At 70.4% G+C, this 55,827-nt stretch carries 54 protein-coding genes and 3 pseudogenes (2 of these 57 cut by a window edge); 14 read left to right on the plus strand and 43 right to left on the minus strand.

What is annotated here, in order from left to right:
- From OG254_RS11850 to OG254_RS11895, 10 genes and pseudogenes are all read right to left on the minus strand, one after another.
- Positions 1–692 (minus strand): annotated as a pseudogene (locus OG254_RS11850) (pectinesterase family protein); its annotated part reaches 598 nt to the left of the window's first position; the annotation flags it as partial.
- A 33-nt stretch (positions 693–725) separates the two neighbouring features.
- The gene (locus OG254_RS11855; RefSeq protein ID WP_405580385.1) at positions 726–2,234 is read right to left on the minus strand and encodes a family 43 glycosylhydrolase; all 1,509 of its coding nucleotides are present in this window, start codon (positions 2,232–2,234) and stop codon (positions 726–728) included.
- The gene (locus OG254_RS11860) at positions 2,231–3,076 is read right to left on the minus strand and encodes a PmoA family protein (RefSeq protein WP_405580388.1); all 846 of its coding nucleotides are present in this window, start codon (positions 3,074–3,076) and stop codon (positions 2,231–2,233) included. The genes OG254_RS11855 and OG254_RS11860 overlap by 4 nt, the downstream gene beginning before the upstream one ends.
- The gene (locus tag OG254_RS11865) at positions 3,076–4,245 is read right to left on the minus strand and encodes a Gfo/Idh/MocA family protein (protein ID WP_405580390.1); all 1,170 of its coding nucleotides are present in this window, start codon (positions 4,243–4,245) and stop codon (positions 3,076–3,078) included. The genes OG254_RS11860 and OG254_RS11865 overlap by 1 nt, the downstream gene beginning before the upstream one ends.
- Entirely contained in the window at positions 4,242–5,321 is a 1,080-nt protein-coding gene (locus OG254_RS11870) for a pectate lyase (RefSeq protein WP_405580393.1), read from the minus strand. The genes OG254_RS11865 and OG254_RS11870 overlap by 4 nt, the downstream gene beginning before the upstream one ends.
- Positions 5,318–6,214 carry a carbohydrate ABC transporter permease gene (locus OG254_RS11875; protein ID WP_405580396.1) on the minus strand — a complete coding sequence of 299 codons (897 nt, stop codon included), beginning with the start codon at positions 6,212–6,214 and terminating at the stop codon, positions 5,318–5,320. The genes OG254_RS11870 and OG254_RS11875 overlap by 4 nt, the downstream gene beginning before the upstream one ends.
- Positions 6,211–7,146 carry a carbohydrate ABC transporter permease gene (locus tag OG254_RS11880; protein WP_405580399.1) on the minus strand — a complete coding sequence of 312 codons (936 nt, stop codon included), beginning with the start codon at positions 7,144–7,146 and terminating at the stop codon, positions 6,211–6,213. Before OG254_RS11880 ends, OG254_RS11875 begins: the two co-directional genes overlap by 4 nt.
- Before the next feature lie 113 nt (positions 7,147–7,259).
- Positions 7,260–9,008: an L-arabinonate dehydratase gene (gene araD / locus OG254_RS11885; RefSeq protein ID WP_405580402.1), complete on the minus strand. Its 1,749-nt coding sequence runs from the start codon at positions 9,006–9,008 to the stop codon at positions 7,260–7,262.
- Positions 9,005–9,913 carry a dihydrodipicolinate synthase family protein gene (locus OG254_RS11890; protein ID WP_405580405.1) on the minus strand — a complete coding sequence of 303 codons (909 nt, stop codon included), beginning with the start codon at positions 9,911–9,913 and terminating at the stop codon, positions 9,005–9,007. Before OG254_RS11890 ends, araD begins: the two co-directional genes overlap by 4 nt.
- Positions 9,910–10,578, minus strand: a complete 669-nt coding sequence (locus OG254_RS11895; protein WP_405580408.1) for a GntR family transcriptional regulator — start codon at positions 10,576–10,578, stop codon at positions 9,910–9,912. The genes OG254_RS11890 and OG254_RS11895 overlap by 4 nt, the downstream gene beginning before the upstream one ends.
- Positions 10,579–11,250: 672 nt before the next feature.
- Here OG254_RS11895 and OG254_RS11900 point away from each other — a divergent pair.
- Positions 11,251–11,718, plus strand: a complete 468-nt coding sequence (locus tag OG254_RS11900; protein WP_405580410.1) for a hypothetical protein — start codon at positions 11,251–11,253, stop codon at positions 11,716–11,718.
- Positions 11,715–13,622 (plus strand): YncE family protein, encoded by a 1,908-nt coding sequence (locus tag OG254_RS11905; protein WP_405580413.1) that lies wholly within the window; start codon positions 11,715–11,717, stop codon positions 13,620–13,622. The genes OG254_RS11900 and OG254_RS11905 overlap by 4 nt, the downstream gene beginning before the upstream one ends.
- Before the next feature lie 107 nt (positions 13,623–13,729).
- Here OG254_RS11905 and OG254_RS11910 read toward each other — a convergent pair whose 3' ends face one another.
- Positions 13,730–14,320: a TIGR03086 family metal-binding protein gene (locus OG254_RS11910; RefSeq protein ID WP_405580416.1), complete on the minus strand. Its 591-nt coding sequence runs from the start codon at positions 14,318–14,320 to the stop codon at positions 13,730–13,732.
- A gap of 56 nt (positions 14,321–14,376) precedes the next feature.
- Positions 14,377–14,844 (minus strand): DUF6010 family protein, encoded by a 468-nt coding sequence (locus OG254_RS11915; protein ID WP_405580419.1) that lies wholly within the window; start codon positions 14,842–14,844, stop codon positions 14,377–14,379.
- Positions 14,845–15,039: 195 nt separating this feature from the next.
- Here OG254_RS11915 and OG254_RS11920 point away from each other — a divergent pair, with 195 nt between their 5' ends.
- Complete coding sequence (locus OG254_RS11920) at positions 15,040–16,278, plus strand: MFS transporter (protein WP_405580422.1); 1,239 nt, start codon at positions 15,040–15,042, stop codon at positions 16,276–16,278.
- Here the strand turns inward: OG254_RS11920 and OG254_RS11925 are convergent.
- Positions 16,215–17,378: a hypothetical protein gene (locus OG254_RS11925; protein WP_405580424.1), complete on the minus strand. Its 1,164-nt coding sequence runs from the start codon at positions 17,376–17,378 to the stop codon at positions 16,215–16,217. The genes OG254_RS11920 and OG254_RS11925 overlap by 64 nt on opposite strands.
- Complete coding sequence (locus tag OG254_RS11930; protein WP_405580427.1) at positions 17,375–18,328, minus strand: 5-dehydro-4-deoxyglucarate dehydratase; 954 nt, start codon at positions 18,326–18,328, stop codon at positions 17,375–17,377. Before OG254_RS11930 ends, OG254_RS11925 begins: the two co-directional genes overlap by 4 nt.
- 193 nt (positions 18,329–18,521) lie before the next feature.
- Between OG254_RS11930 and OG254_RS11935 the strand changes: the two genes are divergently transcribed.
- The 6 genes from OG254_RS11935 (at position 18,522) to OG254_RS11960 (ending at position 24,600) form a co-directional block, all read left to right on the plus strand.
- Positions 18,522–19,346 carry an NAD-dependent epimerase/dehydratase family protein gene (locus tag OG254_RS11935; RefSeq protein ID WP_405580430.1) on the plus strand — a complete coding sequence of 275 codons (825 nt, stop codon included), beginning with the start codon at positions 18,522–18,524 and terminating at the stop codon, positions 19,344–19,346.
- A gap of 263 nt (positions 19,347–19,609) precedes the next feature.
- Positions 19,610–20,380 carry a DeoR/GlpR family DNA-binding transcription regulator gene (locus OG254_RS11940; RefSeq protein ID WP_351195126.1) on the plus strand — a complete coding sequence of 257 codons (771 nt, stop codon included), beginning with the start codon at positions 19,610–19,612 and terminating at the stop codon, positions 20,378–20,380.
- Positions 20,381–20,463: 83 nt separating this feature from the next.
- Complete coding sequence (locus OG254_RS11945; protein WP_405580432.1) at positions 20,464–21,834, plus strand: ABC transporter substrate-binding protein; 1,371 nt, start codon at positions 20,464–20,466, stop codon at positions 21,832–21,834.
- Positions 21,831–22,769, plus strand: a complete 939-nt coding sequence (locus OG254_RS11950; protein ID WP_405580435.1) for a carbohydrate ABC transporter permease — start codon at positions 21,831–21,833, stop codon at positions 22,767–22,769. The genes OG254_RS11945 and OG254_RS11950 overlap by 4 nt, the downstream gene beginning before the upstream one ends.
- The gene (locus OG254_RS11955; protein ID WP_147996737.1) at positions 22,766–23,614 is read left to right on the plus strand and encodes a carbohydrate ABC transporter permease; all 849 of its coding nucleotides are present in this window, start codon (positions 22,766–22,768) and stop codon (positions 23,612–23,614) included. Before OG254_RS11950 ends, OG254_RS11955 begins: the two co-directional genes overlap by 4 nt.
- Positions 23,611–24,600 carry a zinc-dependent alcohol dehydrogenase family protein gene (locus OG254_RS11960; RefSeq protein WP_405580438.1) on the plus strand — a complete coding sequence of 330 codons (990 nt, stop codon included), beginning with the start codon at positions 23,611–23,613 and terminating at the stop codon, positions 24,598–24,600. The genes OG254_RS11955 and OG254_RS11960 overlap by 4 nt, the downstream gene beginning before the upstream one ends.
- 44 nt (positions 24,601–24,644) lie before the next feature.
- Here the strand turns inward: OG254_RS11960 and OG254_RS11965 are convergent, their stop codons facing one another.
- The gene (locus OG254_RS11965; protein WP_405580441.1) at positions 24,645–25,646 is read right to left on the minus strand and encodes a sigma-70 family RNA polymerase sigma factor; all 1,002 of its coding nucleotides are present in this window, start codon (positions 25,644–25,646) and stop codon (positions 24,645–24,647) included.
- 129 nt (positions 25,647–25,775) lie between these two features.
- Here OG254_RS11965 and OG254_RS11970 point away from each other — a divergent pair, with 129 nt between their 5' ends.
- The gene (locus OG254_RS11970) at positions 25,776–26,567 is read left to right on the plus strand and encodes an SDR family NAD(P)-dependent oxidoreductase (RefSeq protein ID WP_405580443.1); all 792 of its coding nucleotides are present in this window, start codon (positions 25,776–25,778) and stop codon (positions 26,565–26,567) included.
- Positions 26,568–26,683: 116 nt separating this feature from the next.
- Complete coding sequence (locus OG254_RS11975; RefSeq protein WP_405594952.1) at positions 26,684–27,880, plus strand: TerD family protein; 1,197 nt, start codon at positions 26,684–26,686, stop codon at positions 27,878–27,880.
- Between the two features lie 57 nt (positions 27,881–27,937).
- On the opposite strand, the gene OG254_RS11980 is transcribed toward OG254_RS11975, so the two are convergent.
- From OG254_RS11980 to OG254_RS12010, 7 genes and pseudogenes are all read right to left on the minus strand, one after another.
- The gene (locus OG254_RS11980) at positions 27,938–28,975 is read right to left on the minus strand and encodes a LacI family DNA-binding transcriptional regulator (RefSeq protein WP_405580446.1); all 1,038 of its coding nucleotides are present in this window, start codon (positions 28,973–28,975) and stop codon (positions 27,938–27,940) included.
- A gap of 78 nt (positions 28,976–29,053) precedes the next feature.
- Positions 29,054–30,070: a 1-aminocyclopropane-1-carboxylate deaminase gene (locus tag OG254_RS11985; RefSeq protein WP_405580449.1), complete on the minus strand. Its 1,017-nt coding sequence runs from the start codon at positions 30,068–30,070 to the stop codon at positions 29,054–29,056.
- Between the two features lie 20 nt (positions 30,071–30,090).
- Positions 30,091–30,735 (minus strand): GntR family transcriptional regulator, encoded by a 645-nt coding sequence (locus tag OG254_RS11990; RefSeq protein ID WP_405580451.1) that lies wholly within the window; start codon positions 30,733–30,735, stop codon positions 30,091–30,093.
- Between the two features lie 83 nt (positions 30,736–30,818).
- Positions 30,819–31,955, minus strand: a pseudogene (locus OG254_RS11995) (TROVE domain-containing protein); the annotation flags it as partial.
- 10 nt (positions 31,956–31,965) lie between these two features.
- Positions 31,966–32,226, minus strand: coding sequence for an HNH endonuclease (locus tag OG254_RS12000; protein WP_405580453.1), 261 nt, complete (start codon positions 32,224–32,226; stop codon positions 31,966–31,968).
- 504 nt (positions 32,227–32,730) lie between these two features.
- Positions 32,731–34,176 carry an alkaline phosphatase PhoX gene (locus OG254_RS12005; protein WP_405580456.1) on the minus strand — a complete coding sequence of 482 codons (1,446 nt, stop codon included), beginning with the start codon at positions 34,174–34,176 and terminating at the stop codon, positions 32,731–32,733.
- A gap of 155 nt (positions 34,177–34,331) precedes the next feature.
- Positions 34,332–35,768 (minus strand): hypothetical protein, encoded by a 1,437-nt coding sequence (locus tag OG254_RS12010; RefSeq protein ID WP_405580458.1) that lies wholly within the window; start codon positions 35,766–35,768, stop codon positions 34,332–34,334.
- Between the two features lie 296 nt (positions 35,769–36,064).
- Between OG254_RS12010 and OG254_RS12015 the strand changes: the two genes are divergently transcribed.
- Positions 36,065–37,891, plus strand: coding sequence for an endonuclease/exonuclease/phosphatase family protein (locus tag OG254_RS12015; RefSeq protein WP_405580460.1), 1,827 nt, complete (start codon positions 36,065–36,067; stop codon positions 37,889–37,891).
- A 13-nt stretch (positions 37,892–37,904) separates the two neighbouring features.
- On the opposite strand, the gene OG254_RS12020 is transcribed toward OG254_RS12015, so the two are convergent.
- The 8 genes from OG254_RS12020 to lipB form a co-directional block, all read right to left on the minus strand.
- Positions 37,905–38,639, minus strand: coding sequence for an SRPBCC domain-containing protein (locus OG254_RS12020; RefSeq protein WP_351195147.1), 735 nt, complete (start codon positions 38,637–38,639; stop codon positions 37,905–37,907).
- Positions 38,640–38,655: 16 nt separating this feature from the next.
- The gene (locus OG254_RS12025) at positions 38,656–39,270 is read right to left on the minus strand and encodes an ArsR/SmtB family transcription factor (protein WP_405580463.1); all 615 of its coding nucleotides are present in this window, start codon (positions 39,268–39,270) and stop codon (positions 38,656–38,658) included.
- A gap of 62 nt (positions 39,271–39,332) precedes the next feature.
- Positions 39,333–40,034, minus strand: coding sequence for an antibiotic biosynthesis monooxygenase family protein (locus OG254_RS12030; RefSeq protein ID WP_405580466.1), 702 nt, complete (start codon positions 40,032–40,034; stop codon positions 39,333–39,335).
- A gap of 224 nt (positions 40,035–40,258) precedes the next feature.
- Positions 40,259–40,747 carry a DUF3618 domain-containing protein gene (locus OG254_RS12035; protein ID WP_405580468.1) on the minus strand — a complete coding sequence of 163 codons (489 nt, stop codon included), beginning with the start codon at positions 40,745–40,747 and terminating at the stop codon, positions 40,259–40,261.
- Positions 40,744–41,163 carry a phage holin family protein gene (locus OG254_RS12040; protein WP_405580470.1) on the minus strand — a complete coding sequence of 140 codons (420 nt, stop codon included), beginning with the start codon at positions 41,161–41,163 and terminating at the stop codon, positions 40,744–40,746. Before OG254_RS12040 ends, OG254_RS12035 begins: the two co-directional genes overlap by 4 nt.
- Positions 41,164–41,216: 53 nt before the next feature.
- Positions 41,217–41,909, minus strand: coding sequence for a hypothetical protein (locus OG254_RS12045; RefSeq protein WP_405580473.1), 693 nt, complete (start codon positions 41,907–41,909; stop codon positions 41,217–41,219).
- The gene (locus tag OG254_RS12050; RefSeq protein WP_261989374.1) at positions 41,906–42,040 is read right to left on the minus strand and encodes a hypothetical protein; all 135 of its coding nucleotides are present in this window, start codon (positions 42,038–42,040) and stop codon (positions 41,906–41,908) included. The genes OG254_RS12045 and OG254_RS12050 overlap by 4 nt, the downstream gene beginning before the upstream one ends.
- Before the next feature lie 85 nt (positions 42,041–42,125).
- A complete protein-coding gene (gene lipB / locus OG254_RS12055) occupies positions 42,126–42,770 on the minus strand; it encodes a lipoyl(octanoyl) transferase LipB (protein WP_405580475.1) in 645 nt (214 codons plus the stop codon).
- A 75-nt stretch (positions 42,771–42,845) separates the two neighbouring features.
- Between lipB and dapA the strand changes: the two genes are divergently transcribed.
- Positions 42,846–43,754: a 4-hydroxy-tetrahydrodipicolinate synthase gene (dapA, locus tag OG254_RS12060; protein ID WP_405580478.1), complete on the plus strand. Its 909-nt coding sequence runs from the start codon at positions 42,846–42,848 to the stop codon at positions 43,752–43,754.
- Here dapA and OG254_RS12065 read toward each other — a convergent pair whose 3' ends face one another.
- The 11 genes and pseudogenes from OG254_RS12065 to OG254_RS12115 form a co-directional block, all read right to left on the minus strand.
- A complete protein-coding gene (locus OG254_RS12065; RefSeq protein ID WP_405580481.1) occupies positions 43,755–44,993 on the minus strand; it encodes a WD40 repeat domain-containing protein in 1,239 nt (412 codons plus the stop codon).
- Positions 44,990–45,547: a SigE family RNA polymerase sigma factor gene (locus tag OG254_RS12070; RefSeq protein WP_405580483.1), complete on the minus strand. Its 558-nt coding sequence runs from the start codon at positions 45,545–45,547 to the stop codon at positions 44,990–44,992. Before OG254_RS12070 ends, OG254_RS12065 begins: the two co-directional genes overlap by 4 nt.
- Before the next feature lie 205 nt (positions 45,548–45,752).
- Positions 45,753–45,980, minus strand: a complete 228-nt coding sequence (locus OG254_RS12075) for a hypothetical protein (protein WP_261989373.1) — start codon at positions 45,978–45,980, stop codon at positions 45,753–45,755.
- A 229-nt stretch (positions 45,981–46,209) separates the two neighbouring features.
- Positions 46,210–48,477, minus strand: coding sequence for an ATP-binding protein (locus OG254_RS12080; RefSeq protein ID WP_405580486.1), 2,268 nt, complete (start codon positions 48,475–48,477; stop codon positions 46,210–46,212).
- Positions 48,478–49,003: 526 nt separating this feature from the next.
- A complete protein-coding gene (locus OG254_RS12085) occupies positions 49,004–49,441 on the minus strand; it encodes a VOC family protein (protein ID WP_405580489.1) in 438 nt (145 codons plus the stop codon).
- A gap of 292 nt (positions 49,442–49,733) precedes the next feature.
- Positions 49,734–50,216: a cupin domain-containing protein gene (locus OG254_RS12090; protein ID WP_405580491.1), complete on the minus strand. Its 483-nt coding sequence runs from the start codon at positions 50,214–50,216 to the stop codon at positions 49,734–49,736.
- A gap of 813 nt (positions 50,217–51,029) precedes the next feature.
- Complete coding sequence (gene dapD, locus OG254_RS12095; protein WP_405580494.1) at positions 51,030–52,019, minus strand: 2,3,4,5-tetrahydropyridine-2,6-dicarboxylate N-succinyltransferase; 990 nt, start codon at positions 52,017–52,019, stop codon at positions 51,030–51,032.
- Positions 52,020–52,405: 386 nt separating this feature from the next.
- A pseudogene (locus OG254_RS12100) lies at positions 52,406–52,794 on the minus strand (RNA polymerase sigma factor); the annotation flags it as partial.
- A gap of 102 nt (positions 52,795–52,896) precedes the next feature.
- Positions 52,897–53,433, minus strand: a complete 537-nt coding sequence (locus OG254_RS12105) for a TetR/AcrR family transcriptional regulator (protein WP_405580497.1) — start codon at positions 53,431–53,433, stop codon at positions 52,897–52,899.
- On the minus strand, positions 53,433–53,753 hold the full coding sequence (locus tag OG254_RS12110) for a DMT family transporter (RefSeq protein WP_405580499.1): 321 nt from the start codon (positions 53,751–53,753) through the stop codon (positions 53,433–53,435). Before OG254_RS12110 ends, OG254_RS12105 begins: the two co-directional genes overlap by 1 nt.
- A gap of 120 nt (positions 53,754–53,873) precedes the next feature.
- The gene (locus OG254_RS12115) at positions 53,874–54,263 is read right to left on the minus strand and encodes a winged helix-turn-helix transcriptional regulator (RefSeq protein WP_405580502.1); all 390 of its coding nucleotides are present in this window, start codon (positions 54,261–54,263) and stop codon (positions 53,874–53,876) included.
- Positions 54,264–54,387: 124 nt separating this feature from the next.
- On the opposite strand from OG254_RS12115, the gene OG254_RS12120 reads away from it, so the two are divergent.
- On the plus strand, positions 54,388–54,795 hold the full coding sequence (locus OG254_RS12120; RefSeq protein WP_405580505.1) for a RidA family protein: 408 nt from the start codon (positions 54,388–54,390) through the stop codon (positions 54,793–54,795).
- Positions 54,796–54,799: 4 nt separating this feature from the next.
- On the opposite strand, the gene OG254_RS12125 is transcribed toward OG254_RS12120, so the two are convergent.
- Together OG254_RS12125 and OG254_RS12130 are read right to left on the minus strand one after the other, a co-directional pair.
- Positions 54,800–55,672, minus strand: a complete 873-nt coding sequence (locus OG254_RS12125) for an endo alpha-1,4 polygalactosaminidase (RefSeq protein WP_405580508.1) — start codon at positions 55,670–55,672, stop codon at positions 54,800–54,802.
- Between the two features lie 116 nt (positions 55,673–55,788).
- Positions 55,789–55,827, minus strand: the end of a protein-coding gene (locus tag OG254_RS12130; RefSeq protein ID WP_405580511.1) for an MBL fold metallo-hydrolase. The gene runs 903 nt beyond the window's last position; 39 of the gene's 942 nt are visible here — the last part of the coding sequence; its start codon lies beyond the right edge, outside the window; its stop codon occupies positions 55,789–55,791.

Below are 55,827 nucleotides of genomic sequence, written 5' to 3' on the forward strand. Positions count from 1 at the left end.
CCGATCCCGAAGGCCTTGTTGTGATGGCTGAACCGGTTGGAGGAGACGGTGATGTACTGACTGTCCTTGCGGATGTCGAGCAGCCCGTCGCCCATGTGCGTGAAGCGGTTGTGGTCGATCCACACGTGGTCGACGGTGTCCATCTGGATCGCGTCGAAGTCGGTGGTCTTGCCGTCCCAGTCGCCCTCGACATACGAGTCGCGGATCGTCAGGTTGCGGATGATGACGTTGCTCGTGCCCGGGTTGAGGTGCAGTTCGCCGTGCACGATCTCGCCGGTGTCGCCGACGCCGATGAGGGTCTTGTCCGACGTCACCACGATGTCCGAGCCGAAGGGCTCGACGTCGATCGAACCCGACACGCGGATGATGTACGGCTCTTCGGCCGCCGCGTACTTCGCCAGCGCGACCTGGTCCGTGACGGTCACGACCTTGCCGCCGGCGCCTCCGGTGGTGCCGCCGGCGAGGGAGGCGAAGCCGTGGGGCCGGTCGGACCAGCGATCGGCAGAGGCCGAGGTCGAGGTCGCCGTCGGACTCGCGGCCGCGGCCTCGGACCCGCCGATCGCCCCGAGGCTCAGCGCGGTGACCAGGCCGAGCACGGCGGCGGCCAGGACTCGGCCGCGCCCCGATCTCGGTCTCGATCCCGGTCGCGACCCCGACCTCGGCAAGCGCTTGCTATCAAGGTGCTGCGTCATTGCGGCTCCCAACAGGCTTACGGTTCCTGTGCGTTACAGGGGGTCGATCCTGAAGTGCGAGAAGGTTGCCGCGCCGGCATGTCCTGCTCCGGCGGGCGCGAGGGCGAACAGGCCGAGCAGAGCGCCGACCCAGCGCCAGGCAGTGGCGGCGAAGACGGGACCGGACGGGCGCGGGCCCTGTCCGACGTCGTGGAAGAACCGGCAGCGCGCCCCGGCACCGATCTCGATCCGCAGCCGCACCCACCCCTCGGGTGCGAGCCGCGCGTGATCGGCGTCCCGTTCCCTGTCCGCGACCGCCTCCGCGAACCGGTGCACGACATGTGCCTCCCCGTCCGCGCCCCGCTGGAGCCCGATCCAGCCGAACGCGTCCCCGAGCACCGCGAGCCCCGCCCGCGCCCCCGGCTCCCGGCTGTCCAGCCGCAGTTCGACCTGGACCGCGCAGGGCGTGCCCGGCAGCCGCTGGGTGAGGACGCTCGGCACTGAGCGCAGGTCGTGGGCGTCGGCCGAGCGGACGCAGGCCAGTTTCAGACCGTCGCCGGAGTGCTGGGTGGCCCAGCCGTCCTGGGGGTTGGCGGTCCAGGACCACTGGCGGCCGAAGCGCCCACCGGGGAAGTCGTCGTCGGTGGCGGGCGCGGCGGGCGGCTGCGCCGGCAGGTCGGGCCTTCGGTGGACGGCGACGGGGGCACCGTCGTCGCCGAGCACCGGCCAGCCGTCCGTACCCCAGCTCATCGGCTGCAGGTGCACGACCCTGCCGTACGCTCCGCGCTGCTGGAAGTGCAGGAACCAGTCCTCACCGGACCGGGTGCGCACCCAGCCGCCCTGGTGCGGGCCGTTGACGTCGGTGTCCTTCTGTTCGAGGACGATCTTCTCCTCGTACGGCCCGAAGAACGCGCGGGAGCGGAAGGCGCCCTGCCAGCCGGTCTCCACTCCCCCGGCGGGCGCGAGGATCCAGTACCAGCCGTCGTGCTGGTAGAGCTTGGGGCCTTCGAGGGTGAACCAGCCGGGGATGCGGTCGCCGTCGACGATCAGCTTGCCGTCGTCGAGGAGTTCGGTGCCGTCGGGGTGCATCCGGTGGCCGGTGAGGCGGTTCTTGACGCCGGAGCGGGACTTGGCCCAGGCGTGCACGAGATAGGCCTCGCCCGTCTCGTCGTCCCACAGGGGGCAGGGGTCGATCAGGCCCTTGCCCGGCTTCACCAGGCGCGGGCGGGTCCAGGGGCCGCGGATCTCGGGGGCGTTGACCTGGAAGATGCCCTGGTCGGGGTCGCCCCAGTAGATCCAGAAGCGGTCGTGATGGTGGCGGATCGACGGGGCCCAGACTCCGCAGTCGTGGCGCGGCCCGGTGAACTCGTGCGCCGGTTCCAGGCGGTCCAGCGCATGGCCGACCAGGGTCCAGTGGACCAGGTCGCGGGAGTGCAGGAGGGGTAGGCCCGGGGCGCGGCCGAAGCTGGAGGCGGTGAGGTAGAAGTCGTCGCCGACGCGGACGACGTCCGGGTCGGACCAGTCGGCGTTCAGGACGGGGTTGGTGTACGTCTCGGGGGTCACTGGCTCACCGCCTTGCGGACCAGGGACGCCGCTTCGAGCCGGCTGACCCGGCCGTCGGCGACGACGGTGACGATCCGGCGTACGGCGGTCTCACCGGGCGGGATCGGCAGCCGTTCCCGCGACGCGAGGGAGGAGCCGACGCCGGGGTACTCCTCGGCGCGCACGAACCACGGGTCCCGGCGGGTCTGTTCGGTGGCCCCGGCGAAGATCAGGGTCCAGGTGGAGCCCGCGAGCGCCACCCAGGGGGCGGTTGTCCCGTGGATCTCCCGCTCGCCGTCGCGGTCGACGGTGAACACCTCCGGCGCCGACGCCTCCTTGCGGGCCCGCCAGAAGAAACCGCCGTATGCCGCGCCGGGGCGGCCGTTGGTGGCGGGGCTGCCGATCGACAGCGGGTCGGAGGTGACGTTGGTCAGGGAGAAGGTGAAGTCCAACGCCCAGGCGAACCGGGTGAGTTCGGTGGCGGCGACCGTACGGCGCTCGCGCAGCAGCTCGGCCCCCGCCGCGACCCAGCGCAGTTCCTCGACGAAGCCGTCGGGGTCGCGCAGCTGGAAGGCGGAGTGCCGCTGGGCGCCGTGGTTGTCCAGCTCCGTCGGGCCCTGGTCGCGCACGAAGGTGCGTCCGCCCCAGAAGTTGGCCCCCTCGACGTCGGGAACGGCCACACCGACGCCGAGGTGGTGTATGTGGTCGGCGGGGCCGATCTCGGTGACCGCCGTGCCGGCCAGGGTGGTGACGGGGTGCAGATACGGGCGCGGGGAGAGGCGGGCCGGCAGTTCGGGCCGGGTGACGTACCGGCCGACCGGTCGGCCCGCGACGCGCAGCACCGCGGTGTCGTGGGGAGTCATCAGGTGCTCACCTCTTTCGTTCGCGCCGGGAGCGCCCAGGGGGCGCCCAGCTCGGAGTAGAGGGCGAGGGTGTCGGCGGCGGCCGCGACCAGACCGTCGATGCCGGGCACGACCCGGCGCCGCTCGCCGGGGAGCAGGTGCCAGGCGTCGGCGGGCAGCGGGGTCGGGTCTGGGGCCCGTCGAATCGCGTCAACGACCCTCATGAAGGCGCCGGTCACCTCGGGTGCGACCAGCAGGTCGGTGCCGTCGTTCAGGTGCTCGACCAGGTTCTCCAGCAGGTCCGTGCGGCCGTACTCGAACTCCTCGGGGCCGCGGCCCGCCCGCTGGAGCAGGACGCGGTCCTGCTTGTACCAGAAGGTGATCCGGCCTTGATCGCCGTGGACGACGACGTACGGCTCGTCGGGGTCCTCGGCGCACAGCGTCGCGGCGACGACGACCGGGCGGTCCTGCGTGGTGGTGACGCGGACGCAGGAGGTGTCGTCGGACTCGATGTCGTTGGCGCGCAGCAGCTCGCTCTCGATGCCGGTGACGTCGGCGGCGTGCACCGTGCCGCCCAGCGCGAGGGCGGTGGCGACGGCGTGCGCGAGGGGGTTGGTGAGCACCCCGTCGATGACGTCGACGCCGTGCAGCCTGCGCCTGCCCGCCCAGGGCGCCCGCCGGTAGTACGCCTCGGGACGCGCCCAGGCACCGGCCCCGCCGATACCGGCGATCTCTCCGATCGCGCCCTCGGCCATCAGCGTCCGGATCGCGGGCACGGCGAGCGAACCCAGTGACTGGAACCCGATCTGACAGGCGACCCGGGCTTCGGCGACCCCGTCGGCCATGCGCCGGAACTCGGCGTACGACGGGGCGGGCGGCTTCTCCAGCAGGATGTGCACGCCACGCCGGGCCGCCGTCAGCGCGAGGTCGGTGTGGGTCGGGATCGGCGTGCAGATGACCGCGACCCTCGCGCCGGTGGAGTCGAGGAGGGCGCCGAAGTCGGCGGACTGCTCCGGCGCACCCGAAGGTGTGGCGAGGCCCTCGGGGAGCTCCTCCTCGCTGAGCGGGGTCAGCTCGCAGATCCCCGCCAGCCGCACGATGCCCTTGTCCTGGAGCCGGCGGATGTTGTCCAGGTGCCAGCGGCCGTGGCCGCGCGCGCCCGCCAGCACGATGGGTACGGCAGTGCTCATGGGATCCTCCCTGCGCCCGCGCCGCGTGCCACGGCCCGGTCGGCCGCCTCGGCGCTGTCGATCTTTGTGTGCAGGGTAGGTGTCCAGCCGACGTCGGCCGTGAGGTCGCGCTCGCTGCCGGAGTTGTAGGCGTTGTAGATCGCGAGCAGGTCGACCGGATAGCCTCCCCCAGACTCCGTCCGGGGGGACCCCCAGAGGGTCCCGGACTGGTGCAGGGCGGTGCCGTTCCAGCTATTGACCAGGTCGGAGGCGTTGGTGATGTCCAGCAGGCCGTCGTGGCGGAGGTAGTTGCGGCCGAAGTAGGTGGGCTCCTGCTCGTCCGAGTGGCCCTTGTCGCTGAGGGTCACATGGTCGATCCACACATGTGTGGCGCCGCGCAGCCACATGTTGACGTACGCCGTCTTCCAGTCACCGAGGCCGCCTGTGTTGGGCTGCCACACAGGGAAGCAGTCGTAGGCGTCGCGGAGTTCGAGGTTGCGGACGATGACGTTGTGCGCGTCCTTGAGCTGGAGGCTCGCGCCCTTGAGGCCGGCTGAGGTACCGAGCCCGACGATGGTGGTGTGGGAGCCGACGGTGAGCTCGATCCGCTCGGCCTGCCGTGCCGCCGATGCCTGGCGGGCCTCCTCCTGCGGGCCGCTGGGCTTGGCGGGGCCCCAGGTACGGGGGTCGTAGGCGGCCAGGTACTTGCTCGTGCTGTAGCCGTCGGTGGCGTAGTCGGCGCAGTCCAGGTGGTCGCCGTCGCCGTCGGTGTTGGCGTCGATCGTGCCGGCGATCCTGATGATCTTCGGCGTGGCGCTGCCCGCGTCGAGGGCGCGGACCAGTTCACTGCGGTTGCGTACGGTGAAGACGTGGGCGTCGTCGGCGGTGGAACCCCCCGTGGTACCACCGTCGGCCGCCGCCCAGCCGTCGTTCGGGGCGAGGATGTCGCGGCTGATGTCGCTCAGCGGGTCGGACACAGTCTGCGACCGACGGCCCATCGCGGCACTTCCGGCGGAGCTCTTGGCGTCGTCGGCGTGGGCCGGGATGCCCAGCAGTCCCAACAGGGCGGTCAGAGCAATGACCTGACGGAGTCTCATCCCTTCACCGCCCCCGCACTGAAGCCGGTGATCAGCCACTTCTGGATGAAGGCGAACACGATCACCACGGGTACGGCCGCGATGATGCCGCCCGCGGCGAGCGCGCCGAGGTCGACGCTGTCCGCGCCCATCAGGGTGTTGAGGCCGACCGGGATGGTCTGCTTCTCCTGGTTGTTGAGGAACATCAGGGCGAACAGGAAGTGGTTCCAGGAGTGCACGAAGGCGAAGGAGCCGACGGCGATCAGACCGGGCCGCAGCAGGGGCAGCACGACGATCCTGAACGCCGTCATCCGGTTGCAGCCGTCGACCCAGGCCGCCTCCTCCAGGGAGTACGGCACGTTCTTGATGAAGTTGCTGATCAGGATCATCGACAGCGGCAGCTGGAAGACCGTCTCCGCGATGATGACGCTGCTCAGCGAGTTGATCATCCGGAGTTCGGCGAAGATCTCGAACAGCGGCACCAGCAGCAGCGCGCCCGGCACGAACTGGGAGCAGAGCAGGGCGAGCATGAAAGCCCGCTTGATCTTGAAGTTGAAGCGCGCGAGGGCATAGCCGCCGGCCAGCGCGACGAGGGTCGTCATCAGCAGGGTGGCGAGGCCGACGAGGACGCTGTTCTGGAAGTACGTACCGAACGACCGCTCCGTCCAGACCTTCTCGAAGTGGTCGAAGGTCATCGGCCAGGGCACGAGCGAGGTCGAGCCGGCCGGGCGCAGGGAGAACAGCAGGATCCAGTAGAAGGGGATGACGGTGAAGACCAGGTAGATCGACAGCGGGAGATAGATCTGCCGGCGCGGGGCCTCGTCCCAGGCGCGGTGCCGCTTCGTCGTACGCGGCGGTTCGGGGGCGGCGCGCATCGGCGCGGGCGCGGCCTTGGTGGCTTCCTTCACGCTCACTTGTCCTCACCTCCGAACTTGCTCAGCCGCAGATAGACCATCGAGCAGAAGAGCAGGATCACGAACGCGACCGTCGTCAGGGCGGACGCGTAGCCGAAGTTGTGTGCGTCGACGCTGGTGTTGGCGATGTAGAGCGGGAGTGTCGTGGTCTCGCCCGCCGGTCCGCCGCCGGTCAGGGTGTAGAGCAGGTCGACGTTGTTGAACTCCCACACGGCGCGCAGCAGCGTGGACAGGACGATCGCGTCCTTGAGGTGGGGCAGCGTGATGTGCCAGAACTGCTTGATGCGGCTGGCCCCGTCGACCTCGGCGGCCTCGTACAGGTCCTTCGAGACGGACTGGAGGTCGGCGAGGATGAGGATCGCGAAGAAGGGCACGCCGCGCCACAGGTCGGCGACGATCGCCGCCGGGAACACGGTGGAGGTGTCCGACAGCCAGCTGGTGCCGTAGGAGCCGATGCCGACGTCGGCGAGGTAACGGGTGATGCCCGTCTGGGAGTTGTAGAGCAGCACCCAGATCGCCGAGGTCAGCACACCGGAGACGGCCCACGGGGAGAACACGAGCGCGCGGCCCAGCCCCCGGCCCACGAACGTCTGGTTGACGATCAGCGCGAGGGCGAGCCCGAACAGCAGCTGGAGCCCGACCTCGACGAACACCCACTTGGCGCTGAAGACCAGCGTGTCCCAGAACAGCGGGTCCTCGGTGAAGGCGTGGACAAAGTTGTCGAAGCCGGTGAAGCCGTTCCGCCACGGCTTGGTGGGGTTGTACTCCTGCAGGCTGTAGTAGAAGACGCTGATCACCGGGTAGGCGATGAAACCCAGCATGAGCAGGCCCGCCGGGGCGATCAGCAGATACGGGAGCCTGCGCGGGGTGGCGGAGGCACGGCGCCGCCGGGGTGGCGCGGGCGGTTTCGCCACGGCTGCGGCTTGGGCCATGACAGTTCTCCGTTCTCGTACGTCTTGCGTGCGACGTGCCGGAAGCGCTTTCCGATCATTGTTCGGGATCTCGACCAAACGGAGCTGAGCTGAGCTGCGGTCGAGGGGGTGGTTCAACCGGCGTACGGGTCCTGCACCTTGCCGGGCCGCGCGAGGAACTCGAAGTCGCAGCCGCTGTCGGCCTGGGTGATCTGTTCGTTGTAGAGCGCGCCGTAGCCGCGCTCGAAGCGCGCGGGCGGCGGTGTCCACTCGGTCCGGCGGCGCTCCAACTCCTCGTCGTCCACGTTGAGTTGGAGGGTGCGGGCCTTGACGTCCAGGGTGATGGTGTCCCCTGTCCGGACCAGGGCCAGCGGTCCGCCGACGTACGACTCCGGCGCCACGTGGAGCACACACGTGCCGTAACTCGTGCCGCTCATCCGGGCGTCGGAGATCCGCACCATGTCCCGTACGCCCTGCTTCAGCAGATGGTCGGGGATCGGCAGCATGCCGTACTCGGGCATCCCCGGACCGCCCTTGGGCCCGGCGTTGCGGAGCACCAGCACACTGTCGGCGGTGATGTTCAGGGACGGGTCGTTGATGGTCCGCTGCATCGTCTTGTAGTCGTCGAAGACGACCGCGGTCCCGGTGTGCTTCAGCAGGTGCCGTTCGGCGGAGATGTGCTTGATGACGGCGCCGTCCGGGCAGAGGTTGCCGCGCAGCACGGCGACGCCGCCCTCGCCGGCGACCGGGTTCTCTCGGGTGCGGATGACGTCGTCGTCGTGGACGACGGCGCCCTGAAGCTGCTCCCGCAGGGTGCCGTTGACCGTCGGCCGGTCCAGGTGCAGCAGGTCGGTGATCCGGGAGAGGAAGGCGGGCAGACCGCCGGCGAAGTGGAAGTCCTCCATGAGGTACGTCCGCCCGCCGGGCCGCACATTCGCCAGCACCGGGACGGTGCGGGCGATGCGGTCGAAGTCGTCGAGGGTGAGCTTGATCCCCGCTCGGCCCGCCATCGCGATCAGGTGGATCACGGCGTTGGTGGAGCCGCCGAGCCCCAGCACCGTGGTGACGGCGTCCTCGAAGGCCTCGCGGGTGAGGATCCCGGAGGGCTGGAGGCCGGTCCACGCGAGCTCCACGGCGCGGCGCCCGGAGGCGGCGGCCATGCGCTCGTGCCCCGAGTCGACGGCAGGGATCGAGGAGGCGCCGGGCAGCGTCATGCCGAGGGCCTCCGCGGCCGCGGTCATCGTGGACGCGGTCCCCATGGTCATGCAGTGACCGGGTGAGCGCGCCAACCCGCCCTGGAGTGCGCGGAGTTCGCAGTCGGTCAGGTTGCCGGCGCGGTGCTCGTCCCAGTACTTCCACATGTCGGTACCGGACCCGAGGGTCTCACCGCGCCAGTGCCCCGGCAGCATCGGCCCCGCGGGCACGAAGATCGACGGTACGTCGGCCGAGGCGGCGCCCATGAGCAGCGCCGGTGTCGACTTGTCGCAGCCCCCGAGCAGCACCGCCGCGTCGATCGGGTACGACCTCAGCAGCTCCTCCGTCTCCATGGCGAGGAGGTTGCGGTAGAGCATCGGGGTCGGCTTCTGGTACGTCTCGGAGAGCGTGGCGACCGGGAATTCGAGCGGGAAGCCCCCGGCCTGCCACACCCCCCGCTTGACCGCCTCGGCGCGCTCGCGCAGATGGACGTGGCAGGGGTTGATGTCCGACCAGGTGTTGAGGACGGCGATCACCGGACGGCCCCGGTACTCCTCCGCCTCGTACCCCAGCTGGCGCATGCGGGCGTTGTGCGACCAGGTGCGCAGCTGGCCCTCGGTGCCGTACCACTGATGGCTTCTGAGTTCTTCGGGGCGCTTTCGGCCGGTCGTCTCGATCCTGTCGGTCATATGGACCACCCGGCGGCTATCGCGGCGACCTCGGCGCGCCCGTCCTCGGGCAGTTCCCTGCTCGGCGGGCGCACGTCGCGGCGGCACAGGCCGAGGGAGGCGAGGGCCTCCTTGACGACGGTGACGTTGTCGGCGGAGCCGTTCGCGGCGCGCAGCTCCTCGAAGCGGCGGATCTGCTCCCAGACCTTCATGGCGGCCGGATAGTCGCCGGATCGAAGCGCTTCCATCATGTTCAGCGAGACGGACGGGGCGACGTTCACGAGTCCGGAGGTGAAGCCCGTCGCTCCCGCGGAGAAGTACGAGGGTGCGTACGGCTCGGCGAGACCCGCGACCCACACGAAGCGGTCGAGCCCAGCGTCCCGCGCGAAGGCGGCGAACTTGGCGGCGTCCGGGACTGCGTACTTCACGCCGATGACGTTCGGACAGGCGTCGCCGAGTTCGGCGAGGCGGGCGCCGGCAAGCTGGGCGTTGCGAAGGTAGGGCACGACGCCGAGCTCGGGCACGGCCGCCGCGATGGCGCGGTGGTAGTCGACCCAGCCGTTCTGGGAGACGTACGGGTGGACGGGCTGGTGGACCATCACCATCTGGGCGCCGAGTTCGCGGGCGTGCTGTGCGGAGGCGACGGCGGTGGGCACGTCGTGGCCGACGCCGACGAGGATGGCGGCGCGCTTCCCCGCCTCCTCGATGGTCAACTCGGTGACGAGGCGGCGCTCTTCGGGGGTGAGGGCGTAGAACTCGCCGGTGTTGCCGTTGGGGGTGAGGGTGGTGACGCCCCCGTCGAGCAGACGACGCAGCAGGGCCCGGTGGGCGTCCTGGTCCACGCGGCCGTCCTCGGCGAACGGGGTCACCGGGATCGCCACCACGTCGGCCAGGGACGTCCGCTGGGGCTCGAACGTCGTTGTCATGCCGGGCCGTCCTCTCCCTGGGCCTCGACTCCCGCGTCCGGGAAGGCCCGTTGCACGAACGACGCGATGTGGGCGTGCAGGGCGCGCGCGGCGCCGTCCGCGTCCCCTTCGAGCGCCAGCCGCAGGATCTCCCGGTGCTCGCCGGCCTCGCGCTCCCAGGAGGGGGAGGCGGCCCAGGCGACGGCGGAGACGAGGGCGGCCTGGTCGCGGACCTCGTCGAGCATCCGGCCGAGCAGCGGGTTGCCGCACGGCAGATACAGGGCGCGGTGGAACTCCCGGTTGGCGAGGGAGCGTTCGGCGGTGTCGCCGGCCTCGTCGGCCCGGGTCAGCGCGTCGCGGGCGGCATCGAGGGAGGCCCCGCGCCGCACGGCCCGCTTGAGCGCCTCGGGCTCCAGCAGCAGCCGCACGTCGTAGACCTCGCGCGCCATGTCCGCGTCCACCATGCGCACCGTGACGCCCTTGTACTGGTTCATCACGACCAGCCCGGTCCCGGCGAGCGTCTTGAGCGCCTCGCGCACCGGGGTCTTCGACACCCCGAACTGCGCGGCGAGCTCGGTCTCCACCAGGGCCTGCCCCGGCGTCAACTGCCCGGTGAGGATGCGGCGTTTGATCTCCTCCTGCACGAACTGCGTGCGGGAGGGGATCGGCGTGGGCACAGAGGTCATGCGCGCCTCTCGGATCTTCGCGGGCCCCAGGGGGTGGGGCTCGCGTATCGGATCTCACGTATCGCGTCTCATATATGACGTACGAGGTACGACGCGATGAAGGTAGGAGGGGCCCCGCGTTTCGTCAATGCTTCTGACAAAAGGAAGTGGTGGGGGCCGGCCGGGAGTTGGGGCCGAGCGGGCGTGGGGCGGGTGGCCTTCGCCGGGGGCCGACGTCGGGCCGCCGGGGGGCGACGTCGGGCCGCTGTGCCGCCACCAGGTGTCCCACCCATCACTCGGACACCCTGAGGACCTCTTCGACTCTCCAATGCTTCCGAACTCGCATCCGACCGGTAATCAGAGACCACAATTTTCGGCTCTTTGCCGGGGACCACCGCGCTGGCCAGGACTCAACTCAATCTGCAGTTCGACAACAGTCCGAATCGCCCCCTCAATCTGGTCATCGCAGGTCGCAGGCGGGGTCATTTCGGAGCATCATTCAATCGGAAACCAATCGTGGATCAATTTCAGCCGTCATGGTGCCCCGAATAGCAACGCCACAGCCGGCCCGCAGCCAGGCGACTGGCGAGAAACCGCAGGTCCGGGCTGGATAGATCGATCAACAGGGGGGTAGGCAAGCACGCGAAGATCCTGGTGATCTTGCGCTCATCGAGAAGCCCCGGAGGGAAGTTCATGTCTTTCAGGAACATTTTCGACAGCGGCGGAAATGAAGCCAAGTCCGCCGAAGAGTCCGCTCGAAAGGTATCCGAGGATATTCCTGGCGCCCGACCCGAACGGGAAGGGGTTGACCCGGAGCTCTACGACGGCATTCCGGAAGCTGCGCGGGACCCGAAGATCGTGCGTGAAACGTCGCCCGAGGCGCTCAACATCATGAACAACTTCATCACCCCCCTGTTCAAGAACACCCAGACAGCAGCCGCCAAGCAGCAGGAATCCAGCGAAGACCCCGAATCGACGTCCGGGATGGCGTCGGCGGCCAAGGACGAGGCATTCAAAAAGGTGGATGCGGAGATCAGGGACGATGACCGGCCCAAGGTCAGCGACGAAGAACTGAAAGAATTGAGAAAGGACAACCGCGAATCGGTCAGGAACGTCAAAAGGACTGCCGACGGGACGACCGAGGGAGGCCAGAAGGCATGAGCGGCGCCACCAAGAACAACGTGAGTACGGCTCTTCTTGGCGAACGGTTCATCCGCCACCCACTGACAGGGCGAAACCTGAAGGAGCTCCACATTGCCGACAAGGCCCCTGCCATCCTGGAGCGGTACAAGGAAAAACTGAAGAGGAAAGCAGAGAGGAAGTCACCGGATGGCACGGATCGGTACATCGCTCCCACCGGGTTTTCCCTGAACAAGGGGCGATTCGGCGACTTTCCCGATGGGGACGACGCGGCACACCAGCGCGGGTGGCTCGCCTACATGACGGTGGGGGTACCGCTCGTCGAAGAGCGGGGCGACATCGCACAGCCCCCTCCCGACGTGATCTCCAAGCAGACGTACGTCAATCGAACCGACCCCACCCCCACCAAATGGTCACACACCGTCGAATTCTCGATTTCGAACACGATCAGCTGGTCACTCCAGGGACAGGTCCAGCTCACTTTCGGGGCAAAAGTCACCGCATCGCTGCAGCAGCAATTGCAGAAGAGCATGGCGACGAACCAATCCGAGAAGATCACCCTGAAGAACAGCAAGGACAATCAGGGTGTTGACTCGGAGTCTCAGTCACAGGCGACAAGCACGACAACGGCCACGAGTACCGCCACGGGCACCGGGGAACTGTCGGCACAGCTGATGCTGGGAATCACCGCTTCCGTCAGTGGTTCGTTGACCACTTCGTTCAAAACATCGTCCACGCTGAGCGGGGAAGTCGGCAGTCGGGTGGATGTCCTGGCCACGCAGCGACGTCAGGTGAGGAGGTTCGACTACGAATTCCCTGTCTCCTTCGGTGGGTGGGTCGCTTTGTATTACCCCGAGCCGGTAGAGGTCAAGGAGACCCGCCCTGGCGGCCCGCAGGCCCGGGAACCGAAGTACGCCAAGGTGATCGCATGGAAACTCGGCGAGACCGGTACGCCCACGGAGACCTTCGACCTGACCGATGAAGGCAAGCCGTTCGCGCAAAGAGGGGAAGCCGAGGTCGTTTCCACCCTCGCCGGGGTGCACGAGGTGTTCGAGCTTGAAAAGCTCAATTTCGATATGAAGGATCATCCTCTTCACAAGGGCGACGGCAAAACGCAAGAGACCCCGAGAGCGGCTCCCGTCGAGCTCGCCACCGGGTTGGGGACGGCCGATGGCCTCGCGCTGGACCTGGTGAACCAAAAGGCGTACGTCACCGACAGGTACAACGGCGGCAAGCTGTACCAGGTGGATCTCGCCCGCGGGAAGCCGGACTGGGTCCTGGAGAAGCTGGGACAGGTCAACGATGTGGCGCTGGATTTGCCGGGCAACAAGGCTTACGTCGCCGACTACGGCGGCAAGCGCCTGTTCACGGTGAACCTGTCCGACCGCTCCGCCCCTCCGGTCACGGTCGCCGAGGGCATGCACGCGTACGGCGTCGCGCTGGACCTGCCCGCCAACAAGGCCTATGTCACCGACGTCGAGAGCGGGAAGCTGATCGAGCTCGACCTGAGCAGCCGACCGGCGCGGCAGCAGCGCACCTGGGACGTGCCGAGGGCCGCCGGAGTGGCGTTGAACGGGGGCAAGGCATATGTCGGCCAGTACGACCTCGGCGGGGTGTACGAGGTCGACCTGACGGCAGACGGCGGCGCCCCGCGGGGCGTGGCCACCAACCTCGGGCACAGCGTCCGCGTAGCGCTGGATCGCGCGGTCAACGCCTACGTCTGCGACTCGGCCGGCGGCAGGCTGCACGAGGTCGTCGTGGCCGACGGCGGGGCCAAGGGCCTTCAGCGCGTGGTGGCCGACGGTCTCGGCGGGGTCTGCGGCATCGCGCTGGACCGCGACAAGGGCCGGATCTACGTCAGCAACCGGCAGGGCAAGCTGTTGCGGATCTCCGGCGTGCTGCCCGGTCCCTCGGCACAGTCGTAGGGGCCGCGTCAGGCGAACGCGGAGGGCCTGCCTCATCGGGCAGGGGCCCCTTCGGGCGGGCGCAGGGGACTTTCGCGGGTCCCCTGCGCCCGCTCTCCGCGGCTTCGCTACGGCCGACGCCACCCCGGATCCCGTCCGCTCAGCCCCACCGCCCTGTCCAGTAGCGGCGCCGCGTCCGGTACCGGGACCACGGGGCCGAAGATGCCGCCGCCGCGGTCCCCGGCGTCGGCGGCGGCGCGCAGGAAGTCGTAGGACATCTGGAGGGCCGCCGGGTCCGGGGCGTACGGCTGTCCCGTGGCCACGGCCAGGTCCCAGGCGTGGATCACCAGCTCGTCGGCGGCCACCGCGGCCGCCACCGCCCCCGGCAGGTCGACGCCGCCCGCGCGGGTCATGCCGGTCCAGGCGTCCGGGTCGCGCCACACCTCGCCCAGTTCGTCGAGCACCTTGGGCAGCTCCTCGCGCCAGCCGGGGCCGATGTCCGGGGCCGCGGCTTCCGGGCTGGTGTCGGTCGTGGGGCCCAGGTCCTTGCGGCCGGCGTCGCGGAAGGCGACGGACAGGCCGAGCAGGTGGCCCAGCAGATTGCGTACCGCCATGTCGGGGCAGGGCGTCGACGCCGAGAGCTGCTTGTCGGTGACGGCTTCGGCGAGGCGGGCGACGACCCGGGTCTGCGGTCCGAGGTCGAGCGTCGTGTCGGTCATGTGCGGGCTCCTCACAGATCGCTTCCTGAGAGGTGGACCGGCCCGGGCGGCGAAACTCATCGCCGACGGGGAGTCGATCCGGCGCGTGCGGCCGAGGGAACCGGTCGGACCGCCTCACGCCCAGGCCTCCGACCTCCCCGCACCCACGCCAGCAGCTCCCGCGGCGTCTTCCCGCCCGCGAAGCACCACAGCGCGATCACCGGGTCGCAGATCGCGCAGCCCAGTGACGAGGTGTGGAGGAAGGGGATGATCGGGTTGCCCTTGATGTGGTGGACGATGTCCCACGCGGTGTGCAGCAGCCAGGCGATGCCGATGAAGGTCCACGAGTCCAGGCCGCGATAGGCGACATAGGTGGCCACCACGGTGAACGCGAATTCCCAGCCGCCCAGACCGCCGCCGCTGAGATAGGCGGCGCCCGCTCCGGCGACCATGACCGCGTTGAAGCGCCGCCGGTGCGGCTCCCGGATGAGGGACATCAGAAGGGCGTAGAGGAGACCGACGCCGATGGGCGCGACGTACTGCATGCGAAGTGCCTTTTCCCATGGATGACTTGGACGGTTCACCACGCTATGAGCGGGCCCTCATCCGCCCCAGTGGCTGAATCGACAGCTTCCGACGGATTCCCGCCGCCCGCCCTACGGCGCGCGGCACGAAGCCCGCGCCGTCTAAGGCACTTACCCGATCCCCACGCCCCTGCCTTAGCCGCACAGTGGCCTGACATGACGACGATCACCACCTGGGCACTCGCCCGTGTCCTGCGCGACCGCAACGCCGGCCTCTATCTCGCCGGAAGTGTGGTCTCCGGCTTCGGCACCTCGGCGCTGTGGCTGGCTTCCGGCGTATGGGTGAAGGACCTCACCGGTTCCGACGGCCTGGCCGCGCTGTGCATGCTCGCCATGTGGGCGCCCACCCTGGCCGGCCCGCTCCTCGGCACGCTCGCCGACCGCGCCCACCGAAAGCCCCTGCTGATCGGCGTGAACCTGCTCCTCGCCGCCCTGCTGCCCACCCTCTTCGCGGTCGACTCACGGGACCGGGTCTGGCTGCTCTTCGCGGTCCTGTTCGTCTACGGCGCCGCGGGCGTCGTCCATGACGCCGCCGAGTCCGCCCTGGTCGCGAGCGCCGTCCCCGCGCCCCTGCTCGGCGACTTCAACGGGCTGCGCATGACGGCCACCGAGGGCATGAAACTCCTCGCGCCGCTGGCCGGCGCCGGTGTCTACGCGACGTACGGCGGTGCGAGCGTAGCCCTGCTCGACGCCGTCACGTTCGTGCTCGCGACCGGCCTGTACGCCTGCCTGCGCATGCGCGAGAGCACGCCGGAGGCGCCGGCCGGCGGCCGGCGTGAGCAGATGACCGAGGGCGCCCGCCACCTGTGGACGCACCCCCGGCTGCGCCCGCTCGTCCTGGCCGGCGGCACCACCATGCTGTTCGCCGGGCTCAGCGGGGCGACGATCTACGCCGTCATCGACAGCCTCGGGCACGACCCCGCGTACGCCGGTGTGCTGTACGCCGTCCAGGGCGCCGGTTCGGTCGCGATCGGGCTGCTCTCGGGCCCCCTCCTGCGCCTGCTCGGCGAACGCCGTTTCGCCGCGTACGGCATCGTCCTGACGGCCACCGCGGCAGGCCTGCGCGCGATCCCGTCCGATCCGGTGGCCCTGGTCTGCAGCGCGGCGATCGGCGCGGGGCTGCCCTGTGTGCTGATCGCCGCGCTCACCGCCGTGCAGCGCGAGACACCGGACGCCCTGCTCGGACGTACGGCCGCCACGGCCAACACGCTCGTGTTCTCGCCGAACGTCATCGGGCTCGCGGCGGGGGCAGCCCTGGTCGAACTGCTCGACGTGCGGCTGCTGTTGGCCGTCCTCGGCCCGGCGTGGCTGCTGGCCGCCGTCCCGCTGCTTCAGAGCGCGGCGAGCCCGTCCCGGACCGCCACCAGGTCCCCGTCGGACGCCAACCCCGCGTGATAGAGCCGGATCTGAGTGGCGCCCAGTTCACGCGCGCGTGCCGCGTCCGACGCGAGGGTGCCCGGGCTGCCGCCCATCCCGGAGACCACGCCGAGGTTGGCGGCGATGACCGCGCCCTCGCGCCCCTGCTCGGCGAAGGGCGTGAGCAGGCCGGGGCCGCCCGCGCAGGGCACGACCACGCCGTCCGCGACGGACAGGATGTGCGCGGGGTCGACCCCGGCGTTGGCGCCGACGTGGTAGGTCACCGGGTCGGCGTGCAGCAGCACCTGGAAGCCGTCGGGAGCAGCCTCGCGAACCGCCCGGACGGCCGCCTCCTGGAGGGTGCTGGCAGTTGCGTCCCGCCACGCGCGCGTGGCCGCCGCCGTCCGCGAACCGAGCAGCTTCTCGACCCCGGCCCAGCCCTCGTCCTCCTGCGTCCCCTGCCACAGCGGCTGAAGGGCGTCCCGTACGGCGGCCGCCAGCTCGTCGGCGTCCAGACCCTGGTCGCCGTAGCCCTCCTTGCAGGTCGGGCAGAAGCAGAGCGCCATCAGGTAGTGCCCGGCGTCCCCGAGCGGGGCCCCGGCGGTCTTGTCGTGGGCGTGCAGATGCTGGAGCCCGTACCAGCCGAGGGACTCCAGCTCGGTGCCGCGTGCCCCGGGCCGTACGGCGGCCTCGGCGGCCAGGTCGACGAGGTACGCGCGCGTGGCGGGCTGTGCGATGCACGGGGCCCACGGGTAGCGGTCGCCGTAGGCGTTGACGACCGAGGTGTCCGGATGGTCGGCGCCCATGCGGGAGTTGTGCGCGAGGACCACCCAGGTGTGCACCTCCAGGCCGGCGTCCGTGAGCGCGGCGGCCGCCTCACCGAAGGCGTCCGCGGGCGCCCAGTCCCCGGCCGGGTAGGGGCGCAGCTCACGGCCCTCCCACCGGGCGTCCGTCGGGTACAGGACGGCCGCGTGCTCGGCGGTGACGATGCGGTGGCGCGGGTGGCGGGGGGTGAGGGCGCGGGTGGAGTGGTAGGCGGCGGCGAGCGTCACCTGGCGCACGCCGAGGGCGGCGATCCTTGCGGGTGCCTCCGGATCTCCGTTGACGTCCCAGGGGTAGACGAATGCCGACGCCTTCACTTGGTCTCCTCCGGGTCCTTCTCCAGCAGTGTGTAGCCGCGCTCGATCACCTGGGCGAGCTGCTTGACATGGTCCTCGCTCGGCTCGTGCAGCGGCGGCCGGACCTCCCCGACGTCGAGCCCGCGCAGCCGTACGCCCGCCTTGACGAGGGCGACGGCGTATCCGCGGCCCTGGGCGCGCAGTTCGACGAACGGGCGGTAGAAGCCGTCCAGGAGGCGGTTGGCCGTGGTGTCGTCGCCCGCCTCCAGCGCCTCGTAGAAGGCGAGGGCGATCTCCGGGGCGAAGCAGAACACGGCGGAGGAGTAGAGCGTGACGCCGAGGGCGCGGTAGGCGAGCTGGGTCTGTTCGGCGGTCGGCAGGCCGTTGAAGTAGAGGAACTCGCCGGGGAACTCGCTGCGTACGGCGCTGACGATCCGCTGCATCAGGTCCAGGTCGCCGAGGCCGTCCTTGAGGCCGATGACGCCGTCCGTGCGGGCCAGTTCGACGACGGTTTCCGGGGTGAACACGGCGTTGTCGCGCTGGTAGACGATGACGGGGAGTTCGCTGGCCGCGGCGATCTCCCGGTAGTGCCGCAGCAGCCCCTCCTGCCCGGCGACGACGAGATACGGCGGCATGGCGAGCAGCCCGTCGGCGCCGGCTCCCTCGGCGAGCCGGGCGTACCTGACGGCGAGAGCGGTGCCGTACCCGGCGCCGGCGACGACCGGCACGCGGCCCTGCGTCGCCTCGACGGCCGCCCGCACGCACGCCTCGTACTCCTCGGGCGTGAGGGCGTGGAACTCGCCGGTGCCGCAGCACGCGAACACGGCGGCGGCCCCGGCCTCGACGCCGCGGCGCACATGGGTGCGGTAGGTGTCGAGGTCGACCGAGCCGTCGGGGCCGTAGGCGGTGACCGGGAAGAACAGCGGCCCGCCGGGGATGCTCAGGCGTGCGGCGAGGGGGGCTGGCGTCACGGGCTCTCCCTAGAACGAGGACGGCTGCGCAGGAACGATGACGACTGCTGACTGCATACGGCATTCTGATCAAAGTTTACGTTTATGAACGCAGGCTGCACCAGCCTTGACGAGAAAGGTCGGTGATCCTTAGCTTGTCCATGAATGTGAATACCGTGCATGAATACGGCCCTGAACTCAAGGAGACCCGAGGATGCCAGCCCCCCGCACCGTTCTGCTCACCGGCGCCGCCGGCGGCCTCGGCACCCTGATGCGGGACCTGCTCCCGGCGTACGGCTATGAGCTGCGGCTGCTCGATCTGCGCCCCGTCGAGGGCGCGGCGGACGCGATCGTCGCCGACCTCGCCGACCGGGAGGCGCTGCGCGAGGCCGTGCGGGGCGTCGACGCGATCATCCATCTCGCGGGCATCTCCCTGGAAGCCCCGTTCGAGAAGATCCTCCGGGCGAACATCGAGGGCACGTACAACCTGTACGAGGCGGCCCGCGAGGAGGGCGTCGGACGGGTCGTCTTCGCCTCCTCCAACCACGCGGTCGGCTTCACGCCCCGCCCCGAGGGCACCGCCCCGCACGACGCGAGCGCCCTGATCCCCATCGACACCCCGCGCCGCCCTGACACCTTCTACGGCCTGTCCAAGTCCTTCGGCGAGGACCTCGCGCAGTTCTACTGGGACAAGCACGGCCTGGAGACGGTGTCCGTGCGCATCGGCTCGTGCTTCCCCGAGCCGACCAGCGTCCGCATGCTCTCGGTGTGGATGAGTCCGGCCGACGGCGCCCGCCTCTTCCACGCGGCCCTGACCGCCGAGGGCGTCGCGCACACGGTCGTCTACGGCTCCTCCGCGAACACCCGGCTGTGGTGGGACCTGAGCAGCGCCCGCTCCCTCGGCTACGAGCCGCAGGACGACTCCGAGCCGTACGCCGAGAAGCTGATCGCCGAGCAGGGCGAGCTCGACCCGGAGAACATCGCGCAGGCCTACCTGGGCGGCCACTTCGTGAGCGACCCGCCGATCTGGCCGTACTGACCGAAAACGAGCAGCCGCGAAGGGGCGGACGGGCACCGAACGGGCCCGTCCGCCCCCTCATTCGGGCGCCGTACGCGCCCGATCCCACGCGCTCCACCGCAACCACGCAGGTCCGAGACGGTCACAGCACACGGTGAACGGGCACACACGGGCAGCATCGGACCTGCAACAGAGCTGGTCAGTGCCGGACAACCCGCTGTAGAACTTCCCCCAAGGCCTCATCGGGCCCGAACGGGCAGCCAAGCGGAATGCGAGTGTCGGCCATGACCACGAGAACGGCGGAGGAACGCCAACGCGAGATCGTGCTGGCCGCACGCCGTGACGGCTCGGTCGACGTCACCGCGCTCGCCACCGAGCTGGGCGTGGCGAAGGAGACCGTACGGCGGGATCTGCGCCTCCTGGAGGACCACGGACTGCTCCGCCGTACCCATGGCGGTGCCTACCCGGTGGAGAGCGCCGGCTTCGAGACGACGCTCGCCTTCCGCGCCACCAGCCATGTCCCCGAGAAGCGCCGGATCGCGAGCGCCGCGGCCGAGCTGCTGGGGGACGCGGAGACGGTCTTCGTCGACGAGGGCTTCACCCCACAGCTCATCGCCGAGGCCCTGCCTCTGGACCGGCCGCTGACCGTGGTCACCGCGTCCCTGCCGGTCGCGGGCGCGCTCGCCGAGACCGAGAACGCCTCCGTGCTGCTGCTCGGCGGCCGGGTGCGGTCCGGCACGCTCGCCACGGTCGACCACTGGACGACCAAGATGCTGGCCGGCTTCGTCGTCGACCTGGCGTTCATCGGCGCCAACGGCATCTCCCGCGAGCACGGCCTGACCACCCCCGATCCGGCCGTCAGCGAGGTCAAGGCGCAGGCGATCCGGGCCGCGCGCCGCACGGTGTTCGCGGGTGTGCACACCAAGTTCGGAGCGGTCAGCTTCTGCCGGTTCGCGGACATCTCCACGCTGGAGACGATCGTGACGAGCACGCTGCTCCCGGCGGCCGAGGCACACCGCTACTCACTGCTGGGCCCCCAGGTCATCCGCGTCTGAGAAACACCCACTCCCCTGGGTCAGCCGTACCTCCGGCTGCCCTTTATCCCCCCATATATCCCCTTCATGTCCAGGAGCGATCCATGCGAACCCAGAGCCGACGACGGCCACCGCGAGCCACGCTCGCCATGGCCGCCGCAGGGACGCTGCTCGCCCCGCTGCTCTCCGGCTGCTGGGTCGGAGCGGGCGGGGCCGGCTCCGGGGGCAACGCCATCAACGTCCTGATGGTCAACAACCCCCAGATGACAGAGCTCCAGAAGCTCGCCCCCCGCTTCACCGAAGAGACCGGCATCAAGGTCAACTTCACCGTCCTGCCCGAGAACGACGTCCGCGACAAGATCAGCCAGGACTTCGCCAACCAGGCGGGCCAGTACGACGTGGCCACGCTCTCCAACTACGAGATACCGATCTACGCCCGCAACGGCTGGCTGCGGGAGATGAACTCCTACGTCGCCAAGGACCCGGGCTACGACGAGCAGGACGTCCTCAAGCCGATGCGCCAGTCCCTGACCGGCGACGACGGCAAGCTCTACGGCCAGCCCTTCTACGGCGAGTCGTCCTTCCTGATGTACCGCAAGGACCTCTTCGAGAAGGAGGGCCTGACGATGCCCGCCCACCCCACCTGGCAGCAGGTGGCGGACCTCGCCGCGCAGGTGGACGGCGCCGAGGCGGGCATGAAGGGCATCTGTCTGCGCGGCCTGCCCGGCTGGGGCGAGGTGATGGCCCCGCTCACCACCGTCGTGAACACCTTCGGCGGCACCTGGTTCGACAAGGGCTGGAAGGCCCGCCTTGACTCCCCCGAGTGGGAGAAGGCGACGAAGTTCTATGTCGACCTCGTGCGCGAGCACGGTGAGTCGGGAGCGGCCCAGTCCGGCTTCGCCGAGTGCCTGAACAACATGACCCAGGGCAAGGTCGCCATGTGGTACGACGCCACCTCCGCGGCCGGTTCCCTGGAGGCGGCCAACAGCCCGGTCAAGGGCAAGGTGGGCTACGCGCCCGCCCCCGTCGAGAAGACGGAGTCCTCCGGCTGGCTCTACACCTGGGCCTGGGGCATCCAGCAGGCCTCCCGCAATCCCGACAAGGCCTGGAAGTTCGTGTCCTGGGCGTCCAGCAAGCAGTACGAGCAGCTGGTCGGCGACGAGATCGGCTGGTCCAACGTGCCAGCCGGCAAGCGGGCCTCCACGTACGCCAACCCGGCCTACCGCGAGGAGGCGGCCGCCTTCCAGGAGATGACGAAGGAGGCCATCGAGGGCGCCCGCCCGAGCGACCCCGGTGTCCAGGCGCGGCCCGCGCCCGGCATCCAGTTCGTCGGCATCCCCGAGTTCACCGATCTCGGCACCAAGGTCTCCCAGGAGATCAGCGCGGCCATCGCCGGACGCCAGTCCGTCGAGTCGGCCCTGAAGAAGTCCCAGCAGCTCGCCGAGAAGATCTCCGAGGAGTACGAGGGGCGATGACAGCGACCACTACGGCCCCCGTGGCCACGACACCCGTGCGTACGACCCGTCCGCCCTCCGCCCGGCTGCGCGCCTGGGCGACCCGGGCCCCCTTGCTGCCCGCCCTCATCTTCATGATCGTGGTGACCCAGCTGCCGTTCGTGGCGACGCTGGTGATCTCGTTCTTCGACTGGAACGCCCTCTACCCGGACGCCCGGCACTTCGCCGGCCTGGACAACTACAGCGAAGTCCTCACCGACGCCGACCTGCGCCACTCGGTGTGGACGACCGTGCTGCTCACCGCCGCGGTGGTGCTGGCCAGCCTGGTCCTGGGTCTGGTCCTGGCACTGCTCCTGGACCGGAAGTTCAAGGGCCGGGGTGTGGTCCGCACCCTGCTGATCGCCCCCTTCCTGGTGGTCCCGGTGGCGGCGGCCCTGCTCTGGAAACATGTGCTCTACAACCCCGAATACGGCCTGTTCAATGGGTTGTTGCACTATGTGGGCGGACCACAGCCCGACTGGATCTCCAACACCCCGCTGCTCGCGGTGGAGGCCTCCCTGGTCTGGCAGTGGACGCCGTTCATGATGCTGATCCTGCTGGCCGGCCTGCAGAGCCGCGACCACGAGCAGATCGAGGCGGCGAGGGTCGACGGCGCGAGCGACTGGCAGATCTTCCGCCACCTGACGCTCCCGCACCTGCGCCGCTATCTCGAACTCGGCGCCCTGCTGGGCTCGATCTACATCGTCCAGAACTTCGACGCGGTGTTCACCATCACCTCGGGCGGCCTGGGCACCGCGAACCTCCCGTACACCGTCTACCAGAGCTTCTACCAGGCCCATGAGAACGGCCTCGCCTCGGCCGCGGGCGTCCTGGTGGTCATCGGCTCGATCATCATCGCGACCTTCGCGCTGCGCGTGGTGTCGTCCCTGTTCCGCGAGGAGGTGTCGCGCGCATGAGTGACGTGGCCGTACGACTTCGCAGCCGCCGCAAGGGAGCGGGCCTCGGCCTGGTGGCCTGGCTGCTCGGGATCCTGTTCTTCCTGCCGATCGCGTGGATGGCGCTGACGTCCTTCCACTCCGAGGCGGACGCGGCGACCAACCCGCCGTCCTTCGCCGCGTCGCTGACGCTGGACGGCTACCGCGAGTTCTTCGGCGCGGGCGGCGGCGCGAGCCCCTGGCCGGCGCTGATCAACTCGACGGTGGCGTCGGTGGCGTCGACGCTGTTCGTCCTGGTCCTCGCCCTCCCGGCCGCCTACGCCCTGTCGATCCGCCCGGTGAAGAAGTGGACGGACGTCCTGTTCTTCTTCCTGTCGACGAAGATGCTGCCGGCCGTGGCGGGCCTGTTGCCGCTGTACCTGTTCGCGAAGAACACGGACATGCTCGACAACATATGGCTGCTGGTCATCCTCTACACCTCCATGAACCTGCCGATCGCGGTGTGGATGATGCACTCCTTCCTCGCCGAGATCCCCGTCGCGATCATCGAGGCGGCACGGGTGGACGGCGCGAAGCTGCCGACGATCCTGACCCGCGTCGTGGCGCCCATCGCCCTCCCGGGCATCGCCGCGACGGCCCTGATCTGCTTCATCTTCAGCTGGAACGAGCTGCTGTTCGCCCGAGTACTGACCGGCGTGGTGGCGGAGACCGCCCCCGTCTTCCTGACCGGCTTCATCACCAGCCAGGGCCTGTTCCTGGCGAAGGTGTGCGCCGCGTCGCTCGTCATCTCCCTGCCGGTGCTCGCCGCGGGGTTCGCCGCCCAGGACAAGCTGGTCCAGGGCCTGTCGTTGGGAGCCGTGAAATGAAGGCCGCCGTCATCGAGTCCGTGGGCAAGGCCGTCGTCGCCGAGGTCCCGGACCCGACGCCAGGGCCCCGCGAGGTCGTCGTCGAGGTGGCGGCCTGCGGGCTGTGCGGCACCGATCTGCACATCCTCCAGGGCGAGTTCGCGCCGAAGCTGCCGATCGTGCCCGGGCACGAGTTCGCCGGCGAGGTGGTCGGGGTCGGCACCCGGGTCACCGAGGTCGCGGTGGGCGACCGGGTCGCGGTCGACCCGTCGCTGTACTGCTACGAGTGCCGCTACTGCCGTACGGGCCACAACAACCTCTGCGAGCGCTGGGCGGCGATCGGAGTGACCACCGCCGGCGGGGCAGCGCAGTTCGCCGTCGCCCCCGTGGCGAACTGCGTGAAGCTCCCCGAGCACGTCCGCACCCAGGACGCGGCCCTGGTGGAGCCCCTCTCGTGCGCGGTGCGCGGCTACGACGTCCTGAAGTCCCGGCTCGGCGCCCACGTCCTGATCTACGGCTCCGGCACCATGGGCCTGATGATGCTGGAGCTGGCGAAGCGGACCGGCGCGGCCAGCGTGGACGTGGTGGACGTGAACCCGGCCCGTCTGGAGACGGCACGCAGCCTCGGTGTCTCGGCCTCCGCCGCGAACCCGGACGAGCTGGACCGCCCGCAGGGCTGGGACCTGGTCGTGGACGCCACGGGCAACGCGGCGGCGATCCAGGACGGCCTGGACCGGGTGGCGAAGGCGGGCACGTTCCTTCAGTTCGGCGTGGCGGACTACGCGACGCGCGTCACGATCGACCCGTACCGCATCTACAACCAGGAGATCACGATCACCGGTTCGATGGCGGTCCTGCACAGCTTCGAACGCGCGGCGGAGCTGTTCGCGAACGGTGTCCTCGACCCCGAGATCTTCATCAGCGACCGGATCCCGCTGGACCGCTACCCGCAGGCGCTCGAGCAGTTCGCGTCGGGAGTGGGCCGGAAGATCGTGGTGGTGCCGTAGCAGCACGCCGCCGTGGCCGGGCTGCCGCGCTCGCTCCCGGGCCCTCAGCGGCTCGGGAGCGAGCGCGGCAGCCCGAACCAGGGGAGCACTCCCGCGTCGAAGCGGGTGAAGGCGTCGATCCGGTCGCCGGTGAGGGTGAGCACGAACAGCCCGGCGCCGTGGCGGATGCCGGTGACGGCCCGCAGATAGGCCCCGAACGCCGGCTGGCCGTTGGCCCGCGTCGGCACGAGGTCGACCCGGCGGCCCGAGCGGAAGATGCCCGCGAAGACCCGGCCCACGACGTCGCGGCCCTCGTATTCCAGGGGAATCGGCGGCATGGACAGGAACACGTCGTCGGTGAACAGGGCGACCAGCGCGTCCGGGTCCCCGGACTCGTAGGCACGGACGAACTGCGCCACGAGCGCCTGCTCGCTGGACGAGCCGGGTGCCGCCGGCCGCTGATCGCCCGGCGGACGGCGGCCCTTCAGACCGGCGCGGGCCCGCTTGAGAGCGCTGTGGACGGAATCGACGGTCGAGTCGAGCATGTCGGCCACCTCGCCGGCGCGGAATCCGAGGACGTCGCGCAGGACGAGCACCGCGAGCTGCCGGGGCGGCAGCGCCTGAAGAGCGGTCACGAAGGCCAGGGAGATGGCCTCGGTCTGCTCATAACGGGCCTCCGGGCCGGGCGGCACGTCGATCGCCCCCTCCAGCAGGGCGTCGGGAAACGGCTCCAGCCATACGACCTCGCCGAGCCGCGTCGGTTCGGGCGGCTCGACCCCGGACATGTCCCACGCCCTCGCCGGGCGCCGACTCGCCGAACGACGCGCGTTCAGACAGGTGTTGGTGGCGATCCGGTACAGCCAGGTGCGGATCGAGGCACGTCCCTGGAACCCTTCGAGGCCCTGCCAGGCGGCGAGCAGCGTGTCCTGGAGGGCGTCCTCGGCGTCCTGCAGGGATCCGAGCATCCGGTAGCAGTGCACCTGGAGCTCCCGGCGGTGCGGCTCGGTGAGCTCCCGGAACGCCTCACCGTCCCCGGCCCGCGCCTTCGAGATCAGGTCGGCTGTCACCCGAGTCACCTCCCTCGTCGTAGGTCCATCCTGTGCAGACACCGAAAGAGGAGCGAACTGGGCGCCCACTTTCCCGAGGCCGTGGTGTCCACACCATCGACACCTACGGAATGTGGAGAGGAGCCCGAAATGCTGCTCAAGGACAAGGTCGCGGTGGTGTACGGAGCCGGTGGCGGGATCGGCGGGGCTGTCGCACGCGCCTTCGCCGACGAGGGAGCCGTCGTCTTTCTCACCGGGCGCGGCAAGGCGCCCGTCGACATCGTCGCCAAGGACATCGTCGCCGCCGGCGGAACGGCCGAGGCCGCGGAGGTGGACGCGCTCGACGAGCAGGCCGTGGACCGGCACCTGCGGTCCGTGACGGACGCGGCGGGGCGCGTCGACATCTCCTTCAACGCGGTCGGCATCCCGAACACGGGGATTCTCGGTGTCCCGCTGACCGAGCTCGACACCGAGCGGTTCGCGTGGCCGATCACGGCCTATACGACGTCGTACTTCCTGACCGCGCGCCTCGCGGCCCGGCGGATGATCCCGAACCGGTCGGGGGTGATCATGACCGTCACCGCACTTCACTCACGGACGGGCATCCCCTTGGTGGGCGGCTACAGTCCGGCGATGGCCGCCAAGGAGGCGCTCACCCGGGCGCTGTCCGCCGAACTCGCACCGCACGGCATCCGCGTGGTCGGCCTGCGGCCCCAGGGCATGCCGCAGACCCGCACGATCAGGGAGGCCTTCGAGCCGCGCGCCGAGGCAACGGGAATGACCTGGGAGCAGTGGCAGGAGTTCCTCGCGGGCAGGACCCACCCGCGGCGGCTCATGACACTGGAGGAGATGGCGGCGACGGCGGCCTTCCTGGCGTCCGACAAAGCGAGCGGGATGACCGGAACGACCGTGAATCTGACCATGGGGAGCCTGGACGATTGAGGTGATGTCCGACAGGCGCGCCGACCGCAGTCACCCGGGTGATGGCGGCTGACCCGATCGGCCGTCGGGTAAGGGAACGGTAAAACGCCCTCGCTCGTTCACGGGGCATGACAGCTATGACCCCCGGCTCGAACATCCCTCTCTCCACCGCGCGCGTGACGGTGGACGTCGCCGCCCCGGTGCGGCTCGACGTATCGGGCCTGCTGCTCACCGCCGACGGCAAAGTGCGCTCCGACGACGACTTCATCTTCTACAACCAGCCCAGCGGGCCGGGCGTGGCCTACCGCTCGGGAGGCGGCACCTCGCCGGACGCGATCACCGTCGACACGACGGCCGTACCCCCCGGTATCGAGAAGATCGTCGTCACCGCCAGCCCGGACGCCGCAGGCCAGACCTTCCAGGGCATCGAACCGACGGCCACCATCCGCAATGCCGACGACAACAGTGTCCTGGCCACCTTCACACCCCCGCAGCTCGGCACCGAGACGGCCCTGGTGATCGTCGAGGTGTATCTGCGCAACGGCGCCTGGAAGGCCCGCGCGGTCGGCCAGGGCTACGCCAACGGCCTGGCCGGCATCGCCACCGACTTCGGCGTCACCGTCGAGGAACCGGCCCCCGCCGCCCCGCCGCAGCCCACCATGCAGCCCCCGGCCGCCCCGCCGGCCCCGCCCCTGTCCACTCCGGCCGCTCCCCCGGCCCCCGCGGCACCCCCCGCCCCGCCCGCGCCCGGCGCCGGGAAGATCAACCTCGACAAGGGCCGCGTCAGCCTCCAGAAGAACCAGACCGTCTCCCTGATGAAGGGCGGCCGCCCGCTGCTCTCCCAGGTCAAGATGGGCCTCGGCTGGGAGCCGGCGTACCGCGGCAAGGACATCGACCTGGACGCCTCGGTGATCGCCTACGGCCCGCAGCGCAACCACATCGACAGCTGCTATTTCGGCAAGCTCCAGATCGTGAACGGCGCCATCCGCCACTCCGGCGACAACCTCACCGGTGAGGGCGGCGGGGACGACGAGGTCATCACCGTCGACCTCGGGCGCCTGCCCCAGGACGTCACCGGCCTGGTCTTCACGGTCAACTCGTTCTCCGGCCAGAAGTTCACGGAGGTCGCCAAGGCCTACTGCCGGCTGATCGACGCCCAGTCCGGCGAGGAGCTCGTCCGCTTCGACCTCACCAGCGCCGAGCCGCAGACGGGCGTGCTGATGGCCAAGCTCATCCGCCAGTTCACCGGTGAGTGGGAGATGACGGCCATGGGCGACTTCGTGAAGGCCCGCACGGTGCGGAACATGGTGAAGCCGGCCGCACAGGCGCTGTAGCCGGCGCTACGACGTCCGGGGCGCCCCGCTCGCAGGGGCGCCCACGGCCTCGGTGCGTCAGGCGGACCCGCGCACCACCAGCTCGGGGACGACCCATGCGTCGGCGCCGCTCATCGGCTCCTCCCCCGCCCGCAGCCGCGCCACCTGCTCCACGGCCAGCCGGCCCAGCCGGCGTTTGTCGATGTGCAAGGTGGTGAGACCGGGGTCCACCAACTCGCCCAGCGACAGCCCGTCGAAGCCCAGCACGGCCAGGTCGTCCGGCACCCGCCGGCCCCGGCGCCGGGCCACGCGCATCGCGCCGACCGCGATCAGGTCGTTGAAGCCGAACACCGCGGTGATCTCGGGCCGTGCGTCCAGCAGTCGCTCCATGCCCTCCTCGCCGCCCGCCACACTGTGCTCCGTGCACAGGGCGATCCAGCCCTCGTCGACGGGCAGTCCGTGCCGCTGGGCCTGCGCGAGGAAGGCATGCCGCCTCGCGCCCGGACCGTGCACTCCGTCCAGCATGCCGATACGGCGGTGCCCCGCGGCGACCAGATGGGCCAGGGCCTGCTCCAGACCGGCGGCGGCGTCGATGCCCACGGCCGCAAACCGGGTCTGCTGCGGGCCGCGTTCCAGCAGCACCAGCGGCACGCCACCGAGGTGCCGGGCCAGTACGTCGTCCGGGTTCCTGAAGTAGCCCATGACCGCGTCCGCCTGATGGGAGAGGACGTCGAGTGCCTCCCGCTCCCTGGCCTCGTCGGTGCGCGAGTCCCACACGACCACCTGCCAGCCGCGCCGCTCGGCGGCCTCCAGCACTCCGGCGGCCACCTCCGGGAAGAAGGGGTTCATCAGATCCGGGATCACCAGCCCGGCCGTCACTGTCCCCTTGCGCACCAGTCCGCGCGCGAACCGGCTGGGCCGGTAGTCCAGCAGCCGCGCCGCCTCCAGGACGCGTTCCTTCGTTCCCGGGTCGATCTCACCCTTGTCGTTCACCGCACGGGAGACCGTCTGACGCGACACTCCGGCCAGTTTGGCCACGTCGTGGATCGTGGCCCGGCGACGGGGATCGCCGGCCCGGTCGACACGCGGCTCCCGCTGCTGATCGTCCGCCAACACGGTGAGCACCTTATCCCTGCCGGGGGGAGCCGAAGTGTGCGACGACGAGAGTGCCGTGACTTGTGATTCGCTGTCCGCCTAGACCAGCGCGCTGTACGCGTTCAGCGCCGGCTGCCCGCCCAGGTGGGCATAGAGCACCGTGGAGTCCCGGTCGATCTCCCCCCGCCCGACCAGGTCGATCATCCCGGCCATCGACTTGCCCTCGTACACCGGGTCCGTGACCATCCCCTCCGTCCGTGCCGCCAGCCGCATCGCCTCCAGGGTCGTCCCGTCCGGGATGCCGTACGTGCCCGCGTGGTACCGCTCGTCGAGCTCGACGTCGGCCTCGGTCAACTCCCGCTTGACGCCGATGAGTCGGCCCGTGTTGTCGGCGATCCGGGCGATCTGCTCGCGGGTGGTGACGGGCTTGGCCGAGGCGTCGATGCCGAGCACGCGGCGCGGCCGGCCGCCCGCCTCCTGAAGCGCGGCGAAGCCGGCGACCATGCCCGCCTGGGTGGAGCCGGTCACCGAGCAGACGATCACCGTGTCGAAGAAGACGCCCGACTCCCGTTCCTGCTCGGCCACTTCGTACGCCCAGCCCGCGAAACCGAGCCCGCCGAGCGGATGGTCGGAGGCGCCGGCCGGGATGGCGTACGGCTTGCCGCCCGACTCCTCCACCTCCCGCAGCGCCTGCTCCCAGCTCTCCTTGAAGCCGATCCCGAACCCGGCGCGTACGAGCCGTACGTCGGCTCCGGCGAGGCGGCTGAGGAGGATGTTGCCGACCTTGTCGTAGACGGAGTCGGGCCAGTCCACCCAACTCTCCTGGATCAGCACGCACTTGAGACCGGCGCGGGCGGCGACGGCCGCGACCTGGCGGGTGTGGTTGGACTGCACGCCGCCGATCGAGACGAGCGTGTCGCAGCCCTTCGCGAGCGCGTCGGCGACGAGGTACTCCAGTTTGCGGGTCTTGTTGCCGCCGTACGCGACACCGGAGTTGCAGTCCTCGCGCTTGGCCCAGAGCGAGGCGCCACCGAGGTGGGCGGTGAGGCGCTCCAGGGGGTGGACGGGAGAGGGGCCGAAGAGGAGGGGGTAACGGTCGTACGAGGAAAGGGACATGGGTCCTCCCGGGGTCGGGATCAGTCGCCGTCTGCGAGGTCGGTGAGGGTGCGCCAGATCTCCGCGGTGACGCGGACCGCCTCATCCAGCCGGCCCGCCGCGCAGGCGTCGATCAGTTGCTCGTGCAGCCCGGCCGAACGGCAGGTGCTCTCTCCGAAGCGGCGCCGCTCCAGACGGCGGATGAGGGGGGTGTAGCGGGCGATGGTGGCGGCGGCCGCGTGGTTGCCGGCGACCCGGACGAGGACGTCGTGCAGGGCGTCGTCGGCGCGCAGCGCACCATCCACGTCACCTGCGCCGACAGCGGCGGCGAACCGCTCGTTGGCCGCCCGCATCGCCTGGACGTCCGCGGCGAACATCCGGGGCACGGCGACCCGCGTGGCCAGCTCGTGCATGGCGCCGACCACGGCGGCGGCGTCCCGTACGGCGGCGGCGTCCACCGGGGTGACCCGCGTGTAGCTCTGCGGCTTGCTCTCCAGCAGCCCCTCGTCCACCAGCCGCGCGAAGGCGTCCCGCACCGGCGCCCGGGACAGCCCCAGCCGCTCGCCGAGCTCGGCGTCCCGCACCACCGCACCGGGCTCCAGCTCCCCCGTCACGATGGCGTCCCGGATCGCTTCGTAGGCGCGGTCCCTGAGGAGGGTGCGCTGGACGGGTCGCATCGCTTCCATAACTGAAATGTTAGATGTCAATCCCCCACTGGACAAGGGTGTGGCCCGCACCCCCCGTAGAAGTGCGGGCCACGCTTCGGCGCTCAGGCAGCCCAGGGCCAGTCCGCGTCCCGGGCGGCCTCAAGCAGCGGCACCATCCGGAAGGCCGCGTCCGACAGGCCGCCGAAGGTGTGCCGATGACCCGTCCCCGACGGGCCGTGGCCCGCCCGGTACCCGGCGAGGTTCCAGGTGTAGACCGGCACGTCGGCCGGGACCTGCTCGGTCGGGTCGCCGTGGTGGCTGGGCGCGTACTGCTCGTCGGTGACGATCAGCACCCGGTCATGCCGCCGGTAGTGCCGGCGCACGGCCTCGGTGGTGTTGGTGCCGCCGAGGTCCCCGAACCGCTCCAGGATCCTCAGCACCGACTCGCCCTTGCGGAAGGCGATCGCGCCGCTGTCCGAGCCGAACTGCACGAGATCCGCGTCCGCCGCCCGCAGCGCGATTGCCGTGCCGAAGATCGCCGCCGCGTCGGCCCGGTTGAGCTCCGAGCGGTCGGACAGCCGCGACCAGAACATCGAGCCCGAGCGGTCGACGAGCACCAGCGTGCGGCCGGGCAGCCTCGGCACGTTGGCCAGCGAGTGGCCGAGTGCCTGCTCCAGCGGGTACGCCCAGCGCAGCGAGGGCGCGTGCTGGTACGCGGCGAGGTACCGGAAGGGGAACTGCCGCGAGCGCGCGACCTGTGCCGGGTCGCTGATCCGCGCGGCGACCTGGGCCGCCACCTCGTCGGACACACCGGCCGCGTCGAAGTTCCGCAGGTTCCGTACGAGCGCCATGGCGCCCATCGACGGGATCACGGCCTCCCAGGCCTCCTTGTCCATCGGCCCCTGCAGCCAGCCCGCCAGCGCCTCCCACGTCATCCCGGCCGCCGCGAGCCGCTCGGCGCCGTCCGCCGACGTGACGACCGCCCGCCGCTCCTCGACCGGCAGCGCCATCAGCTCGCGGTGTGCGGTGAGGACGGTGCTCGACGCGGGCGGCATCGCGGTGTCCGGGTTGTGCCGGCGGTCGAGGGCGTACCGGAACAGCTCGCCCTGCCACGGCTTGTCCGGGTCGGGGGCCGCGTGCACCAGGTTCAGGATGTCGCCGAAGCGGTAGCCCTTGGACGCGGTGTCGTACTTGAGCAGCGACTTGCCGCTGTACAGACGCTGTACGGCGTCGGCGACACCCCGCTTGACGGGCTTGGGCGACCGACTGCTATGCCGTACGTTCGCCGAGCCAGACCTCCTGGTACCGGCGGCTCTGCTTCTGACGCACGGGGTGCACCCTCGGGTTGTTCAGGTGCTGGTAGTTGGGCGTCAGCGCGTGACAGTTCGGGCACAGCAGACGGACGTCCTGCGGACGGTTCTTCGTGCGGTCTCCGTCGACGTGGTCGACGTGCAGGGGCACGCGGCCCGACACGGGGTTGACCTCGGCCCAGCCGCACTTCTCGCAGCGCTGTCCCCTGAGCAGAACCAAGGCTTGGCGCACCCGCCAGTCCGGGCTGCCGTCCTCCCTGGTCCCACTTACATCGCCCACCTGCCACGCGGAAAGCCATCGTGCAAAGGTGCCAGTCCGTTCGTAGCGGTCCTCGTTGAAGCACGCCCATGAGCAGTACGGCCCGCCGCAGCGGAGGCGACGCTCCGTCGAGCCGCACCGGCGGCAAGGCGCGGGTTCCCGGCGACGTGCCGCCGCCTCCTGCCGACGGGTCACGTTGGCGCAGGTCCGACTGCAATGGACCGCGCCCCTAGTCAGGACCGGCTCTCCGCACTGAGGGCACACCGGCTTCGGCCTGCGCCGGGACCCGGCCCGCTGCGCAGCGGTCCCCGCGAGGCTGCACCGGTTGCTGCAGAAGCGCCTGCCTGGCCTCTTCACCGGCATGTCGCACTGCTCACACAACTTGGACATGTATGAACCGTATGTCCGGCACCAAGGGCCGTCCGTCGAATCGGACGGCCCCACCCGTACGAGTGAACCTGTGTTCTACCGCCGCTGGCGCTTCCAGGGCCCGGTGATGGCGAGCATGATGCCGGGCGTCTGGATGTTGGCGTAGAGGGTCCGGCCGTCGCACGAGAAGGTGACGCCGGTGAACTCGCTGTACTCCGGCTCCTCTTCGGTGCCGCTGTTCAGTTCGTTGCGGGCGATCGGATAGGTGCGGCCGCTGTCGGTGGCACCGAACAGGTGCTGGATGCCCTCGCCGTCCTCGGCGATGACGAGGCCGCCGTACGGGGAGACGGTGATGTTGTCGGGGCCGTCGAAGGCGCCGTCCTTGGACGGGTCGGCGTTGACGCCGATGAGGACCTTCAGGGTCAGGGTGCGGCGCTTGGGGTCGTAGAACCAGACCTGGCCGTCGTGCGGCTGGCCGGGGCTCTCCGTGCGGGCGAAGGAGGAGACGATGTACGTGCCGCCGTCACCCCACCACATGCCCTCCAGCTTGCGGCAGCGGGTGATCTGGCCGGTGGTGAACTGCTTGCGCACGGACGTGGTCTTCGCGTCGCGGTCGGGCACGTCGATCCAGTCGACGCCGAACACCGTGCCGATCTTCGTGGCGCGGGAGAGGTCGTCGACGAACTTGCCGCCGGAGTCGAAGCACTTGAACGCCTGGAGCTTGCCGGCGTCGTCGGCGAGAGTGCGCAGCTTGCCGCGGCCGAGGCGGAAGTGCTCGGGCGGGGTCCAGCGGTACAGCAGGCCGTTGGGGCCCGAGGCGTCCTCGGTGAGGTAGGCGTGGCCGCGCTTGGGGTCGATGACGACAGCCTCGTGGGCGTAGCGGCCGAACGCCTTGATGGGCTTTGGGTTCTTGTTGGCCCGGTGGTCGGCGGGGTCGACCTCGAAGACGTAGCCGTGGTCCTTGGTCATGCCGTTGGCGCCGGCCTTGTCCTCGGTCTCCTCGCAGGTGAGCCAGGTGTCCCAAGGGGTGCTGCCGCCGGCGCAGTTGGTGGCGGTGCCGGCGATGCCGACCCATTCGGCGACGTGCCCGTCGGGGCGCACCTCGACGACGGTGCAGCCGCCGGAGGCGGCCGGGTCGTAGACGAGGCCCTCGGTCAGCGGCACCGGGTGGGGCCACTGGGCGCGGGGGCCGCCGAGCTCGTGGTTGTTGACCAGGAGGGTGGTGCCGCGGGGGCCGTCGAACGCGGCCGTGCCGTCGTGGTTGGAGGGGGTGAACTCGCCCGACTCCAGCTTGGTCCTGCCGCTGTAGGTGATGACGCGGTACTTGAATCCGGCGGGCAGTGCGAGGAGGCCCTTGGGGTCCGGGACGAGCGGTCCGTACCCGACACCGCCACCGTGGGCGTCCGCGGACTCCTCGCTCGCGATCTCGGACTCGGTGGAGGCGAGCGCGTTCGGTGCGGTGGCGAGGACGCCGGCGCTGCCTGCCAGCGCGACACCGGTGACCGCGGATGTTCTGGCGAAGTCCCTGCGGGTGAGCGACATGGTGTCTCCTGTGACGGTGGGTTGCCGTGGAGGGTGGCGGACTTCGATCGGCGCCACGCTCTCGCTCAGTTCTTAACACCGGTTGAACAACACCCAAAGGGGCGCGGGGAACTGCGCGAGCAACCACATACGACGCGAAGCCTCCCTCCGACCCGTCACCCCCCTTGCTGCGACCGCGCCTTAAAGGCGGCCTTCCGCGCCTCCTTGGCGACCTTCTTGTCCGGATGCAGTCGCCCCATCGCCTCCAGCACATCCGCCGCGGCCGGATGATCGACCCGCCAGGCCGCCGCGAAGAACCCGCTGTGCTGGGCGGCCAGCCCCTCCACGAGCGCCCTCAGCTCGTCGGAGTTCCCCTCGGCCGCCAGCTGCGCGGCCACCGTGTCGACGGTCAGCCAGAACACCAGGTCCTGGGACGGCGCGGGCACATCCCCGAACCCCGCCTCGGTCAGCCACACCCGTGCCAGACCGCCGAGCTCCGGATCGTCGAGGACCTCCCGCAGCGCCGGCTCGGCCTCCGCGCCCACGAGCGACAGCGCCTGCTGGCACCGCAGCCGCCGCAGCGGCCCTCCGGCGTCCGAGCCCCGCGCCGCCGCCAGCAACTCCCGTGCCGCGGGGAGGGGTTCGCGCCGGGCGAGCCACAGCTCGGTCTCGGTCCGCGCGGCGGTCTGCGGGAAGGTGGCCGTCCCGTCGAGCAGCGCGTCGGCGCCCTTGTCCGCGAGGTCTCCGACGGCGGGTGCCTCGAACCCGGCCTCCAGCAGCCGCGCCCGCATCCCGTACAGCCCGAGCGGGGTCAGCCGCACCATGCCGTAGCGCGACACGTCGGTGTCGTCGACGCCGGCGGGCAGTTCCTCGGCGGCGCCCTCGGCGTCCGCCATCAGCGCCTCGTCCACCGGCTGGTACTCCACCAGTCCGACCGGGTCCAGCAGCCGGAACTGGTCGTCCAGGCGCATCATCGCGTCGGACACCTGCTCCAGTACGTCGTTGGTGGGCTCGCCCATGTCGCTGGGCACGATCATCGACGCGGCGAGGGCCGGCAGCGGTACGGGCCCGTCGCCCGGTCCGTCCTCGCTGGTCGTCAGCAGGTACAGGTTGCCGAGCACTCCGTCGAGGAACTCCGCCTCGGCCTCCGGGTCCCAGTCGAGCTGGGAGAAGTCGACCTCGCCGCCCTCGTCCATGGCGTCGACCAGGTCCTCCAGGTCGGGCACGCTCGCGTCCGCGAGCACCGTCTCCAGCGCACCGAGCCACACCGCGAGCACGTCGTGCGGCGAACCGCCGGTCAGCAGCGCCAGATCCGCGCCGGGCGCGACGGTGCCGGCCTCCTCGTCGGCGACCTCGACCAGGCCAGTGTCGACGGCCACCCGCCAGGCCTCACCGGCGTACGCGGCGGCGTCGTCCCCGCTCAGCCCGAGCTCCTCGGCGGCGGCCGGCAACTGCTCGTCGACGAGCTCGCCCCCGGCGTCGACCCGGGTGTCCGGCCCGGCCCAGCGGGCCAGCCGAGCGGCACGGGAGAGCAACGGCGTGGACAGCGCGTCCCGCGCCAGCTCCGCTTCGGGGTGCAGCCGTACCGGTGGCAAGGGGGAGCTGTCTGACATCGGATGGATCTCCTAGGCGCTTGCATGGCCGTACGCATCGCGGCTCAGTCGCTCAGCCTAGACGGATTTCCACCCATGCCGCCCGGTTCATGTCCCTGCCAGGTGGTGTACATGGCCGAAACCTTGACAAGTGGCGTGACCAGGCAGGAGATTACGCGCGTAGAAATCTGGCGGACATCTGTTCACTGTATTTTCTACGCGCGTTGCAGCCACCGGCCGCGACCGACCGGTTCCACGCTCCATCCCGCGTTCCATTCCTCGTCCCGGCACCCACGCATGTCCCCGGAGGGATCCCGTTGCCGAGCAAGAAGTCCGCGCGTCTCGCCGCGCTCACCGTCGCCGCCGTCTGTTCCGCGGCGTCCACTGTCGCCATCACGGCGCCCGCGCACGCCGACTCCGTGCGCATCCATGACGTCCAGGGCAGTACCCGAATATCCCCGTACGCCGGCAAGCAGGTCACGGACGTGGCCGGAATCGTCACCGGCGTACGCACCTACGGGTCCTCCAGAGGCTTCTGGATCCAGGACGCCACCCCGGACGACAACCCGGCCACCAGCGAGGGCGTCTTCGTCTTCACCAGCTCCGCCCCGAAGGTCGCCGTCGGCGACTCGGTCCTGGTCTCGGGCACCGTCTCCGAGTACGTCCCGGGCGGCGCCTCCTCCGGCAACCAGTCGCTGACGGAGATCACCAAGCCGACGGTCACCGTCGTCTCCAGCGGCAACGCCGTCCCGGCCGCCAAGGTGATCGACGCGAAGTCGGTGCCGGCCGCCTACAGCCCGCAGGGCGACACGGCCGCGGCCGGCTCGATCAACGGCCTGACGCTGCAGCCCGCCAAGTACGCCCTGGACTACTACGAGTCCCTGGAGGGCGAGAACGTCCAGGTCGCCGACACCCGCGTGGTCGGCGCCACCGACCCGTACACCGAGCTGTGGGTCACGGTGAAGCCGTGGGAGCACCGCAACCGCCGCGGCGGCACGGTCTACGGCACCTACGACTCGCAGAACACCGGCCGGCTCCAGATCCAGTCCCTGGGCAAGCCCGCCGACTTCCCCGTCGCGAACGTCGGTGACGTCCTCAAGGGCGCCACGGCCGGCCCGCTCGACTACAACCAGTTCGGCGGCTACACCCTGGTCGCCGGCCAGATCGGCACCCTGGACAGTGCCGGTCTGGAGCGCGAGACCACGCAGAAGCAGTCGCGTGGCGAGCTGGCGGTCGCCACGTACAACGTGGAGAACCTCGACCCGTCCGACGCCACGTTCGAGGAGCACGCCTCCGCGATCGTGAACAACCTCAAGTCGCCCGACGTCGTGTCCCTGGAGGAGATCCAGGACAACAACGGCGCGACGAAGGACGACACGGTCGCCGCCGACGTGACGATGACCAAGCTGATCGACGCGATCGTCGCGGCGGGCGGCCCCAAGTACGACTGGCGCTCGATCGACCCGGTGAACAACGCCGACGGCGGCGAGCCGGGCGGCAACATCCGCCAGGTGTTCCTGTTCAACCCGGAGCGGGTCTCCTTCACCGACCGCGCGGGCGGCGACGCCACCACCGCCGCCGGTGTGACGAGCGTGCGCGGCAAGGCCGCCCTGACGGTCTCGCCCGGCCGGATCGACCCGGCGAACGCGGCCTTCACCAACAGCCGCAAGCCGCTGGTCGGCGAGTTCGTCTTCCGCGGCAAGACCGTCTTCGTGATCGCCAACCACCTCAACTCCAAGGGTGGCGACCAGGGTCTGACCGCGCAGTACCAGCCGCCGACCCGCAGCTCGGAGGTCCAGCGCCACGCGCAGGCCACCGCGATCCACTCGTTCGTCAAGGACATCCTCGACACGCAGAAGAGCGCGGACGTCATCGCCCTCGGCGACATCAACGACTTCGAGTTCTCCGACACCGTGGGGATCCTCGAGGGCGACGGCGAGCTGTGGTCGGCGATCAAGTCGCTGCCGAAGAGCGAGCGTTACTCCTACGTCTACCAGGGCAACGCCCAGACGCTGGACCAGATCCTGGTGAGCCCGTCGATCCGGCGCTCCTGCGACCTCGAGTACGACAGCGTGCACATCAACTCGGAGTTCAACGACCAGATCAGCGACCACGACCCGCAGGTGCTGCGCTTCCGCCCGTAGCCTTCGCACGGTCTCAGGGCTGGCTGAACACGCCGTTCAGCCAGCCCTGCCACTCGGTCTCGCACTCCTTGATGTCGGCGCCCGGCGTGAAGTCGTGCAGGGAGATGCCGACCGGGTAGCCCCAGTGGTTGCGCCCGAAGACGCGGGTGAGGCCCCGGTCCGTGCGCAAGCCGATGAAGTACGGGTTGCGGAAGTCGACCACGGCGTCGAACTCGTCGGGCCCGTGCACCGTCACCGTCGTACCGGCGGCCACGTCCGCCCCGACGCCGAGCGCCCGCCCGACGACCTCCAGGGCGTCCGCGGTCTTCGACGCGTCGGGCCCGTCGAAGGTGGCGAAGGCGGCGGGCCGGGGCGCGAAGTGCGTGAGGTACTCGCGCAGGGTGTGCAGATAGAAGTCGGTGTGCTTGGCGGCTCCGTCGTACTGGTTGTCCCAGTCGTCGACGAAGATCCCGCTGTGCACGTACCGCACCCAGGCCCGCTTGCCGTCGTCACGCGGCTCGATGGTGTAGTCGAGCTGGTTGGCGCTCTGCTCGGAGATGCCCTCGACGTCCTCGACGCGGTTGGAGTAGCGGTGCGGCGGGTCCCAGGCGGTGACCTTGGACCCGAAGGGGCCGCTGCCGCCGACCCGGGGCTCCGGAGGCTCCATCGGCCACAGATAGCCACCGGTCCCGGTGGTGATCGCTTCCCACACCTCCTGAGGCGTGGCGTCGACCTCGAACTCTCGGGCGATCTCGAATTCCTTGGACATGGTGGGCTCCTGAGTCCTACTTCTCTACTTCTTCCGGGGTGGGCTGCTGGTCCTTGACCGTGGGATGTACGGCGACCACGATCCGGTGATCCCGGCCGCCCTCGGCGCCGGGTGCGTCGTACTTGCGGATCAGCGCGCTGACTCCGGCCGTCAACTCCTCGATGAACGCCGCCCGTTCGGCGGCCGAGGCGAAGCGGACCTCGCCGTCCAGCGCATACGTCGCCAGCCGCTTGCGGGCTTTCGCCGCGCCGGTGATCAGCGAACCGACGTCCCGCACGAGGCGGGCGCCGAGCGCGAGCAGCCAGCGCGCCGAGAGCTGGTCGCGGAAGCGGTCAGGGTCCGGCTGCACCGCGGCGAGCGCGAGCGGCGAGATGACGTACGACGCGGCGGTCGCCCGCATCAGCCGCTCGGTGACGTTGCCCTTGCGGCGCTCGCCGGCCAGCTCGACCAGGCCGTGCCGCTCCAGGGCCTTGAGGTGGTAGTTCACCTTCTGTCTGGGCAGCCCGACCTTGCCGGCCAGCATGGCGGCCGACGCGGGGCCCGCCGCCAGCTCGGCGAGCAGCCGGGCCCTTATGGGGTCCAGGGAGACGGCTGCGGCCTCGGGGTCCTCGATCACGGTGACGTCCAGCATGCGTCCACCGTCTCACCGAAAACTTTTTTTGTCCAGGAGGCTGAAGTTGTCGGTGGGTGGGCTCAGCCGGGAATCAGCCCGAGGGCATGCTCGTACCGGCTCACCGTGCTGCCCTTCAGCCCCGGCCAGGTCTGCACCCGCTCCCACAGCCGCGTCGCCGAGCCGATTCCGTCCCCCGGGGCGGCCAGGGCGTCGAGGTGGGCCTGAGCGCTCTCCCACTCGGCGTAGTTGAGGACGCGGGTGCCGTCGGTGCTGAGGTGGAAGTGGGCGGAGATGCCGCCGGGATGGGGGTTCGGTTCCGCCTCCAGCGCCTCGACGACGGCGTCGACCCAGGCCCGCTGACGGTCGGGGTCGGGGCCCTCGAACTCGATGTCGACGATCACGATGCAGCCGGGCACGCGCGTGTCGTCCGGCCGGCTGAGGCTGCGGTGGTGCCGGTACCGGCCGAGCCGGACGCGTTCGATGCCCGGCACGGCGGTGTCGATCTCGTCGACGCGCTCTTGCCGGTGGGTCTTGACGAACGCCTCGTAGGCCGCTTCGCTCCGCCACTGCGAGTAGTGCAGGAGGGTGCCGGCGTCGTGCCCGGTGTAGACGTGGTAGCCGAGCAGCCCGTCGGCGGGCCAGGGGCGGCGCTCCCAGGTGACGCCGATCGCCTCGACGGCCTGCCGCTGCCGGAGCGGGGTGCCCACGCGCCAGGTGCTGAAGAAGGGAGCGTCGATCTCGGGGCGGGCGAGGTCGGGGTGGGCGTCGGTGCGACGGGTCATGGCGGCCTCCAGGCTCGGTGATCGGTACGTGCACCGATCACCTTTCGACCTCAAGCGGACTTGAGGTCAAGTGGGCCGTGGAGGTGGTGGGTTGGGGCGTCGGCTGACAGCCATGGCCCACAGCGGTGTGGGACCGGTGAACTGCCGCGTGCCACCGGTCCCACACCTGGTCTGCGGCCCCGCCCGGGTCGGCGTCCCGACCGACGCCCGGCGGGGCCGCCGTCTCAGTGGCGGCCGCTGTGCCGCCGGCGCAGCGTCCCTGCCGCGACCAGCGCACCCACCGCCGCCCCGGCCACCAGCACCCGTCGGGGATGCCGTAGGCCGGCCTGGACGACCCTGCGGACGGGGCGCGGTACGCCGCGTTCCACCGTGTGGCCCGCTTCGGTCGCCTTGTCGTGGACGGTGTGACCGGCCTGGGTCGCCCGGTCCTGGACGGTGTGGCCCGTCCGTGTCGCGCGGTCCTGCATCGCGTGGCCCGCCTGGGCGGCGCTGTCGCGCAGGTGCACGGTCATCGCACCCGCCTTGTCCCGGAGGTCGGCGGCGCGGGCCATGGCCCGGCCCTTGACGTCCGCCTTCTGAAGCAACTCGGCCACGGTGTCGCCGAGTTCGCCGCGCGTCCGCTCGATCTGGTCGCGCAGCACCTCGGAGCCGTCGGCTCCACCGGCGGCCTTCGCGGCCGAGCCTCCTGTGTCCCTCGCAGTCCTGTCCGTCATCGATGGGCCCTTCCCTTGATCTGCTCGACGTCCGTCCTGACGCTGCCGAGAGCCTCCTCGGGCGTGGGCGGCGCTGCCCGGCGCAGCTGAGCGCGGCCGGTCGCCGCCGGCACGGCCGCGAGGGCGAACAGCACCCCGGCCACGACGAGCGCGGCGGCCCACAAGGACAGCGTCAGGGAGAGGGCGGCGGTGGCGGCCGCGGCCAGGAAGAGCAGTCCGGCGTACGCGACAGCGCCCGCCGCACCCAGCAGGCCGCCACCGCGACCGGCTCGCCGGCCCTTCTCGGCCGGCTCCTGCTTGGCGAGCGCGACTTCCTGTCGTACGAGTCGGGAGAGCTGTTCGCCTGCCTGGGCGACGAGTTCGCCCACGCCGTGCTGTTCGTCGCGCAACGGCTCGGGGGCCGTGGTCCGGGTCACGGTGTTCCGCCTCCTCTCGGTTCGCAGCCCCCGGGTACCCGGTCCTTCCCCCGCTATCCCTCCCGTCCGCCACCCGGTCCGCGTTCGCCCAGCCGGGCCAGCTGGGCCTGGAACCAGTCGAGGCGGGCCTGCAACAGCGCCGCCTCGGCGGTGAGTTCGGGCACCCCGAGTTCCCCGGCGGCCCCGAGGTCGCCCGGCGCCACGGACAACGCCTTCCCGGCCACGACCCGCAGCCCCTCCCCCGCCAGCCGGGCGAACCCCGCGAGCGAGACGGACGTACGGCCGCGCAGGCAGCCCGCGCAGGACGGGGCGAGCGCCCGCCGGCCGGGGCGGCCCCAGCCGGCGTCGGCGAGGGCGGCGGCCACCGTGCCGCACGCACAGGGGCCGACCGTGGCGGTGCGCACCCGCTGACGGGCGTAGCGAAAGCCGCGCTCGAAGCGGATGTAGCGGCCGAGCACGGTCACTTCGAGCAGTACGGCCGTCCGGTGCTCGGCCGTGCACAGCAGCGCCTCGGCCGCCGTGCGCTCGTGCACGCAGTGGAAGCCGCAGTCGCAGCGGCGGCTCGGTGCCCGGTGCCGCAGGCCGTAGACGCAGGACGCGTCGGCCAGGACCCCGTACGGCAGCGCGCCGCCCAGCGACACACCGGTGAACCCGGCCCGGGTGCCGTCCTGGGACAGCATCAGGTGGGCGATCTTGTATCCGGTCGGCGGCTCCGTCGGGCGTTCCTCGGGAAGCCGCAGCCTCATCGGGCGGCCGGGGCCTCTTCGGACGCGGACGCCTCGATGTCCTGGAGTTCCCCGGCGAGTTCGGATTCTTCGTCGTGGGTCTGCGGCCGCTCCTGCGCGACGCCGGTGGCGAGTGCCTTGCCGAGCTTCATGACGCCTCCCATGACCAGGGGTCGTTGACCGTCCTGGCCATGGTGACCCATGCCGCCCGGATTTGGACATAGGGCCTACGACCGCCTAACCCGCACCCAGCGCTCCCGCCACCGCGTCCCTGACCTCGGTCTCCGAGGGCGCCGGCCGCCCCTGTTCAGCGGCGAGCTCGGCGAGCGAGGTCATCGCGACGCCGGGCAGCCCGCAGGCAACGAACCTCGTGAACTCGACCAGGTCGGAGGTGATGTTGAGCGCGAAGCCGTGACTGGTGACCCCGCCCCGGATCCGCATGCCGATCGACACCAGCTTGCGCCCGTCCGGCGTCCACACCCCGACCAGCGACTGGCCGCCGGGTGGGGTGTCCCGGCGTACCGTCTCGAAGCCGAGCCCGGCGCAGGCGGCGATCAGTCCGTTCTCCACCCAGCGCACGATGTCGCCGGGCCCGCGCTCGCGCAGGTTCAGCACGAGGTAGCCGATGAGCTGGCCGGGGCCGTGGTAGGTGGCCTGGCCGCCGCGGTCGACGGGGACTAGCGGGACCGTCAGTTCCGCGGGGAGTTCGGCGGGCGGTGTGCGGGAGCCGTACGTGATGACGGGCGGGTGGGTGAGGAGCGCGAGCCGGTCCGGGATCTCCCCGGCGCGGCGCCGCTCGGCCCAGTCGGTCATGTCCCTCACGGCGTCCTCGTAGGGAACTTCGCCGAGGTCGACGCGCTCAACACACCCAACAGCCCTCATGTCGCAGCAATCCTTACCAATACCTCGTAGAAGAATTAAGTGGAGCTACGCGATCGCCCTGCCGAGACTACTCCCATGACGACTGCCCGCTCTTCCGCCGTCCCCCCGCCGTTCGGCCGCGCCCTGTGCGCCATGATCACGCCCTTCACCGAGGCGGGATCGCTCGACCTCGACGGCGCGCAGCGTCTCGCCGACCGGCTGGTGAGCGAGGGCTGCGACGGTCTGGTGCTCTCCGGCACGACGGGCGAGTCACCGACCACGACGGATGCGGAGAAGTCGGATCTGGTCAGGGCCGTCCGGGAGGCCGTGGGCGAGCGGGCGTCGATCGTCGCGGGCGTGGGCACCTTCGACACCCGGCACACCGTCGAACTGGCCCTCGCGGCCGAAAAGGCGGGCGCCGACGGCCTGTTGGCGGTCACGCCCTACTACAGCAAGCCCCCGCAGGACGCCGTGGAGGCGCACTTCCGCGAGATCGCGGACGCGGCCGGGCTGCCGATCGCCCTGTACGACATCCCGGGCCGCACCGGCACCCGTATCGAGCCACAGACGCTGATCCGGCTCGCCGAGCACCCCCGGATCGTCGCCGTGAAGGACTGCTCCTACGACTTCCTCGCCGCCCAGAAGGTGCTGGCCCGCACGGAGTTGGCGTACTACGCGGGCTGCGACGAGCACAACCTCGCGCTGTACGCGGTGGGCGGGACGGGGTACGTCAGCACGGTCGCCAATGTGATTCCCCGTCACCTCCGCTCCGTGCTCGACGCGTTCGACGCGGGCGACACGGCGGGCGCGGCCCGGCTTCAGCAGCGCGCCACGCCCCTCATCGAGTTGATGATGTCGGCGGGCCTGCCCGGCGCGGTCACCGCCAAGGCCGTCCTCGGCGCACTCGGCCTGCCCGCGGGCCCGGTCCGCGCACCGCTGCGGCCCGCCGGCCGCGAGGCGGTCGACGGGCTGCTGGCGGCGTACGAGTCGCTCACGACCGGCTGATCACCGGCGCGCGAAGACGGGCTCCCACTCCTGCCGTTCCATGGTCACGGTCTCCTCGCGGACTCCGCTCAGCGGTACGACCTTGTCGCTGCCGATCGTGACCAGCACCAGCCGGGGCCGGTACTCCTCCTTGAGGCTGGTCACCCGCTCCCAGGCGATCAGCCGCTTGTCGTCGACCCAGGCGAGCAGGTGGGCGCCGCGGACCTTGGTGATCTCCTTGCCGGTGAGGGGGTCACGGATCGAGGAGTAGGACCGGCCCGGGGAGCCGTCGACCTCCTTGGTCAGGCCGAGGGCGGCGAGCCGGCCGCTCGGGGACAGCCGCGCGCCGACGTCCGAGCGCAGGTACTTCTCGTTCGCCGGCGCGGCGACCCCGGTGCCGTCGCGGTCGTAGAACTTCTGCATGCCGTCCTTGCCGCCGATGACCTGCTCGTACACTCGGTCACCGGCTCGGCTGTAGGAGAAGTCCTGGCGGGGGTTGCCGTCGCGGTCGGGTGCGACCGCGCTCCAGGAGCCCTGGCCGGAGGCCACGTCGAGGTCGTAGAAGCCGGACCGGCTCGCCTCACCCCGGGTGGGCATCCACACCGCCTCCACCTGGCCGTCGGCGTCGATCACCTCCTGCCTGGTGCGCACATCGGGGTGTTCGTCGTACGTCGTCGCGACGAGCCGGCGCCCGTCGTACGAGAACGCGAGCGCGCCGACCCCGCGCTCGACCGGGATCCACCGCTCGACCTCCCCCGTCGCGAGGTCGAGCAGGCCGATCCGGTCGGCGGGCAGGCTCCGCTCCAGCACGGCGGCGGTCCGCAGGCCGGGGGCGACGGCGACGAAGGACCACCGGGTGTCCTTCTCGTACGTCCCGGTCTTCGGGTCGAGCAGGCAGTAGGTGCGCTCCGAGACGGCAAGCTCCTGCGACTGCGGGTGGATCCGCGCCGTGTAGTACGCGGCCAGCACCGCGTCCCCGGCCCCGATCAGGTCGCGCGGGGGCGTCTGGTCCGGGTGGGCGTGGACGCCGTCCCGCTCCAGGACGTTCGCGGGGCGCACGTCCTCCTTGCCGGGGTCCAGCAGCGGCACCGCCACCGCGATACCGACGACTGCCGCGGTGGCCGCGGCGACGGAGGCGATCCTGCGGGTGCGGCGGCGCCGGCGCACCGCCAGTACCCGGTCGGCGAATCCGGGCCCCGCCGACGGCGCTTCGGCGGCCAGGTCCCGCAGGGAGTCACGCACGAGTTCCTCGACGTTCACGGACGCACCTCCACGGGTGAGAAGTCACGGGACGGTGGTGGTCCGGCGTCGGCCGGGTCCGCAGCGGTCAGCTCCGGCGCGAGGGTGCGCAGCCGGGCGAGCGAGCGGTGGGTGGTGGAGCGGACGGTGCCGACGGAGCAGCCGAGGATCCGGGCCACGTCGGCCTCCGGCAGGTCCTCGAAGTAGCGCAGCACGAGTACGGTGCGCTGCCGCGCGGTGAGCCGGGCGAGGGCGCCGCGCATCAGCAGCCGCAGTTCGGCGGCGGCCACGCCGTCCGGGCCGGCGCCGCCCTCCGGGGGCTCGGCGACGCTCAGCTCACGCCGTCGCCACTTCAGGCGCCAGCGGCTGATCTGCTGCCGGTACAGGATCCGGCGCACGTACGCCTCCGGCTCGTCGATGCGATGCCAGCGGTCGGCCGCCTTGATCAGCGCGTTCTGCAGCAGGTCCTCGGCGGCGTGCCGGTCGCCGCCGGTCAGCAGTACGGCGGTCTTCAGCAGCGCGGACGACCGGTTCTCCACGAACTCCCGAAATCTGTCCTGCGCTTCGGCATCCATCGCCACCTGCTCTTCCCCCGGGCGGGCCCGGTGCCCGCTGCTCCTGCCCGTAGTGACGTGTGCGGGGTGCCGTCGCTATGCCTGTGGGCGAGGACGAATCCCACGGGAAGGGCCGACCGGGGTCGTACGGCATCCCCTACCGCATCCCCTACCGCATCCCCCTGCGATACGCCCCGGCCCTTCCTACGGGATTCGTCCTGCGCACTCAGCCCCAGCGGTACCCGTCACCGAAGAGCAGGAAGTGCTCCAGCACATCCTCCATCGGATCGTCCACCTGTCCCACGTTGACCAGCCCGATACGAGGCCCGTTGTGCGAGCCCGTGTTGGTCTCGTCGGCATACGCGTTCCCGGCCGGCAACCAGCAGGCCGCCCCGGCGGCCAGCACCCCCACCACCAAGCGCAGCGCAGTCCTCGTCCGCTGGTTGGTCCTCACTCGACCCGTCATCGGCCCTCGGCCCTCATCTCGTCGTTTCGGCGTGTGATCGGAATCTGCGTCCACCCGTTCATCTGCCTGGAGGGCTTGAAGGTCACGAGGAGTAACCCGTACGTGGGCGTGACGCGCCGTCGGGGGGCGCGCCACAACGGTTTTCAAGATCGTTCATGTCATGACTCAGCCACTGAAGACTCCTCACCCTCACGCTGCGCCGCGGGTCACCCCGTGCTTACCGTCCCGGGGGATCGGTGTGGGTGGGCTCCAAGGCGTCGAGGTGTTCTTGGACGTGTGCGGCCTCTGCGGTGCGGTGTTGGATCCTGAACAGCTCCAAGGCTTGTTGCCAGGCTTGGCGGGTTTCCGCGAGCCGGCCCAGAGCGTGGTAGGTCTCCCCCAGGTGCTCTAAAGTACCGGCTTTGCTCCAGGTGTCACCGGTCTCCCGGCACAGGGTGAGGGCCTGCTGGTAGTAGTCCAGGGCTTGGTGGTGCTGGCCGCTGTGGTGGGCGATATAGCCGAGGCTGTCCAAGTTGGCGGCTTCAATGATGCGGTCGCCTGCGGTGCGGATCAGGGCCAGGGCCTGCTCACAGAAGCTGCGGGCTTGCTCATACTGTCCCAGCAGAGCGTGGTCCCACCCGACTGCATTGAGGCTTCTAGCCTCCCTCGCGATGTTTCCGAGGGTCTGGTGCAGGCGCAGGGCACGCTCGTCGTGGGCCAGTGCCTGCTGGGGGTTGCCTTGCTGTTCCCAGGTCCAGCTGAGCATGTAGTGGGTGTCGGCCTGGCCGGAGAGCTGGTCGGCGTGTCCGAACAAGGTCAGGGCCTGGTTAAGGTACGCCTGAGCCTGGGCGTACTGATCCGCATGGGCGCAGGCTATCCCGTACCCATAGCGAGCCATGGGTTGGGCGATCGGGTCACGCAGTTGGTCGGCGGCTACCAGGGCGGCCCGCCACATGCGCAGGTCCTCGGGGCGGTGGCCTTGTAGGAAACGGAAGTTGAGCAGGACCGCGGGCAGTTGCCAGGTGTGGGTGTGCCAGCCCTGGTCGTGGGTGAACTGGTGGGCGGCCCGCAGGCAGGCGTCCTCGGCCACGAACCACTCCCGTGCCGCCGTTGCATCCGCAACCCGGTGCGGGGTGCATCCGGCGGCAGGCGGATCCAGCACCAGCTCCACCGTCCAATGGGAATCGAGCAGCTGACTGGCGTGGTGGGCGGCGTGCAGGTAGAAGTCAGCCAGGCGCCGCAGCGCAGCCGTGCAGGGTGGCTGGTCCAGATCATGGTGGCCGCGTTCGGCGGCGTACAGGCGGACCAGGTCATGGAGTTGGTAGCGGCCCGGGGTGTGTTGGCGGATCAGGTGGGCCGCCTCCAGGATGCGAAGCAGCACCCGGGCACGGGGGACGGTGTGGCCGATCAGGCTGGCGGCCGCCCGCAGGCTGATGTCCGGGCCCGGGGCCAGCCCCAGCAAGATAAAGGCCCGGGCCGCTGCGGGTTCCAGAGCGTGGTAGGAGCAGGCGAACACTGCGCGCAGGTCCGCGTTCAAGTCCCCGGCGTCCAGCGCATCCAGGCGGGTGCCGGCTTCGGCCAACTCCTCGGCCAGGTGAGCCAGGGGGAAGTCCGGTTGGAGGGCGGCGCGTGCCGCGACGATGCTCAAGGCCAGGGGCAGCCCGGCGCAGCGCTCCAGGATGGCGGTGGCTGCCTGTGGTGCAGCGTCCAGCCGGTCTTCGCCAAGATGGCGGGCCAGCAACTGGCGGGCCTCGGCCTCGGATAGGGCGTCCAAGGTCAAGGGCTTGGCCACGTGGGCGGTGACCAGGCCGCCGAGTTGGTGGCGGCTGGTGACCACCACCGTACAACTCGGGCTGCCCGGTAGTAGCGGAACCACCTGCGCGGTGTCCCGGGCGTTGTCCAGCACCACCAAGATCCGCTTGCCTACCACCAGGCTGCGGTACAAACCCACCTGCGCCTCCACATCCGCTGGGACGGCCGCCGGCTCCACCCCCAGCGCATCGAGGAAACCCCGCAGGGCCACCGATGGGGCCATTGGCTCCCCGGACGGGTCGAAGCCGCGGAGGTTCACATACAACTGCCCATCTGGAAACCGTTCGGTGTGGTCGTGGGCCCATTGCAGGGCAAGGTAGGTCTTGCCGATGCCGCCGGCGCCCCCGATCGCCGAGATCACCACCGTGCCACCCCGGTCGCCTTGGCCCTCCAGCGCCGTGGACAGCGCGGCCAGTTCCCGGGTACGGCCGGTGAACAACGCCGGGGGAGCCGGCAGTTGCCGCAACATCGGCACCACCGGCGCGGTTGGGGCTGTCGCTTCGGTCGGAGAGGATGACGGCGACTGACCAAGGACCTCGGAGTAGCTCGCGGCCAGTACTGCCACCGCGAGGGATACATACAGCCAAGCCCAGCTCAACCCGTTATCCGCGATGATCTGGCTTGTGGTAACGGCGAGCACGACACCGAGCGCCGCAACGACCACCAGGCGGGCGAGCCGCCGCAGACCACTCACGCCCTATCCCCCATGGCAGCCAGACGTCACCTGCACACTTCCCCAGGACCTCGGCGTGAAGTCGTTCTGAACTCCTAAAGCGGGTGTCGCAGGTTCGAATCCTGCCGGGGGCACAGAGAAAAGGGCCAGCTCAGGGGGGGTTCCTCCCAGGCTGGCCCTTCGTCGTGTTCGGGGTCGTGCCACGCGCCTGCCACTGGAGTCCACGCGTAGTCCACATCTCCTACGCGGGAGCCTCTCCCCCGCCCTCGCGGATCATGGCGCCGAGCCGATCAGCGATGGCCCGATCACGGTCGCTGTGCTGATGGATCAGCGCGGCACGCGAGCTGCTGTGCCCCATCCGCGTCATCAGCTCCGGCGTGCCGGCCCCGGCAATCGAGGCCAGCTGCCAGCCATACCTGCCTTGCAATGGGGACGTCGGCGGTTCGAACCGTCCGCGCCCACCAGATCGGCGGGGTTGAACCCGAAGACCTGGGCCTTGATCTATGTCGGCCCCTTGTCGGCACGGGAAGGGGTGCGGACTGGTGGGTCAATCAGCATGGAGACCGTGAAGCAGGCCGGTGGACTGACCCACCTCGATGAGGTAGCCGTCCGGATCGCGCAGGTAGCAACGCAGTTCCGAACCGCGGTCGAGGGGCTCGGTGAGGAAGTGAGCACCCTTGGCGACCGCGTTGGCGTGGAAGGCGGCAATGTCCGCGACGCGGACATTGAGAAAGCTCGACACCCGCTGGGTGCTCTGGGGCACCTCGAGGGTGACGCCGGGCTTGTCCGAGGTGGGGCCACCCCCGGGATTCATGATGATCCAGGTGTTGGCCACCTTCACCATCGCCGGGTTCTCCTCCATCACGACCTCGCCGCCGAACACGTCGGCGTAGAAGCGCCGTGATCTCTCCACGTCGCGCACGGTCAGGAAGTGCGTGACAAGGAGCCCTTGTTGCGGGTAGGGCAGATCACCGTGAACCGTCATGGTCCGTCATCCTCACTATGCAGGGTGGGAAGGTAGCGCCGGTCCCGAGCAGGACCGACCCCTCCGTCTGATTCGTGCCGTCGTTGAACGCCTGATCGCAGACGCGGGTCGCCGGGCGTGCTCGTCGCGATACCCACCGGAGTCACCGGCCCGTATCCCTTGGCCGCGCCGACATCCTCGCCGTGCCTTGAGGACCGGGCCGTCCACGGGCACCGCGCGCCGTCGATCCGGTGAGCAGGGGCGGAAAGACGAGCCGTACCGCCGGCGGCGGTTCGCGAGGGGAATCTGCCGGTCAGTCCACGAAGTAGGAGTCGTGCTCGTCGAAGAACCTGGCGCGTTCCTCATCCGTGGCATCGGCCAGCTGTGACACCTGCTCGAAGTACTCTTCACGCGGCGCACCCGGTGTGAAGAGCAGCAGCATTTCGGCAGGAGCGTCGGAGTCGTTACGGAAGGCATGCAGTCCGCCTTGCGGCACATGCAGGAAATCGCCCTTCTGCGCATCGATCCACTGATCGCCGTTGAAAAGACGAACGGTGCCCTCGAGGATGTAGAAGGACTCCGAGATGGTCTTGTGGTAGTGGGTCTTGGGGCCGCCGGCCTTCGCCTTCATCTCGAATCGATAGAGCCCGAACTCGCCCCGCGTGATGACCGTGGTCGCCAAGTAGTGAATGGCGTCCTTGCCGGCCGTTCCGACATTCGGTGAGGTATCCGACGGCCGGAAATTCGCGTTGATCTCGCCGTTGTCTCCCGTGTACACCTGCGGCGGGTACGACATGCGAACCATCCTCTCCCTAGGTGAGATGCGGAGCGGCGTGTTGATGGGGCATGCGTGGACCGCTGCCGTGGCTGCAGACCGACGGCTACCCTCGGTCCCCGTTGGACGCGCCGCTGCAGAAGAGACCGATCAGCCCTGGCGTTTGTGACACCTTCCAGATCGCCCCACCACGCGGCGCCCCGCAAGTGCGACCGTGGCAGGGCCGTTGAGGCATCACAGCATCAACTTCCTGTTCGGCTCCCAGGACGCCCCCGTCCTCCTCCGACATCCCGGACAGCGTCACCGACGACAGTCTGTCGAGCATCCCCTCGCCCAGCGCGTGGATCGGCGCCGACGCCCGCAGCCCTGTCCGACACGACCGCTGCCCACCCTGCGGTCAACTCCTCGGCTACTTCGACAACTCGACGCCGAACCCGTGACGCCAGGGACCTCCTCGCCGCCTATCCCCTCGATCCAGTCGGCGGCTCGCTCCCTGCTAAGACCGGCGGGAGGTTCTCGGTTGTAGGTCGTCTCCCATGACCTTCTGTAGATTTTCCAACTCCTGGAAGAACGGTTGCCTTACTGCTTCATATGCTGCGGATTCCGGCCGAAGAGGCTGCGCGGCGAGGGTCTCTCGAATGATGCGGAGCTGTCGATATACCGGCAAAGCGGCTTGATGAACGTGATCCGGAGAAACACGCACAAGCGCCCTCCCAGGCCGTCCTCAGGCCGTGGAAGGGCGCTCAGCCATGACCAACACCGGCACTGCCGACAGCTCCGCAGCAGGTCAGGGCGTTGATCGATGGTGCGGCCGTACGTCACGGCCGGCGATCGTCAGTTGTGGCTGTGCAGGATCTCGTTCAACCCGCCCCACACCGCGTTGTTCGGCCGGGCCTCGACCGTGCCGGTGACCGAGTTGCGGCGGAAGAGGATGTTGGACGCGCCGGACAGTTCGCGGGCCTTGACGATCTGGCCGTCGGGCATCGTGATGCGGGTGCCGGCGGTGACGTACAGGCCCGCCTCGACGACGCACTCGTCGCCCAGCGCGATACCGACGCCCGCCTCGGCGCCGATCAGGCACCGCTCGCCGATGCTGATGATCACGTTGCCGCCGCCGGACAGCGTGCCCATCGTCGACGCGCCGCCGCCGATGTCGGAGCCGTCGCCGACCACGACGCCCGCGGAGATGCGGCCTTCGACCATCGACGTGCCGAGGGTGCCGGCGTTGAAGTTCACGAAGCCCTCGTGCATGACCGTCGTGCCCTCGGAGAGGTGCGCGCCGAGGCGGACGCGGTCGGCGTCGGCGATGCGGACGCCCTTCGGCGCCACGTAGTCCGTCATGCGCGGGAACTTGTCGATCGAGGTCACCTGGAGGTGCAGGCCCTCGGCGCGGGCGTTCAGCCGGACCGTCTCGACGTCGTCGACGGCGACCGGGCCGAGCGAGGTCCAGGCCACGTTGGCGAGGAAGCCGAACTGGCCCTCCAGGCTCAGGCCGTGCGGCTTGACCAGGCGGTGGGAGAGCAGGTGCAGGCGCAGGTAGACGTCGTGCGCGTCGATCGGCTTCTCGTCGATCGAGGCGATGACCGTGCGGACCGCGACGACCTCGACGCCCCGGCGGGCGTCCGGACCGATCGCCTTCGCGGCACCTTCGCCGAGCAGCTCCACGGCCCGCTCGGCGGACAGCCGCTCGCTGCCGGAGGGGCCGGGCTCGGCGATGAGCTCGGGCGCGGGGAACCAGGTGTCGAGAACGGTGCCGTCGGCGGCGATCGTGGCGAGGCCGGCGGCCACGGCGCCGGTGGTGCGAGGAGCAGTCGTGTCGGTCATGAGGGCAACCTAACCGGCGGGGGCGCGTCGGGGCGAACTCGGGCACGGGGCGTCTCAGGGTGCGAACCGTGGAGTGGGGTGGAGTGGGGTGAGCACGCGTGCGCCCGGGCCCGTCCGCCGCGCGACAAACGGCCCGGCGCACCCGCCCTCGCGTGCGCCGGGCCCCCCACCCCCGCTCAGGACCGCTCGCCGGCCTTGTCCACCACCGCCTTCGCCACTGTCGCGTTGCCGCCGACCACTTCGCCGTCCTCGATCACTCGCTCGCCGACGACCTCGAAGGTCACGGGGTCGAGCAGCCATTCGTCGGCGTGCTTCTCGCCTTCGCGGCCGGGCTCGGGGAACCTGACGGCGACGGCCTGGTGGCCCGCCTCGTCCTCGACCAGGTGGTCGACCAGCTCGCCGCCGGCCACCGGGTCGTGCCCGGTGCGGGCCAGCGCCCTGAGCGCCCGCACCTCGGCTCGGCGCTGCTTGCCGATGAGGTTGGCGGCGATCCCGTAGAGCCAGGGGCGCGCGCTGGGGCGGGTGCGGTCGCAGCGGGCGCGGATGCGGAAGGCGGTCAGGAAGGTGTCGGCCGATGGGGGTCCCCCGCGCGAGCGTATTCGAGCGTGGGGGAGTCGTCCGCGGCCACCTCCCCGAGCCGCCGCGCCGCGTACCGGTGGATGTCGGGCGCCTACCGGTCGTAGAGCCGGGCGAACAGCTCGGGCCGGTCCAGTGATCCGGCGACCACTTCGGCATCGTTCGCCACGCCTTCCGCATGCGGCGGCGGTCCGCTCACAAGGCCTCCCCCTGTTGTGTCGTATGGAGCGTGTCACCTCCTGTTCCCCGCACGGCGGAAAAGAGTTCACGGCAGGTCAGAAGCCGTGGCTCGCACGGCACTTCAGGGAATCACCCGGCGCAGCACATCGCGGGCGTAGGCCTCGTCGTACGGCGCCTCCGTCAGCAGTACCTGCAGGCAGATGCCGTCCATCAGCGCCACCAGTGCCCGTGCCGTGATCGGGTCGGTGCGGTGAGACAGGCGCTCGGCGAGGTCGCTCGCCCACTCGGCGGCGACCGGGCGCAGGGCGGGGCGGCGCAGGGCCGCGAGGTAGAGCTCGTACTCCAGCTCCACGCCGGTGCGGTCGCCCGCGAGCCACTCGCCCATCCAGCCGGCCAGCTCGGCGGCCAGGTCGGTTTCCGGGTCCTGAAGGCCGCCGCGCGAGGCGATCACCTTGGCGAAGCCCTCGTTCGCCTGGCGCAGCGCGGCGACCAGGAGGTCGTCGAGGGTCTTGAAGTGGTACGTCGTCGAGCCGAGCGGCACATCCGCCTCGGCGGCGACGGTGCGGTGGCTCAGCCCGGCGATGCCCTTCTGCCCGACGACCCGGATCGCGGCGTCGATGATCCGCTGACGTCGCTCGGGGTCGTAGCGCCGGGCCATCAGTGCGCACCGCCCAGGTTCAGCACGACCACGCCGACGATGATCAGCGCGATGCCGGCGGCCTTGGTGGCCGTCATCCCCTCCCCCATGAACAGGATCCCGATGGTGGCGATGGCGGCGGTGCCGACGCCGGCCCAGATCGCGTAGGCCGTGCCCACCGAGACGGTCTTCAGCGTCTGGGCGAGCAGAGCGAAGGAGAGCAGGTAACCGAGGGCGGTCAGCAGCGAAGGCAAGAGCCGGCTGAAGCCCTCGCTGTACTTCATGGCGGTCGTGGCGGCCACCTCGGCCGCTATGGCTCCGGCGAGCAGCAGGTATCCCATGCGTACGAGCGTACACAACGATACGTACAGTCGTACGCAACGCCTCACGCGAACGGCTACGGCCGTACGCGGCGCCTCGCGCCAACGATTACGGCCGTAGACATCGCCTCGCACCAACAGCTACGGCCGCTGCGCCTCGAAGCGTTCGCGGGACTCCTCGATGTGCCCGATGTACCGGTGGGTCCAGTCGCACATGCCGTCGATGGTCACCCGCAGGGCCCGTCCGGGCTCGGTGAGGGCGTACTCGACGCGTGGCGGCACCGTGGGGTGCACGGTGCGCTCGACCAGCCCGTTGCGCTCCAGCATGCGCAGGTTCTGGGTGAGCATCTTGTGGCTGATGCCGTCGACCTCACCGCGCACCTCGCTGAAGCGCAGGGTGCGGTCCCCGATGGCCTCGATGATCAGCAGAGCCCACTTGTTGGCGATGTCCGTGAAGATCTCCCGGGCCAGGGAGTCCGCGCGCGTCACGTCCGCCTGGTCGAGCGAGCCACTGAACTGCTTGGTACCCATGAGGTTCCCCAGTCACTGAAAAGTGCGTTCTTCCATGTCAGCCCACACTCTCCTACGGTTCCCGAGTAACCACAAGTGACTACGGCGCCGGGAGCTCCGGCCCGTGTGCAAGGAGGCGGACAGCATGGCCATCACCCTCATGAACCCGATCGGACTGGTGGAGGTCGGCGCCTACCAGCAGGTGGCGATCGCCCGCGGCTCGAAGCTGGTCTTCGTCGCCGGGCAGGTCTCCTGGGACGCGGACGGCGTCAACGTCGGGGTGGACGACCTCGCCGCCCAGGTCGAGCAGAGCTACCTCAACGTCGGCACCGCCCTGGCCGCGGCCGGCGCCTCCTTCGACGACGTGGCGAAGCTGAACGTCCACGTCGTCGACTGGACTCCCGACAAGATGCCCCAGCTCATCGAGGGGATCACCCGGGCGGCCACCAAGCTGGGCGTCACCGCAGCACCGCCGGCCACGCTGCTCGGCGTCGCGGCCCTGGACGTGCCCGAGCACCTGGTCGAGATCGAGGCCATCGCGGTCCTCGACTGACCCGTCAGCAGGTACGGCGGCGGTAGCCGGCCTCCCCTTCGGACACGACGTCGAGGTCGCGCAGCACCACCGACAGTTCCTCGCCCCACCCCTTGCAGGCGGCGGCGAGGCCGTCCGCGCGGTACTCGATGACGAAGACCCGGTCGTCGTAGGCGTCCGCGTAGGCGTCGCACTCGTCGTACTGGCCGCACTCCTCGGCGACCGCGAAGTCGAAGCCGAGGTCGCGTCCCTGGCGCGCCAGAGACGCGGCGTTCTTCTGGCCGATCGCCAGACCGGCGGCGTGCGCCCGGGCGGCGAGCAGCTTGCCGAAGGCCACGTTGTCATCGGCGGTCAGCAGCCCGTCGGAACGCTCGTTGGAATCGAGGTTGTCGGCCTCGATCGCCTGGTATCCGGCCGCCGCGCAGCCGTCGAGCCACTTCCCCACGATCCCGGCGAGCCGCTCGCGCTTGGCGGCGGTCGAGATGTCCAGCAGGGCCTCGTCCCAGTCCTCGTCGACGACCAGGCTGCCGTCGTCGTCACGCAGGAGCAGGTCGGGGTGGTGGGCCTGCCACCACTCCTCGGCGTCCGGCTGGGCCTGGAAGGTGTTGACGTAACAGATGTTGTACACGCCGGGCGCGGGCTTCGCGGTTCGGTCGCGGGAGACCGCTTCCACGCCGCGCGGCGGCGGGTAGGCACCGCCGATCTGGTAGTCGAAGCCGATGCCGGGCTCGGGCAGCACCACCTTCCCCTGGCCGCCCGGGCCCGCGGTGGAGCGGTCCGGTGCGGCGCCGTCCTCGCCGTCGGACGCCGTGCATCCGCCGACGGCGATGACGAGCGCCCCGCACACGGCCGCGACCGCCGGCGCTCGGCGAAGGGCACGGGGGAGGCGGTGGACCATGATCCGGGAGCTCCTGTCGGTGCGTGAACTACGGTGCTGCCCGGCCATGATGCCCTGCTCGGCGCCGGGAATTCACCCGCGTCCGTCCCACGGCGACCTGCGCACACTCCCCGGGCTCAGCCGGTGTGCTCGGCGCACAGGCACCCCACGCCCCG

This window comes from Streptomyces sp. NBC_01092 (genome assembly GCF_045039535.1).
Taxonomy (GTDB): Bacteria; Actinomycetota; Actinomycetes; order Streptomycetales; family Streptomycetaceae; genus Streptomyces.

Bases quoted from the DNA above. Each gene is read 5' to 3' on its own strand.
- OG254_RS12005 (WP_405580456.1), bottom strand. From the start codon at position 34,176: ATGTCGCTCACCCGCAGGGACTTCGCCAGAACATCCGCGGTCACCGGT.
- OG254_RS11950 (WP_405580435.1), top strand. From the start codon at position 21,831: ATGACAGCGACCACTACGGCCCCCGTGGCCACGACACCCGTGCGTACG.
- OG254_RS11970 (WP_405580443.1), top strand. From the start codon at position 25,776: ATGCTGCTCAAGGACAAGGTCGCGGTGGTGTACGGAGCCGGTGGCGGG.
- OG254_RS12045 (WP_405580473.1), bottom strand. From the start codon at position 41,909: ATGAGGCTGCGGCTTCCCGAGGAACGCCCGACGGAGCCGCCGACCGGA.
- OG254_RS11865 (WP_405580390.1), bottom strand. From the start codon at position 4,245: ATGAGCACTGCCGTACCCATCGTGCTGGCGGGCGCGCGCGGCCACGGC.
- OG254_RS12035 (WP_405580468.1), bottom strand. From the start codon at position 40,747: ATGACGGACAGGACTGCGAGGGACACAGGAGGCTCGGCCGCGAAGGCC.
- lipB (WP_405580475.1), bottom strand. From the start codon at position 42,770: ATGAGGGCTGTTGGGTGTGTTGAGCGCGTCGACCTCGGCGAAGTTCCC.
- araD (WP_405580402.1), bottom strand. From the start codon at position 9,008: ATGACCGACAGGATCGAGACGACCGGCCGAAAGCGCCCCGAAGAACTC.
- OG254_RS11975 (WP_405594952.1), top strand. From the start codon at position 26,684: ATGACCCCCGGCTCGAACATCCCTCTCTCCACCGCGCGCGTGACGGTG.
- OG254_RS12125 (WP_405580508.1), bottom strand. From the start codon at position 55,672: ATGGTCCACCGCCTCCCCCGTGCCCTTCGCCGAGCGCCGGCGGTCGCG.
- OG254_RS12105 (WP_405580497.1), bottom strand. From the start codon at position 53,433: ATGGCCCGGCGCTACGACCCCGAGCGACGTCAGCGGATCATCGACGCC.
- OG254_RS11900 (WP_405580410.1), top strand. From the start codon at position 11,251: ATGTCTTTCAGGAACATTTTCGACAGCGGCGGAAATGAAGCCAAGTCC.
- OG254_RS11990 (WP_405580451.1), bottom strand. From the start codon at position 30,735: ATGGAAGCGATGCGACCCGTCCAGCGCACCCTCCTCAGGGACCGCGCC.
- OG254_RS11920 (WP_405580422.1), top strand. From the start codon at position 15,040: ATGACGACGATCACCACCTGGGCACTCGCCCGTGTCCTGCGCGACCGC.
- OG254_RS12020 (WP_351195147.1), bottom strand. From the start codon at position 38,639: ATGTCCAAGGAATTCGAGATCGCCCGAGAGTTCGAGGTCGACGCCACG.
- dapA (WP_405580478.1), top strand. From the start codon at position 42,846: ATGACGACTGCCCGCTCTTCCGCCGTCCCCCCGCCGTTCGGCCGCGCC.
- OG254_RS12120 (WP_405580505.1), top strand. From the start codon at position 54,388: ATGGCCATCACCCTCATGAACCCGATCGGACTGGTGGAGGTCGGCGCC.
- OG254_RS12010 (WP_405580458.1), bottom strand. From the start codon at position 35,768: ATGTCAGACAGCTCCCCCTTGCCACCGGTACGGCTGCACCCCGAAGCG.
- OG254_RS11905 (WP_405580413.1), top strand. From the start codon at position 11,715: ATGAGCGGCGCCACCAAGAACAACGTGAGTACGGCTCTTCTTGGCGAA.
- OG254_RS11915 (WP_405580419.1), bottom strand. From the start codon at position 14,844: ATGCAGTACGTCGCGCCCATCGGCGTCGGTCTCCTCTACGCCCTTCTG.
- OG254_RS12115 (WP_405580502.1), bottom strand. From the start codon at position 54,263: ATGGGTACCAAGCAGTTCAGTGGCTCGCTCGACCAGGCGGACGTGACG.
- OG254_RS11895 (WP_405580408.1), bottom strand. From the start codon at position 10,578: ATGACCTCTGTGCCCACGCCGATCCCCTCCCGCACGCAGTTCGTGCAG.
- OG254_RS11870 (WP_405580393.1), bottom strand. From the start codon at position 5,321: ATGAGACTCCGTCAGGTCATTGCTCTGACCGCCCTGTTGGGACTGCTG.
- OG254_RS11935 (WP_405580430.1), top strand. From the start codon at position 18,522: ATGCCAGCCCCCCGCACCGTTCTGCTCACCGGCGCCGCCGGCGGCCTC.
- OG254_RS12085 (WP_405580489.1), bottom strand. From the start codon at position 49,441: ATGACGGTTCACGGTGATCTGCCCTACCCGCAACAAGGGCTCCTTGTC.
- OG254_RS12090 (WP_405580491.1), bottom strand. From the start codon at position 50,216: ATGTCGTACCCGCCGCAGGTGTACACGGGAGACAACGGCGAGATCAAC.
- OG254_RS12110 (WP_405580499.1), bottom strand. From the start codon at position 53,753: ATGGGATACCTGCTGCTCGCCGGAGCCATAGCGGCCGAGGTGGCCGCC.
- OG254_RS11955 (WP_147996737.1), top strand. From the start codon at position 22,766: ATGAGTGACGTGGCCGTACGACTTCGCAGCCGCCGCAAGGGAGCGGGC.
- OG254_RS11860 (WP_405580388.1), bottom strand. From the start codon at position 3,076: ATGACTCCCCACGACACCGCGGTGCTGCGCGTCGCGGGCCGACCGGTC.
- OG254_RS11945 (WP_405580432.1), top strand. From the start codon at position 20,464: ATGCGAACCCAGAGCCGACGACGGCCACCGCGAGCCACGCTCGCCATG.
- OG254_RS11880 (WP_405580399.1), bottom strand. From the start codon at position 7,146: ATGGCCCAAGCCGCAGCCGTGGCGAAACCGCCCGCGCCACCCCGGCGG.
- OG254_RS12070 (WP_405580483.1), bottom strand. From the start codon at position 45,547: ATGGATGCCGAAGCGCAGGACAGATTTCGGGAGTTCGTGGAGAACCGG.
- dapD (WP_405580494.1), bottom strand. From the start codon at position 52,019: ATGACCGACACGACTGCTCCTCGCACCACCGGCGCCGTGGCCGCCGGC.
- OG254_RS12030 (WP_405580466.1), bottom strand. From the start codon at position 40,034: ATGACCCGTCGCACCGACGCCCACCCCGACCTCGCCCGCCCCGAGATC.
- OG254_RS12025 (WP_405580463.1), bottom strand. From the start codon at position 39,270: ATGCTGGACGTCACCGTGATCGAGGACCCCGAGGCCGCAGCCGTCTCC.
- OG254_RS11890 (WP_405580405.1), bottom strand. From the start codon at position 9,913: ATGACAACGACGTTCGAGCCCCAGCGGACGTCCCTGGCCGACGTGGTG.
- OG254_RS12050 (WP_261989374.1), bottom strand. From the start codon at position 42,040: ATGAAGCTCGGCAAGGCACTCGCCACCGGCGTCGCGCAGGAGCGGCCG.
- OG254_RS11960 (WP_405580438.1), top strand. From the start codon at position 23,611: ATGAAGGCCGCCGTCATCGAGTCCGTGGGCAAGGCCGTCGTCGCCGAG.
- OG254_RS11985 (WP_405580449.1), bottom strand. From the start codon at position 30,070: ATGTCCCTTTCCTCGTACGACCGTTACCCCCTCCTCTTCGGCCCCTCT.
- OG254_RS11940 (WP_351195126.1), top strand. From the start codon at position 19,610: ATGACCACGAGAACGGCGGAGGAACGCCAACGCGAGATCGTGCTGGCC.
- OG254_RS11910 (WP_405580416.1), bottom strand. From the start codon at position 14,320: ATGACCGACACGACGCTCGACCTCGGACCGCAGACCCGGGTCGTCGCC.